Consider the following 57671-nt stretch of genomic DNA (forward strand, 5'->3'; position numbering starts at 1 on the left):
CAGGAGGACCTGCTACCGGGCAATGTCGAGGATGGCAAAGCATTGTGGGATGCGATACTAGCCCATCATATAGCTCCGTCAGATGCCGGGCGAGAACTGACTGCTGCGCTGGTTGATTATATGAAGGAGCGCGTTCCCGGCAAGATGTTCGATGGTATCGTTCCCGTGCTCATCCGCGAGTTCTGCGACGAACGGGTGGTTGAAGCGGTTGGTATCGAACGCGCCGATTGGACTCGGCACTTTTTACGTCCACTGCGCTGGATTTTAGGAGTCAACGACGAGATGCAGGATCGCTCGAAGCTGGCGGCAGGGCTCAGCGGCGCATTCTCACGCAGGCTGATTGAGGGACTGCATTACCTCGAGCGGGAAGGACAAAAGACGGAATTCACGATTCCCAAGAGCTTGCAGGATAACTGGGGGCTGAACCTCCGTGAGAGATAGGTGATTTCCAGAATAAAAATTACCACACACCATCATTCCATCGTAGGGAAGAACTGCTGTTCGTCCTCCTAATCGGTAAATTCTTTGGCGTTGCTTAATCAGGGTATGAAACAAATAATTTTAAAATCCAGAAGCTTTGTGGACGCTGGTTTTTATGAATTGCATATTTAGCCTTTCATACCGTAAATCAGCAACGCCAATTCTGTCTTAGAAATCACCTAAAGTCCTGCCTGCAAAGCTATTTAAGTTATATTACCGGGCAATAAGCTCACAGCTAGCTGTGAGCTTGTTTAATGGTTTATTATCTGAGGGATGCAGATTAACGCGCCCAAAATGGCTAGGGTCGATCGCACTCGTAATTGAAATTACCATTCTGTTCCCGCCTTCCTTTGGCTGCGAAAATCTCAATCAATATCCGTTGGCGAAGCGGACTCGTTAGCGCATAGTATGAGGTGGAGTTTGTGAGCAGCCTACACTGTATGCGATAGCAGAGCGTGTAGGAGTATGTCACGAACTTAGTTTGTCAGGATTTAAAGCCTTTAGAGGTTTTCTTTTTATCCTGCGGTTTGGACTTTGACTTGTTGACTTCGCCTAAAGCTTCCTGAAATAAGTTGTTCAGGTGCAGCGGAACACTGGCAATTTCGGGGAGTTCGGGTTCTAAGGGTTTTTTAAACTCTTGCAGCAGGGAATCTAAATCGCGATCGATCTGAAAGTCTGTGCGTTCCAATACAGTTTGCAGGATTTGTTGTAATTTGGCTGGATTAACTTTCGCTAACCGCCGCCAAATCCAGGTATTAATTGCCGGATCTTCTAGATAGTTGCGAACCAGCTTTTCGTAACCGGGAATGGTGGAAAAGTCTTCGGCTGTCAGCATTTCCGTAAATTGAGCGTAGGTAGACAAAAAGCTTTGCCCCCAGCGCGGATGAGAAAGTGCTGTCACCTTTTCGGCTTTCTTGAAGCGATCGGGCAATTCGACTTTCGGCACTACCATTTTTGAACTAGCATTGCTGTCGAGCATTACCTCAACTGCTTTAGTATCGGCGCCTGCTGCTGCGATGGCGGCTGCTTTGATTTCTTCTGGATCGACTCCGGCATCTTCAACGAGATCCGCCAGAGATTTAGTTTCATCAACACCAATATCAGCTAGGCGTTTTTTAATGATTACTTCCTGAAATTCTGCCAACTGTTTATTCAGGTGATATCCCGATAACGTCACTTCATCGCTGCCAAAAAATTCGGTAAAATCGTCGTGATACTGTTCTACCGATTTCCAAGCTTGCTCTAACAGTTCCGGGGCGTCGCTGTACAGGTTATTTTTGTAATTTTGCTTGAAATTGCCGATCGCAACTGCCAACTTTGGCTTGCCCAATTTCCCCATCGGAATTGGAGGCCCAGAGAGTATCCACCAGTCATCGGTGAGAGGCGCAATCCGAGCCCGCAAGATTTCTCCTAACTTAAAGCGAGACATTTCTTGCAGAAAATTAGCGCTGTTAGGCTTAACAGTATAGTGCTTCGCCGTCAGCCAGTTTGTCACCTCGAAGCTGTCAGGGGAAATTTGAGTGATTTCAAATAAACCGGTGAAGCTTTTTTTGCCCCAACTTTTTAGCAAACTGATCTCGCCCTCGGTTAAATCTGGCTGACTTTCGACAAAAAGGTCGATCGGCATTTTGTCTCCGACTTTACCTTCAACTGTAAAACTGTCAATCACTTGATTTTGCTGAGCAATATCGTAGCGCTCGCCAACCGCTTTAGTTGCTGCAAAAGCTTCTAAAGCTACCGCCAACTCTCCCTCAGCATCCAGCACAAAGTCAATTAAATTTTGCTTGAGTGTCCAAGCTCTTTCCAACATTGCATCCACAAGTTATACCGATTTTGAATGAAAGGATTTAGATTAACAATTATCGGACTTGATGCAACCGATGCTTTCGGGTTCTGGCTGCGATTGCTAACGCGGATTGCGAACAATCACAGAAATATAGCCTTTCTTAGAAAGATCAGGTACGCTTCCGGGATATGGCATCGGGCATCGGGCATCGGGCATCGGGCATACCTCACCACGCTTGAGAACCGCTATATGCGATCGATGCCTGAGTCCTGAATTAGTTTAATTTTAAGGCTAATAGTCAACAAAAAATGCCAATCTCAAACTTTTTTGTTAATAAGTTTTTTGGCGATTCAAGCCGCCAAACCAGCCCTGGCAAAATCTTGCTTCCTGAAAAAAACGATTTCCACTCAGTTAAAAATACCCCTCTCAGATGTAGAGAGAGGTAAAAAATCCCCAAGAACTTCGCTCAACTTGCGTTGAAAATAGTGTCAGATATCAAGCACAGTCTTATTTTTGGGTCGGGCTAGAAGCCCACCCCACAAGAGTTCAAGAAATAGGATTGTTAAAATTAGATGCGCGTCAGCTTAGCGGCCGTCTTTGTCGATGTCGCCAGGAACAGCGCGTTCCACCCGATCCCAAGCGTCGCGCGTGGCGTGCTTGGCTTTTTCCCACTGTACGTTCGACTTACCGCGATTTGTTTCGTAGTCGCGCTGCAAATCGTCTTCGAGTTCGTTGAAGCTCTTACCAGTACCGTTATAGCGGCTGTAGCCCTCATAACCGGTGCGGTATGCAGGCTGATAGTCGTCGTAAGTTGCGCTCGTATCCGCGTAAGGACGGGAGCTGTAGTTGTTTTGCCAGTAAGCATCTTCTACCGTGGGGTCGATCGCCTCTGCGACACCTTTACCCGCCAAACCACCGCTAAACGCGCCCACAACAGCGCCCACAACTGCTCCAACAGGCCCGCCGATCGCACCGCCGATCGCAGCACCAGCAGCACCCGCACTCGCAGCACCGATACCAGTTCCCACTGGATGAGCCCCTTTTTCCCCGGACAGCGGGTCAATGTTAGCATCAGGTTGCTTCACCGTTTTTGTGTCATCGTTCATGATATTTTTTCCTTTTATCTAACTGCAAGTCTGCTTAAATTTATCTTTTTAGTTGCTACTTATTCATCTTCCTTAGGGATGAATCTGCTAGCTTAAAAAACCAGGAAAGGGGAAGGATAAAACTGTCTTGGACGAAAAAAATTAGTGGTTTAACACGCAATCAAACGACGTAAGGTGCGCCCAGCGCACCTACATAATAAGATTCAAGTGAGTTCCAATCTCTGCTCAACTGTGTCCTCAGCGAAGCTGAATATTTCGCAACTTGAGTTAGATAGAAAATTTCTAATTTATTCCTTGCCCGTAACCTTTTCGATCAGATTTTCAGCTTTTTGAACAATGCTTTCTTGCGGGTGTTCTGCCTTGTATTCCTTTAAACTTTCATCGTAAACCTTCTCGACCTTGGCAGGATTTTGAGCGGTGTTGACGATATCTTCGTAAGCTGCTTGGGGATTGAGATCCTCAAAACTTTCTGCGGGGTCAGTAATTTTAGCTTCCGGCTGCGCCTGACTGGTGTATTGACCTGCTGCATGAGCAGCCTGATTTGGTACTGCCACTATACCGGCCAGAGCAATGAAAGCCAGCATACAGACTAGCAAAATGCTTTGACTCAATGTTTGTCCCAGAGCTTTTAAAACCCGCTTCATATCAACGTCTCCTCGTATTTGGTCGCAAAAATTATCGTGTTTGTTGTCCCTTGCGGGCGATCGCGCATCAAGAACCTTGGTTGAACCGCAATTTTTGTCGCAGCTACCCTATCGCGATCGAGCGAACAGGGATATTTATCGTGCTACGAATTATAATAAGCCTCTAATTGCTATACAGACTTCTACCTGAAGATAGATTAGTAGTAGGGTGCGTCAACAGAGCGTTATTTTTTCCGGGAATCGAGTATCTATGAGCTGACGCACCCTACAGAATCGCACTGCTTTCATTACACCCATTCTTGATTAATCTTGAGGTGGCGACTCTGCATAGCTCGTTCAAATAGCTCCGTAGAAAGAGCTTGCTCTACCGACCAAACCCCCGGCTTTGTCAATTTGCCTTCTAAAATTAATTGAGCGATGCTGCCAGTACCGATGCCCGTAGCTGCGGCAGCATTTGAGTGTACCGCTGTCGATCGAACTTTAGCGGGTTTACCGTTTTTTAGGCCGGTTACTTGCGATCGCACAGCCACGCCCACACCGCTAAAATTATTGCTAACAGCAGTCATCCCGTAGCTGACATAGGACAAAAACTCAATCACAGACGGATTTTTCAGCCAGCTATCGGGCCAGTATTTGGCAACAAACCAAGTCAAGTGATTGTAAAGGTCGGGAAAAGTGCCGAATTTGGTAACAACTGTTTTCACTGGGAAAGTTTCGGGCAAAGTAATTGCTTCCGGCATATCGAACCAGTAAACGCCAGTTTTGCCGTAGGGTTGGGGAAATTCTATCGTTTCGCGATCGGTGTATGGCTTGATCTGCTGCATTTGGCCATCAATCAAAACCTCAAAAGGAGTTTGCAAACCTAAGAAAGTAGTCCGCATCACCGTCACACCAGCACCGCCCGAACCGCCGACAACGTAACTCAAATGGATGTGTTCTGCTGTATCTAATTGCTCGACATCTCGGCGCACCATGCTATTAGAAATTCCAGGGAAAATTCCCGTATTGATAATCGCAGTAATTCCAGCATTTTTAGCTGTTTCGCGCAATTCTAAAGCTCTGCGAGTAAAACTGCGGCTGTCGCTGACATCGGTATAATTAGCACCAGCCTCGATGCAAGTTTTCAATACGCTAGCGTCTCGGTAGTGAAATGGCCCGGCACAGTGCACGACGAGGTTAGAGGATGAAACAGCTTGCTGCAAAGCTGCACTATCTGCTAAATCTAAAGCTAAATAGCGCGATCGATCCGGCGGCAACTCTGGTGGAAGAGAGCCATTAGGGTCGCGTCCGGTAATAGTAATTTCTGCGTCGGTGTGGGTAACAAGGTCTTGAGCAACGCTGTTGCCAATTCGTCCCCGCCCGCCGACAATCAAAACTCGGTTTGTCATCGCTAAAAAATAGGGTAACGCTAATATAAGTTTCTCTATTTTCAGGCATAAATTCCATCTGCACAAAGGATGAATTTGTAAGAAATTAGGAGAATGTGGCGCTCGACCTCAGCGATTATTCCCTGCCGCCAGTCGAACAAATCCTGAGATTTCTGATGTTGATGGTTCAACAAGGTTAGCGCAGTGAGTTTTCAAAGAGTAGGAACTTGCCCGTTATGTTACAATGGAAATTAGTCTATCATACTAGGTTAGAGGATTTATTGAGGGGCGATCGGCAGTTTGTCTTAATATTATTTTCAAGATTTAAAAATATGGCACAAAAGAAACATGACTTCTGAAGGCAACGTCGCCGACACAGGCATTTTAAAAGAAGCTCAGCAACTTATGCAAGATGGGTCAGCAGCATCAATAGGTGAAGCGCTGAAAATACTTATGAAAAATGCTGAGTGTAATGATGACACTGTAAAGATTCACAAAATAAAAGCAACTCAAAAAGCTAAGAAAAAGCGTCGCAGTCGTCACAGATAAAAAGATTAAATTACAGCAGGTAATAATTATGAATAAGCAAAGTATTGAACTGCTTTTGGATGATTGCGATTCAGACCAACCGAATCGGCAAACCGGGGCAATTCTGGATCTGGTTGATGCAGAAGTTTATGAGGCTGCACCGAAAATAGTGAGGTTGCTGAAGTCACCAGATGCAGTTATTCGATTCACCGCAGCCGAAGCATTGGGTTATCTGGGTTCAGAGGAAGTAGAGACAGTTGGCCCTGCATTAATGAACTTGCTGGACGATCCAGAAGACATTGTGAGGTCTGAAGCAGTTGAGGCGCTGGGTGAACTTGATTATATTCCTGCGATCGCACCAATAGAGCATATCTTAAGAAATGACCCTTCGGCACTGGTTCGCGCATCAGCAGCAGAAACTCTGGGGTATTTAGGAGAACCTAAATCAATCAAAATTCTCGATATTTCACTGCTCGATCGTAATGAGGATGAAGCTGTTAGATGTTATGCTGCTAATGCTATTGGAATTTTAGGTACGTCGCAGCTATTGCCCAAATTGGAAAAGTATCTAAACTCGGAACTTCCTTTATCAGTAAAAGCTGAATTGCTGGGTGCAAGGTACTGGTTGGGTGCGAAAGAAGATATCGCTAAGTTAGTTGATTTGTTGGATCAGGCTGATGAAGATTTTGCTCAGCACATTTTGACTATTTTAACAGATTTGAAGGAACGTGAACCAACGCCAAATATTGCCCAAGATGCCCCTGAGTTAGATAAAGTATTGAGTGCGATCGCCCTTCGTTTTCTCTTGATGCGTCATCATGCAGAATCAATACTAGAAGACTGAATAAATTAACGCAAATAAACGCAGATGTGATTCATCTGCGTTCATCTGCATTCATCTGCGGTTAAAAATCTTACTTCTCATTACTCCGAAATACCGACTTAGCCGTCGATTTCAAAGAATTAGCCGCATCCGCCAAAGTTTGCGCGATCGGCTGCTGCGAGTGCATAAACACGCGAGCCGTATTGCGTCCGGGCATCCCCGAAATCGAGCCGCCTGGGTGCGTGCCCGCACCGGTGAGGAACAAACCGTCGATCGGCGTTTTGTAATTGGCCAACTCCGGTAAAGGACGGAAAAATATCATCTGATCCAGCGTCATGTCAACGTGGTAATAATTCCCCTTCAGCGCCCCCAAACGCTCTCCCAATTCGGCCGGACTTTCCACCCGGCGGCCGATAATTGAATTCTTGATATTCGGCGCGTATTCTGCTAATTTGTCAATGCAGCGATCGGCAACTTTGTTTTTCAGCTCGTCCGTCCAACCTGTACCGTGCTGGCCGGTTCCCTCAGCATTTTCGATCTGGTAAGGAGCAAAAAATTCAATCCAAGCCGTATGGTGTCCGGGAGGAGCCATTGACGGGTCTCTTACCGTCGGAAACACGACATACATCGACGGATCGGAATCGGGGATTTTGCCGATCGCAGGTTCGGTGTGGGCAATTTCAACGTGTTTCACCGAATCAGCAATTAAAACAGAACCCATTAAATATTCATCGCGATGGTTCCAGCGATCGAACTTAGGCATTTCATTGAGAGCTAAATCTATTTTCAGAATTGTCTCGTTGTTATTAACAATTTTGCGCTCCAATCTTTCCCGCAAATTCGGGTCAGCAGCATCAACATCGCTGTCATCCATTAAATGCAGAAACAAACGCTTCGCATCAATATTAGAAATGATGCCTTTGGTAGCTCGATATTCTGTGCCGCCTGCAACTCGAACACCGACAGCGCGGCCGTTATCAACTAATATTTTCTCAACGTTCTGGTCGGTAAGTATAACACCCGCATAGGTTTTGACTAAATTGACCAGCGCTTGCACCAATGCACCAGTTCCCCCGCGAGGCCTCGCCATGCCGGGATTGTGGCGCATTGCCATCATAATTGCACCGATCGCAATGGTTTTTTGCGAAGGAGGCGCGCCCAATTCTGAAGCGAGTCTCGCTAAGGGTGCTTTCAGAAATTCCTCATCAAACCACTCGTTGAGAATGTCTTCAGCGCTGGTAATCATCGTGCGAATAAAGTCCAGCGTTTTGTCGGGGGAACCGATGACTGAAAATAAGTCTTTGAGTTTACCAATATCGTAGTTACCGGCAATATCTATAATAGATTTTGGCGGCGCGTTGAACATCGGCATCATTGCACTTAAAGCGCGCTGCCAAAAGTCTGTATATTCGGCATATTTTTTAGCGTCGCGCTCATTGTAGCGGGCAATTTCTGCACAAGTTTTTTCGACGGAAGTGTGCGCCAAGAAATATTTGCCGTCTGGATGCGGACAAAAAACGACTGGATCGCAGTAAAGATATTCTAAGCCGTATTTTTCCAGTTCTAATTCTTCTACGACTGGCCCTAAATGGATAAATTCGTGGTCGATCGCGCACAAATTGAATTTAAAATCGGGTAACTCGGGAATCGCTGCTTCTGTAGTCGCCGCGCCGCCGGGAACCGAACGTTTTTCTAACAACAAAACGGTATATCCGGCTTTGAGGAGATAAGACGCACAGACAAGCCCGTTGTGACCTGCTCCTATGATAATCACGTCATACGTTTGCATAGATGAAGCTCTGGGATAGGATGTTTTGCTCATTTTACAAATGTTAACAACTTTGCGGGATCTATCAATAGAAATAGATTCATCTGAAGAGATTAGTTTGAGCATCTTACAAAAGATGGAGTTCTTACCAAGTGTTGCTGTGCGATCGCCTTTATTTATTATTGAATTTGCCGAGCGATCATTATTGCCAATTCGCCCCCGCATTATATCACAATAAAGCTGTTAGGTAAAGATTTTTTAACGGATTTAATTGACAGAGGGAAGTTCGGCAACGGCTTTTTTAACGGATTTAACGGATGTAATTGATGACCAATTCTCCATTAGCTATTCTCCGTTACTAATTCGCCATTGCCGATTCCCAATTAGTACAATGAGAAATATTACTTCAGTTCATTAAGTGCCGCCTCGGCTTTTTGTGCACCATCATTGTTGCCTTGCTGGCGGTAAGTGTCGAGGGCTTGTTGGAAAGCTTGAATTGCTTCGGATGTGCGATCGCGCGCTTTGAATGCTTTACCCATATTATAATAAGCTTCTGCCCGGTCTGGATCGAGTTGGATCACTCGCCTAAAAGTGATAATCGCTCCTAAAAAATCTTGTTTTTCTAGTTGAATTTCTCCGATCGCAGCGTGGGCTGCCACTAAATTCGGGCGCACGTCAATCGCTCGCTTATAAGCTACCAGTGCTCCGTCTAAGTCGTTTTGAACCCGGAGAAGTTCGCCAATTTCTAACTGCACTTCGGGGTTCCGTGGCTCTAATTTGGCAGCTTCTTCAAACGCTGCTACCCCTTCGGAAGTGTTGCCACTGCGCAGCAAAGCACTACCTAATTTTAACTGGACGCTGGCTTGTTTGGGAGCGAGTTTAGCTGCTTGTTCGAGCACGGTGACAGCACTGGCAAAGTTTCCCTGCTGGATCAATACTAAACCCATTGAAGAATAAGCTTGCCAACTTTTCGGATCGAGGGCGATCGCCTCTTGGTATGCTTTAAATGCACCGACGTAATCTTTTTGCTGAAACAGTACCACTCCGAGACCAATGCGGGCATTGACATTTTTGCGATCGAGCGCAGCGGCCTGACGGTAAGCGGAGGCTGCTGCGGGATAGTTTTGCAGATTCGCCATAGCATATCCTAATGCGTATTGGAAGTCAGCATTTTTGGGCTCCAGACCGATCGCCTGTTGGTAAAATTCTACTGAGGCCTGATAGTTGCCCTGACGTGCTTCTAAATAGGCAATACCGGAAAAAATGCGCGGGTTTTCGGCATCTAAACGGGCTGCTTGCTGATAAATGGCGATCGCCTGACTGTAATCTCCTGAATTTACCAACTCCCGCCCTTGTCGCAGCAGAGCATCTAAATTTGGATTATTTTGAGCTTTAACTTGAACTGGTGTTTCTGCTGAGAGCGCTATCTGCGGGGCTGCGACAGCGAATCCTGCTATCAACAGCGTACTGAATACCAAGAGACTTTGTTTGTACACGGCCATTTGTTTCAAAGAGTGTGTGGAATAAAAGAGCGGATTGCTGTCAAGTTGCGATCGCTGAAAGCTTAGGGTTTACCAGGAATCTTTGAGCAGCCAGATGTAGTAAATCTACAGAACAAGACCAACTCAAAATTTTCGCACTTGAGGCCAACTGATGATTGTAACAACAACTGATATCATTCAAGGAGCAGAAATTCAATCTTACCTAGGAATTGTAACTGCTGAGGTGGTCTACGGCACCAACGCCCTGCGAGATTTCTTCGCGGGCATTCGCGACATCATCGGCGGGCGCACCGGCAGTTATGAGGAAGTGTTTCTCAAAGGACAGCGAGATGCCCTCGCGGAACTGGAAAAACGGGCTCAGCGCCTGGGTGCTAATGCTGTAATCGGGGTGGAAGTTGACACCGGCACGATTAATGTAGACTCTTCTGGCGCTTTGCTGTTGATTACTGCCGTTGGGACTGCTGTCAGATTGCGGTAAGCTGACTTTCCTCTATACATCCGCGAAGTTTTTTAACTGGATAAAATAGTTATTGGTCATTAGTCATTAGTCATAAGTTATTAGTCAGCAGTCATTAGCTAATAGCTATGGACTCAGGGCTAATGACTTTTTTGTTTCTTTCTTCAGACATAGATACTGGTTATTTCCCCAGGCAGATATAGTTTTTATCAATCTCAGCCACAATCAATGCTTAGATGAAAGATTGTTAAAAATAGAACCAACAGTCAAAGGAAAGGAAAAGCTATGACATACGTAAATAGACCTGTAGACAACGTTAGTACCGAACCTGTGGTCGTAAATTCAGTGATGGAATACCACGATCGAGTACGTTGGGGCCCGATATTTTCAGGTTTGGTAATTGCGATCGCCACACAATTGGTTTTAAGTGCATTGGGCGCTGCGATCGGCTTAAGCAACATCGCTAATTCAGGAGCACCGCGCACTATTGCCGGCAGCGTGGGTACTGGGGTAGGAATTTGGTCAATTATCAGTTTGCTAATTAGCTTAGGCGTTGGCGGCTGGGTAACAGCTCGCGCTTGCGGCCCGATGAACCGCAGCACGGCACTTTTGAACGGAGCAATTTTGTGGGCAACTACCTTAACAATTGGCTCTTGGCTGTTAGCAAACGGCGTAGCGGGTACTTTTGGCATAGTAGCTGCGAATGCGGGAGAAGTGATTAATCAAGCCCAGCAAGGCGTGGTAAATCTGCCGAACCAAGCGCCTAACGTATCTGCTCAAGATACTCGCAATATTGCGGAAAATGCTGCCAAAGCTGGCTGGTCATTTTTGTTCGGTTCCCTATTGGGTTTGGTTGCTTCGATGGCAGGAGCATCTGCCGGCGCGCGCACTCCCCGGAATTACTCGTAAAAATTTGTCAAACATGGAAAGTTCATGTTCATAAAGCACTTTTTCAAGGTGCTTTTTTATTGTTTTAATTCATGTATTCTTCAGTCCGTGCCGGCGGACTTCGTTTGTGTAGTAGCGGTTTCAACCGCCGAGTTTTATTTGTCTAATGCGCTTTTTGCTGAGTCTAGATCCCCCTAAATTCCCCTTAAGAAGGGGGACTTTGATATCTTCCGGTTCCCCCCTTCTTAACTACCGTGTACACACATCTCTGTGTAAAACCAAAATCCTCGGAGATCCCCCTAAATCCCCCTTAAAAAGGGGGACTTTGATATCTTCCGGTTCCCCCCTTCTTAAGGGGGGTTAGGGGGGATCTGGCCTAGTCGCCAAACAGTAAATCGATAGTACATTTGACGTTAAGTTGACACCCCTTTGTACTCCGCACGCACCCTACAAATTAAGCAGTGAAGTATTTCGCCGCTGGGTGATAGGTGATAATTGCCGTAGTAGATTGTTCTGGATAAAGCTGTTCGCTTTCATCCATATGCAAGTTTATACGATCGCACTTTAGCAAATCCAATTGCTTGTACTGATCCGCCATATTCGGACAAGCAGGATAGCCGAAACTGTAGCGCGAACCCCGATATCGCTGCGCTAGCATATCCCGAATATTGTCCGGTTCCTCGCTACCAAAGCCCAATTCCCGGCGAATCCGCGCGTGAGTCCATTCTGCTACCGCTTCGGCAGTCTGTACCGCCAATCCGTGGAAGTAGAGATAATCAGTATATTGATTGTTAGCAAATAGCTTTTGCGCGTACTCCGTAGCAACTTCTCCCACCGTCGCCACTTGCATCGGAAATACATCGATTTTACCCGATTCCTTCGGCGCGAAAAAGTCGGCAATGCACAGCCGGCGCGCCGATTTTTGGCGGGGAAATGTCAATGTCGCAGCGGGTGTCGATAAATCTTGCCCGTTACTCATAATTTCCGGATCGTACAGATGCAAGGAATTATCCTCAGCTTGACACGGAAAATATCCGTAAATTGCTTGCGGATGCAGTAACTTTTCAGTGATAATTTTGTGTTTCCATTCTTCCAAAATTGGATAAACTTTCTCAGCCAAGAAAGCATCGTATTCTTCCCGCGATTGGTCTTTTGGCTTGCGGAATTGCCACTGTCCCGCAACTAATGCTTGCAAATCTAAGTGCCAGAAAAGCTCTTCAAAGGGAATTTCTTCTGGCGACAATAGCTTTGTACCCCAAAAAGGAGGATTCGGGCGATCGATATTTGCGTCAACTGCTTCGGAACGCCTGGTATCAATCACCACCGCAATGTCTGGTTTTTTGACATCTTCTACAGCCGTTTCTGCCGAAATTTTAGCGGTTTTCACTGTCTTACTTTCTTGCCCTACTTCATCTAAAAATCCTTGCAAATCTTCCCAGTTACCAGCAGATTTGGCTGGCATCAGTTTCTCCATAAAGTGCAAGTCAGAAAACGCATCTTTGCCGTATATAACTTTACCTTTGTAGGTATTTTGACAGTCTTCATGCACAAACTTGGGAGTCAAAGCTGCACCGCCCAAGATTACAGGAACGGTAATTCCTTTCTCGTTAAAGGCTGCCAAATTTTCCTTCATGAATGCGGTGGATTTCACCAGCAAACCGCTCATCGCAATACAATCGGCTTTGTGCTTTTCGTAGGCTTCGATGATGTTATCAACTGACTGTTTGATTCCCAAGTTGATCACTCGGTAGCCGTTGTTTGATAGGATAATATCAACCAAGTTTTTGCCGATGTCGTGAACGTCGCCTTTAACAGTCGCAATCAGGAATGTGCCTTTGGCATTGTCGCCGGATTCCGACTTTTCCATGTACGGTTCTAAATAAGCAACGGCCGCTTTCATGGTTTCTGCTGACTGCAATACAAACGGTAGCTGCATTTGTCCAGAACCGAACAATTCTCCTACTACTTTCATCCCGTCTAGCAAGAAGGTATTGATAATTTGCAGGGGCGGATAGGTTTCTAATGCTTTGGCGAGTTGGATGTCGAGCCCAATTCTTTCGCCGTCGATGATGTGCTGCTTGAGGCGTTCTTCGACCGGGAGGTTTGCGTCTTCTGTCCGATCGCGCTTGGTGGTTTTGCCAGCAAACACCGTTGTTAAGTCGCCCAAGGGGTCATAAATGCAAATTTCGCCGTCAAACTCCCGTTCGTCGTAAATCAGTTTACGGCAGATTTCCTGGTGTTTGGGGTCGATTTTGGCGATCGGCAAAATCTTATTAGCGCTGATAATAGCCGAATCCATCCCCGCCTGCATCGCTTCGTGCAAAAACATGGAATTCAAAACTTGCCGCGCCGCCGGATTCAAACCGAAGGAAATATTAGAAACTCCCAAAATTACGTGACATCCTGGCAATTCTTGGCGAATGCGGCGGATCGAATCGATGGTAGCTTTGCCGTTTTTTCGGTCTTCTTCAATCCCCGTGGAAATGGGCAAAGCTAAGGGGTCAAAAAATATTTCGTGGGCACTAATTCCGTAGGCGACGGCGGCGTTATAGGCGCGTTGGGCGATCGCAAATTTTTGGTCGGCAGTTCTAGCCATCCCATCTTCATCAATTGTCCCGATTACTATCCCCGCCCCGTATTTTTTTGCCAACTCCAAAACTTGATAAAAACGCGGTTCTCCATCTTCATAGTTAGTGGAATTAAGCAAACATTTGCCACCCGCAACTTTCAAGCCAGCTTCCATTTTTTCCCACTCGGTGGAATCCAACATTAAAGGCAGAGTTGCATTAGTCACAACGCGGGAAACTAATTGTTTCATGTCGCGCACGCCGTCGCGCCCGACATAATCAACGTTGACATCAAGAATGTGCGCGCCTTCTCGCACTTGTTCCCTAGCCATTGCTACTAAACCGTCCCAATCTTCGGCATTCAGCAAATCGCGGCATTTTTTGGAACCGCTGGCGTTGAGTTTTTCGCCGACAATTAAGAAAGAATTTTCTTGTTCGTAGGGTTGGGCGCTATAAATTGAAGCGGCGGCCGGTTCCCAAGAAAATTCGCGGATTTTTGGTGTGAGAGTTTCGCCAATTTCTGATAGTTGTTGGATGTGATCGTAGCGGGTTCCGCAGCAGCCGCCGATGACTTGCACGCCTAAGTCTTCGACAAAGCGCATCAAGGCCATTTTTAATTCTATTGGCGTTAGTTTGTAGTGCGCGTGGCCGCCGATGTTTTCGGGTAAACCGGCGTTGGGAATGCAGGAAACTACGAAGGGCGAATGTTCGGAAAGGTATTTGACGTGTTCCGCCATGCGATCGGGCCCGGTGGCGCAGTTTAAGCCTAAAATATCTATGGGATAGGGCTGCAAAATAGCTAAAGCGGCGCTGATGTCGGAACCGACTAACATTGTGCCGGTGGCTTCCATTGTGATTGATACCATTAATGGAATCCGCGCACCTTTTTTCTTAAATACTTCTTCAATGGCATTTAATGCTGATTTAATTTGCAGCACATCTTGACAAGTTTCGACCAGAAATAAGTCAACGCCACCGTCATAAAGTCCTTCTGCTTGTTCGGCAAAAGCGGCGGTGAGTGTGTCAAAATCGATGTGTCCTAATGTTGGCAATTTGGTGCCTGGGCCGATCGATCCTGCAACAAATCTCGGCTTTTCTGGCGTGTCAAATTCGGCGGCGATTCCCTTGGCGAGTTCTGCGGCTGTTTTGTTGAGATAATAGGCTTTGTCTGCTAAATCGTACTCGGCGAGCACGATGGAAGCAGCGCCGAAGGTGTCTGTTTCGATGACATCAGCGCCTGCTTCGAGGAATCCTCTGTGCACGATGGCGACGGCTTCCGGTTTGGTGTGCACGAGATATTCGTTACAGCCTTCGTATTCTTTGCCGCCGAAGTCTTCTGCGGTGAGGTTTTGGACTTGCAGGTTGGTTCCCATTGCGCCGTCGAAGACGATGATGGGGCGCGAGGGGTGGTGGAGTCGATCGAGAAATCTGCTATTCATCGGCGGTAAAAAGACGTAGGTTATATATTTACAATTTTATCCATTGTGCAATATTCTCAACAGTTATGTGAATCTTGGGGAACGGCTGATGACTGAAGGATTTAATGCTGCTGACAATAGTTCGATCGCACCTATGATTTTACCGATCGCCCTGGAGAATTGTCAAAATTCTGCTGTGGGCGCGGCTGTAGGGGCTAAACTGGCGATCGACTCCGAGGGGTTTTTCCGTTTAACTGTTGAGGATTTTGCCGAAAATGCGATCGCGATCATTAAACGAGTGATGCAAAAGGGCGATCGGATTATCTTACAGCAAGCAGGAAAAGATCTAGCTGCGATCGTTCCCGAAACAGAATTTCACAAGATAGATTATCTCATGCAAGATCTCAAACCCTCACAATTCTTTCCTGACGAAGAAGCATATTATGAAGATGATGGAGCAATCCATTGCATTTACCCGGACGAACTTGTAGAAGACCTTGATAATATCTTAGCAGATGTCAAGGAATTTGACGAATTATTTGGTTTGCTGCCCACTGAGGAAATGGGAGAGAATATTGATATTTTCATATCTGTAGCTATTCTCATGTCTATCGATCGATTTTGGGTGCCGGACTACCTGATGGCTGAGAAAGCCCGATTGAAAATGCTATCATAATACTATTCGTAGGGTGTGTCGCCATAGAAAACACGTCGCATCAGATCGACAATTTAATAGCGACGCACCTGACAAAATAGTAAACAACACTTCTTTTTTTCCTAACACGGTTGTCTATAAAATCTATAAGTTTGTTCGCCTTTAATCGCAAAACCAATGAGGAATCGCAAGATGAACGCGCCAACAATAACTCCGTCTCCTCCCGTACAAGAGCAAATTATCCACGAGTCAAAAGTTGTTTTAAAAGGCGTTAGCTGGCAAACTTTTCAGGCGTTGCTGGCTGATGTCGGAGACGATCGCGCGTGGAGAATTGCCTATGACAATGGAGTATTAGAAATCAGAATGCCGTACCAAGAACACGAACAACCTATAATCATGCTAGCGTACTTCGTGAACGCCATAGCAGACGAGTTAGAAATTGAGGCAATGCAGCTTGGCGCGCTGTTACTGGAAAGGGAAGAGTTGAAAAGTGCGATCGAACCAGATACCTGTTTCTACATCCAGAATGAAGCTTTAGTCAGAAGTAGAGATATTGACTTGGAAACCGATCCACCCCCGGATTTGGCTGTAGAGTCGGATTACACCAATTCTTCTCTCAACAAATTCGCAATTTATGCCGCTTTGGGCGTTCCAGAAATTTGGAGATATCGCCGCCAAACTCTAGAAGTTTATCAACTTGTAGATGGCAAATACGAGACTGTTGCTCAAAGTGTAGTTTTTCCATTTTTGCCGATCGCAGAAATACCCGAATTTATCGAACAAAGCAGGGCGATCGGACAAAGATCAGCCGTGCGTCTATTTCGGACAAGAATTAGAGAAATTTTACAACATCGCGACGCATAAAAGATTATTTTCCTCTTGTAGGGCGATGCACACCGCACCTTGCCGCGATCTAAATAAAAAATCTCATTATTTCTTTCTCATCCTTCTCTGTGAAGCTTTTTTGGGCACTCGCTGAATCTCAGTTTCGCCTCCTTGAAATTCCACTTTTGCAGGATATTCTTCTACTGCTTCTAAGATTTCCAAATCAACAAGATCAACATCGCCGCCGCTGATTGCTTCCTCTTGCTCAATCTCCTCTAAATCCTGCTGATTTTCAATTAACTGCACTCCTAACCCAGAATCTTGAATCGGCAATTCATCGATTTCTTGACTAATCTCAGCTTCTCCAATCCCATCCTCAATTCCCGCCACCACTAAATCTTCCTCAATTTCTTGATTAATTTCTGTTTCTCTGATTTCCTTCTCTACTAACTGCATTGCTAACTGCTGATTTTCCCTTGACAACTGCTCAATCTGACTCCCTTGAATTCTAATCTGTTCATTAAGAACGCGAATTTCTCGGTTTTGCTGCTGAATCATTTCTTCACCATCAGCAATCGTGCGATTTCTCTCTAATATCACCTCATTTCTAGTTTCTAATTCCAAAGCGCTCATTGCCGCTTTAACCACATTATAAAAATGCGGCTTAGAAACATCAACTTGTTTAGCATTATGGCGACTTTTTCCCAAAAGCCCAATCTTTTCACCTTGCTTAACAGCCAACACAAAACCTTGATAATTTTTGATTTTTAATTCTTTGACAAAATCTACTTGAACTAAACTGCAAATATATTTGTGACAATCATAATAAAATTCTGCTTTCATAAAAAAGCACCCCTTTCTGCTACAGTCCCGCAGAATTATACCACGAACAACGTTAAAACTCGAACAAAATCTCTAAACCTATGGTGCGCGCCGATCGCCCTACCTACTTTCAAATGTATGAAATGTCAAGAATTGCTGCTCAAATTAATCAAAAATCAAGAATCGATCGCCATTTCAATCAAAACGCCAGCTAACATTAATAAATAATATCTTCCTCCAACTCGATCACACCCGCAATCAACTTCCAACAAGGGTCATCCCCTTCCCAACCATCAGGCCGCCAAGGCATACTTAAACTGACTGTTATCAAACAAGCTTTTTCCGGGCGATAGCCCAAATCCAACCTTCTAGTAAACACCGGATCAGTAATTGTTGCCGTTAATTTTTGATTGTATGCCGTAACAACAGATCCTTCCCATTTATTCCCACCTTCAAATCTTTGGCTGACCATTTTTACGGTAAATTTAACTGCTTTTATTAATTGTAAACTTTGGCGGTTTTCCCTTGGCAAAGACTGCATATAATTCACCGTCACAAATCGCAAATCATTATGCAAAATGTATGCCTGATCACGGAAATATTTCAGCAAAGACGCTGACGAAATCTTCCCAACGTGCTGCCATTTTCCCGGCAAAATAGACAGATTTTCGCACTCGAAACCAAAGTCCGGCCCCGTTTTTGCCAAAGGAATGTCTATCACATCTAATAATGCCGGTTCCAGTCTATTTATCTGCCGTATTTCTTTAGGAATTTGGCCGTCTGGTAAGTCGGAAATTGGACGTACCCAGTTACCATTAACTTCATTAATTCCAGCGATGCACCTGTCGCCGTGTTTCCAAGAATTAGCAAGGCAAATTATCCGAGTCATGAGATGTTAGATGTTAGATTTTAGATTGATTCCTCTATGTATGGCGCACACTGCGCACCAGCTATGCAATTCAAAGATGACTAATCTTGACATTTTGCCACTTATTGCTGAGATATTCAGCAACTAAACGGCGGTGACAGTTGTGAGGTTTTGGTTCGCTACAAAGCAGACACGCACAGTCTAGAAGATCCTGCGAAATTTTTTGCTCAATTTGTCGATCGCGAATCAACTGCAAAAACTGCTGTTCATAAACATCCCAATCTCCCTTTTTCTTTTTATAATCATCCAAAATCTCTTGAGTCGGGGCTAAATCCAGAATATGCACATACTCAATATTGCCAATTGTCCGCAAAAAATACTCTAAATCTTTCCGCTTAGCAAAACCCGCCAACTGCGACACATTATTCAGCCGCGTATCTATCACCCTGCGGACTCCCGCTTTCATCAAAGTATCAAAAAACTGCTCAGCACTTTTTTGAGTAAAACCAATGGTAAATAAATTAATTGCTTTCTTTTGTGACATAAGCGATTGCTAATCCGTGACGATAATAAGCTGTTTCCAAATCAACTATTTCATCTTTAATTTGAGGCTCTAATTCAAACAAACTTAACTGAATTGGCTCATTATTTTTTTTACCTTTGTTAAAATTTTTCAAAAGTCTGGCTTCTAAATCCTGGTGCGATTCTAAATTGCCATCGGACAGAATATGATTAATCTGCAAATTAAATTCTTTGACTTTGTGGCACACTAAAATAGTGCGGTGACAAGTAATCGGGTCTTTTTCCGCACACATTAAACTGATTTTATAACTGGCTGCGCCTTTGAGCAAGCGCTGAATTCCGGCAGAAAATAGAGGAGTGGCTGCTATGCGATCGTACAAAGCTTTACCGCTAGTATCGTAACAGCTTAAATCTTCTGGTCTCGCGCCCAACTCTTGTCCCAAAAAAACATATTGAATCCCAGCAGCAGACAAGGAATCTGTAATTTCGGATTTATTGAAATGAGGTAAATAGCGGCTGAAAGGATGCGATCGCACGTCCGCAACCGCTGTAATTCCGTGTTGTTGCAGTAGCAAAATAAACGCTTCAATACTCAGATTGGAGTGCCCGATCGTAAATAATTCCATTGCTTTGACCTTACTATTCAGTCTTTGCTTTGCAGACGAGAGTTTGTGCAGCCCTATGGTTTCAAGCTGTGGTTTTTTTCACCAACTTTTGAATCAAAAGTTGCAAAGCTAGCAGCATCAGACCCACAGACGCAAAAGCAAAAACACCTCCACCCAAAGCGACAATTCCCATGACTAAAGTTCGCACAGCCGCCGCAATATTAATCACAGTCACATTGTCTGAATGAATCGGCTTGTTAGCAAAAGTTTGGGCTACCGACAAAGTTAGGGCGTACAAAGCCACCGCAAATCCGCCCGCCATTAGCGAACCAGTCACGCACCGCAAAACCGTCGGCGGCGAAGCAGATGCGGGTGTTTTATCCCCAGCCGAACTTAGAGATTGAGAAGTAGAACTTGGATTAGTTAAATCAGTCATTGCAATTTGAGATGTTAGATTTTAGATTTTAGATCTCGGCTTAATTCACCAAGAATAAAATCCGTGTTTCATGTCATTTTATCAGTTCTGCGAGCTCAATAGACTCTGCGCAAAGTTAGATTGAACTCGACCGATCGCACAATCTGCCAGTTACACCGTGGGAATCGGCGCTTTTACATCATTTTCCTCAGAAAAAATCCGAATCCCAGTATTGCTAAACTTTGCCACCCAAAAATCCAAATCTGGAGAGGCGATCGCAGTTTTCACCCGTTCCAGAACCTGCTGAGCCTGCTCTTGAGACTCACAGAGTGCAAACACCGTCGGCCCGGAACCCGACATCATCGCGCCCAAAACCCCCGCCGACTCAAATGCTTCTCGCAATTGCAACACCTGCGGATACACGGGTAAAGCAACTTTTTCTAAATCGTTGTGCAATAATTTACCAATTTTTGATCGATCTTTTTGGGCGATCGCCCCCACCATCGGCCCCGAATGCAGCCGTTCCCGACGACACTCCAAATCCTCCGACGCACAATAGGAACTACTGAACTGCTGGCGATAAGTTTGATACGACCATGCCGTAGAAATACTGAGATTGCGGAACTTCGCCAGCACCACATAAAAACCGCCCAAATCCGGCAGCGGCGACAGTTTATCTCCGCGGCCAGTTGCCAAAGCCGTACCTCCAGCAATGCAAAAAGGCACATCCGAACCCAAAGTTCCCCCCAACTCTTGCAACTCTGATTGAGTGAGTCCCAATTGCCACAGTAAGTCCATCCCGACTAAAACTGCGGCCGCATTTGCAGAACCGCCGGCGAGCCCAGCAGCCACCGGAATCTGCTTGTGAATCGCAATCTCGACTCCGCCGTATTTCGCCAAAGCATCGGGGAATTGCTGCGCCAACAAATCCGCCGCCCGGTAAGCTAGATTATTCTTATCGGGCGGGACTTGCGGGTGATCGCAGCGCACGCGGATTGTGTCTGTACCGATCGCGCGCAAGTCAATTCGATCGGCCAAATCTATGCTTTGAAGAACCATCGCCAGTTCGTGATATCCGTCGGGGCGATCGCCTATTATTTCCAAATACAGATTGATTTTTGCTGAAGCTAGGAGAGAATATGAGCGCATAGGTGATTAAGCCGCAGGTGAAAGAAACCCCTGGTTGAAATTAATTGACACAAGTCAGAGTCCATTTTCTCACAACTCAAAGGAAATATTATGCAGGAAATGTGGAAAACTTTTTTTAGTTCCGGGTCATTTATTCCTCACGGGCACTGCTATCTGTGGCAGACCAAGTTAGTCTGGCTTCACGTAGCCTCAGATTCGATCATTGCACTGGCGTATTTCTCGATCCCCATTACACTGATTTATTTTATTTCCAAACGCAAAGATTTGCCCTTTGACTGGATTTTTGCCATGTTTGGAGCCTTTATCGTCGCCTGCGGGATCACTCACATCTTTGAAGTCTGGACGCTTTGGCATCCTACCTATTGGCTTTCAGGAACCATGAAAGCAATTACCGCCACTATTTCCTTCACTACAGCCATACTTTTAGTAAACTTAATCCCTCAAGCCCTAGCCCTTCCCAGTCCCGCCCAGCTAGCACTAGCAAACAGCCTCCTCGAAGCAGAAATATGCGAGCGCCTATCAGCAGAAATAGCACTAAAAAAATCCAAAGACGAGCTAGAAATTAGAGTTGAGGAACGCACCATAGAATTAAAACAACAAACTCTACAGCTAGAACAAACTTTGTTAGAATTGCAGCAGACTCAAGCCAAGCTAATTCAAAGCGAAAAAATGTCATCTTTGGGGCAAGTAGTAGCTGGTGTCGCCCACGAAATTAACAATCCAGTCAACTTCATTTACGGCAATCTGACTCCCGCTGGCGAGTATGCGAATAATCTCCTGGAAATGGCCGATATCTACGAACAGCATTATCCAAATCCCTTACCGGGAGTCAAAGAAAAACTCCAGTCTCTTGATTTAGATTTTATCCGAGTAGACTTGCCAAAAATCTTATCTTCCATGAAAACAGGGGCGGACAGAATCCGCGATATTGTCAAGTCGCTGCGGACTTTTTCGAGGCTGGACGAAGCCGACATGAAATTAGCGGACATTCACGAAGGTATTGACAGCACCCTGATGATGTTGCAAAACCGCCTGAATCCCAAACCCGGTTATCCCCCCATTGAAATCATCAAAGATTACGGCAATTTACTGAAAGTCGAGTGCTATCCCGGACAGCTAAATCAGGTATTTATAAATATATTGAATAACGCTATTGATGCTTTAGAGGAAGATAGCGAAAACCATAAAATGGCCCGTGAAACTAATCTCAAAGTCCTCAAAATTTCTACCAGAGTTGTAGACGAGAAATGGGTAGAAATCAGAATTCTTGACAATGGATCAGGCATCGCTGAGGAGGTAGTCGAGCAGATATTCGATCCTTTTTTTACAACCAAACCTGTAGGTAAAGGTACGGGACTGGGTTTGTCTATCTGCTATCAAATTATTACCGAAAGACACAAAGGAGAATTGCAGTGTATTTCAGCGCCAGGACTGGGTACGGAATTTATTATTAAAATTCCGATTAGCGTTAAATAATCATTGAACAATTAACAGTCAGTAGTCATTAGTCAGTAGTCATTAGTCAGTAGTCAGTAGTCATTAGTCATTAGTCATTAGTCATTGGTTATTGGTTATTGGTTATTAGTGCGAGCGTCCCCGCTCGCTTTCCGTCCAACGTCTAACGTCATTGGTCATTAGTCATCCGAAAACAAATTATTGCTCAAATTTACCCATTGCGCCACGCTTAAATCTTCAGCGCGAGATTGAGGATTTATCTGTAAATTTTCTAACAATTGAACGAGTTTATCTAAATCGACAGATCCTTTCAAATTATTTCGCAGCATTTTGCGCTTGCTGCCAAATCCCAACTTCAGTAAAGTCTCCAAATAGCGCGGATTAACCGCCGCAGTTTCTATCTGTCTGGGAAGCAGCCGCACCACCGCAGAATCGACTTTTGGAGGCGGATAAAAATCTCTAGAAGGCACATCGCAAATTAACTCACATTCTGCTAAATATTGTACCCGCACCGACAAAGCGCCAAAAGCTGTAGAACCAGGTTTAGCGTAAAGTCTTTGGGCGACTTCTTTCTGCACTAACAGCACGATCGAATCGAAGGGTTTAGGAGCAGGCACAGATATCGTTCCCAGCAGTTTTTGCAGGATGGGGCCGGTGATATTATAGGGAATGTTGGCAACAACTTTATTGGGATTCTGGAATTTGGGAAAGGCTATTAGTTCAGCCTCTAAGTCCATTTCCAGGAAATCGCCTTGTAGCAATAAAAAGTTGTCAATTTTGCCTAGTTGCTTGGCTAGTTTTAGGCACAAATCTCGATCGATCTCCGCAGCAACAACAGACTCAGCCGCAGGCAGCAAGCGCCGAGTCAGAATCCCAGTACCCGGCCCGATTTCCAGGACGCGATCGCCCTCCAAACTCGCTGCTTTGACAATCTTATCTAAGGCTTTCTCACTTTTGAGCCAATGTTGAGCAAACTGTTTCCGGGGTCTGGTCGATCGCATTTTTTGAATTTTTGGAGAAATCTTAGCCCTTCATTCTATCACAACCTCATATTTTCCCCCAACTTACACTCATGTTTATTTTTGTAAACAGGGGTTGAATTCAGCTAAAAACTTGGGCACTATAAAAGCGTCAACGATCAAAAAAAAGTTTACAAATTCGCAATTCGCAATTCGCAATTCGCAATTCGCAATGACCAATGACTAATTCCCCAAAAATGAACTTCCAACGAGTATTTGGTACATTACCCCAAACCCAAGCCAGCGCGCCCGGAAGAGTAAATATGCTGGGCGAACACACAGACTACAACGACGGATTTGTACTTCCGACTGCGATTCCCCAGCGCACCACAGTACAAATCGGTTTCAGCAGCGATGCCCGACACCATTTTTATTCAGCAGAATATGACGAACTCATAAATTTTTCAGACGACGATACCATACCGCAAAAATTCGTCACTTATATCTGCGGCTGCATCAGAATTTTAGAAAAAGAAGGATACAAAATACCGCCAATAAATCTCTACATTACCTCAAATGTGCCGATCGGAGCCGGTTTGTCCAGCAGCGCCGCTTTAGAAATAGCCACCCTCAGAGGAATCCGCGCGCTGCTCAACCTCCCCCTAGACGACGTGCGGCTGGCTCAAATCGGACAGCTAGCCGAAATTCGATATGCCGGCGTTAACTGCGGCATCATGGATCAAATGGCGTCGATTTTAGCAGACACCAACACCATGTTATTTATCGACACCCGCAGCCTCGAATACCGCCCGGTACCTTTTCCCACAGGCACAGAAATTTTAGTAATTGACAGCGGTGAAAGCCACAACCTAGCAGCCGGAAGTGGCTACAACCAACGACGCGCTGAGTGCGAGGAATCCGCCCGGATATTGGGTGTTAAAGCTCTCAGGGATATCACCGATCCCAAAGAAGTGGAAGTATTGCCGGAACCCCTCAAAAGGCGATCGCGCCACGTCGTCACCGAAAACAACCGCGTGCTCGAAGCAGTAAAATCCTTACCAGCAGAGCGTTTCGGCGAGTTAATGAATTCTTCCCACGCCAGCCAGCGCGACGACTACGAAGTTTCGGTGCCGGCAGTAGACGCCTTGGCGGCCATCTTGCAGTCAATCCCCGGAGTCTTCGGCGCGAGGCTGACGGGCGGAGGTTTTGGTGGTGCTTGCGTAGCGCTGGTTAAGAGTGGGAAAGCGGATGTTATTGCATCAGAGGTGATCGATCGCCACCACCGCGCGGGTTATAGTGGCCGCGTTTTGGTTCCCGAAGTTCCAGTTAATTCTTAATAGCAGAACTATCACCCGACACCGAAGGCCAGCGCACAGTCACTATAACCGAATCCTCCTCGGCCGACCAATAATGAGCCACTCCCGGCAGCCAGAGAGCATAATCTCCTTCACAACACAGCAAGATTTCTTGCTCTGGAAATTGCAACCGAAACCGCCCTTTTACCAGAATAGAAAGCGTAGTTGCTGCCGCATTTACCGCCCACTGAGTCCTACAATCTCCGGCGAGATGAACGCCCCATTTTACCTCTAACGCAGAAGTCGATCGCGCATCATCTTCCGGCGTTATAAAGTTACCTGCAAACCACCCGCCGCGACTTGCACCTTCAGCCCCCGCATTTCCAAAAATAACTTCAGACGGCATCAGCTAACAATCTCAAAAATAAATACCAGCGACAAAATCGTTAACGTTCCCAGCAAATGACCCGCGCTCATGCAAGCCAGAAATGCGGGTACGCTAACATTGTTGAACAAAGCTGGGAAAGGCAAAGGCATTTTCGGGCCGATGTGAGGATGCCAAATCCTGCGGCTCAGAACTATAGCAATCCTAAATGATTTTCTGTAGGGACACGGCTTGGCCTTAGTCCCTACAGATGGATTTTGGGGAAATCACATTTATGTTCGCGGTAAGGATAATGATTTAGGATTGCTATAGCAAGGTTAAGCTGTTCTGCTTTTAAATTGTGTGTCAAAAAATAATCAAAGTTTTGTGGGGTGGGCATCCTGCCCGCCCCGAATATACAATTTAAATGTGCAACAGCTTAACATATTGCAAACAAACATCACTAGCGGCTTTTGCCAATTTCCTAATGCTGTGTCAGTCACAGCCGATTCTACTACTGCAAGTAAATTGAGTTAATCATCGTTGATGCTCCTGTTTTTCATAAAATATCAGAGTTTATTGACGAGATTTTTTGCCAAAAAATATAGTAGTGGCGATCGGCTTGACGCAATAAATATCTGTTTTGCTCTCAATATTTACCGCGCCAGCGACCTCGCCCCCACCCGCAATCATCGAATCACAGTAAGAAGTCTTTTAATGCCATTCAAAAGTAACGAAAGATACAAAGACACCCAATGCTACTCGCTGCCATCTGTAACTTTTAGCCTGTCTGGCAGTTGCGGCATTTATTGAAGCTGCCAGACAGGAAAGGCTGCTCGTTATTAACGAGCGATATAGGTAGGCAGAAAGTGAAGTATGTCGCGCAGAACACTATATCCAGCCATGTCCCAAAGCAAATAAGCTAAGAAACCAATCATCGCTAAGCGGCCGTTCCAAAGTTCTGCTTGCGGGTTGAAGCCAAACAAAAAGGCATTGCGATCTTTGCCGTTGTAGGCATTAGTGGTTGTCGGTACGTTAGTAGGACGAGTTTCCATGTTTTTACATTCCTTAACAATGTTTCGCTTATCATAGTAGCGACTTAATTTTTAGTTTGCTATCTGTCTCTAGGCTCAAGATACACACAAGTCTAAAGGAGGATTCTGAAACCTACAATTTCGTGTTAAATTTTGTTAAAATAGATTGTTTTACCGCTATTCTGTATGGGTAGATACTAAAGACAACTCCAAGTTGAGATGGCTGTTGTGACAGGCTCGATCGCCCCGCAGCGACAAACACCCGCGCTGGTGACTCGACAATACTGAATCCGCGAGATCCTAGAGGCAAGAAGATTTAGCTTCTAAGAAGCGAAAGCCCCGCACCAAACACGGTACTCCGTTGAGTGACGGGATGTGCGCCGTCCATCAAGGGGTTCGATGCCCCGCAGATGGACTATTTTCGGGAGTATCTTGTTGCTCAATATATTTCTTAAGTACAGAAATTGTGACACCGCCACAAGACGCAATAAAATATGACTCATTCCACAAAACACTTTTCCAGTAATATTTTTTCACTTCATCAGCAAACTCTTCTCTAATCTTGCGACTGGAAACAGATTTTAAATTACCAACAAATTCCGGTAATTCCATCTGGGGCAAGTATTGAAATAACAGATGGATATGATCCTCTTCACCATTGAACTCAACTAATTTACAGCCCCACTTTGTGCATAAATCAGTCAATATTTCAGACAACCTGTCGATCATCTGTCCTGTAAAAACTTTACGCCTATATTTGGTAGTCAAAACCAAGTGAGCTTTTAAATCTGAGACACACCTCCCGCTAGAAATAAAATCATCTTTCATATCACCGTATCCATTTTAGGCTACACTGATATTATGATCACAGCCTACAAGTACAAATTACGCCCCAAAAAAGCCCAAGCTCGTCAAATTGATCAGTGGCTAAATCTGTTGCGCATGCAGTACAACTATAGACTGTCAGAGCGTTTTAACTGGTATGAGTCCACTCGTAGTCCTATTAATTCATGCTCTCTTGTGTCATGCAGTATCGCTCCCATAGTCGAACAGCCTGATTATTACTGGCAAAAGCGAGATTTACTCAATACCAAACAGCTATTCCATGAGTACAAATCAATTCATTCTCAGGTTTTACAGAATTGCATTGAGAGGGTCAAAAAAGCTTTTGACCGATATATCAAGGTTGATAAATCTGGCAAGCACTCTGGCAAACCTAGATTTAAAGGGCGTGGTAAATATCACAGCTTTACCTATACTCAGATGCAGCAAGACTGCATCAAAGCTAATCGCATTACTTTACCGAAAATCGGTGATGTGAAGATAATTCTGCATCGTCCCATCCCTGATGGGTTTAAAATCAAAACTGCTCAAATTGTCAAGAATGCCGATGGCTATTATGTTGTGCTGACATTACAAGATGTCACAGTGCCCACAATCAACCTCGATGTCAATCTTGATAATGCTGTTGGTATTGATATGGGACTGAAGGATTTCTTGATTACCAGTGATGCTGAGACAGTGCCTATTCCTCAGTTTGCCAGGATTGCCCAGAGCGATAAAAAGCTCCGAAATAAGGCTGTTGCTCGTAAAAAGAAAGGCAGTAATCGTAGACGGAAGGCTGTTAAGCGTCTTGCTAAACATCATCTGCATATTGCAAGGCAACGTAAAGATTTTCATTATAAAGCTGCAAAGCAATTACTCGACAAGTATGATGTGATTGGCTTTGAAGATTTGAATGTGAAAGGTTTGGCAAAAACTAGGATGGCAAAATCGATCCTAGATGCTGGTTGGAGTGAATTCCTCGATATTCTGGTTTGCAAGGCCGAAAGTGCTGGCAAATTAGCTATAGCTGTGAATCCAAATGGTACTACCCAAAACTGTTCTAATTGTGGTACTCGCATCCCTAAAACCATTGCCGACAGGTGGCATAGTTGCCATGTTTGCGGCCTCGAATTGGATCGGGATGTAAATGCCGCGATTAATGTTAAGAACTTGGCTGTCGGGCGGACAGTCAATAAAGCTCAGCGTGTTTCCGATGCAGACGCAGGATTAGCCCAGAAGCCCACCCTATACTCGTCCGCGAGTTAGGGCTGGGAGTCGTCACTAAATTTTAACTGCCAACGAGAACACGATCGCCCCAGAGTTAACTAAAATAGGAAATAAACAGAGCGATCGGGAGAAACAGTTATCGAAACCATCTACGGCAATCTTCAGGGTTTAAAATCTAGCCAGCTCAAACAACTCGAAAAGCTTTACCACCAGCGACTACCGGGCGATCGCATCACCACGGCAGAATTCGCCCAGCGCATCGCAGCCATCAGCACCGAAATCGACAAGCCAATCTGCACCTACATCAACCGTCGCGGACAAGTGATTCGCGTCGGTGTCGGTACACCCCGCCAAACCCAGATTGCGCCCCTAGAATTGCCCCGCTACGGGGGAGGTCGCCTCAGCGGCATTCGCTGCATCGCCACCCACCTCAAGCCAGAAATACCCAGCGAAGCAGCACTCACGGCAATGGCAATTCAGCGCCTAGACGCCCTAGTGTGGCTGACGCTGACCGGCGGAGGGTTTCAGCGTCGCGGCGGCGGTGCGACAGGTTACATCAAAGAAACTTATCTCGTTCACCTGATACCCCAGGGAGACCGGCCAAATTTTGAGTTCTCTGTTTTGAGCGCTAAGTTAGAACCAGCTTCAACTGATGAGACTGAGGAAATAGAAGAACCTGTAATTCAAAAATCACCAACCAAAACTCAAAACTTTCCCTGGAAAATATCAGAACCTCTGAGTTTGGACGACCTCGCAGATCAAGACTTTCTGGAGTTGGTGGAAGGACTCGAAGCAGATTTTCAAGCAGAGTTTGTAGCTAAGCAGGTTGATGCAGACCAAGATAAAGTGCTGCTGGTGGGTGTGATGACTCAGCACATGACTCTACTGGATTTTGAGGACGGACTCGCAGAAATCACCCGGCTGGTGGAAAGTGCCGGGGGTCAGGTATTGCAAACAGTGCGTCAAAAGCGATCGAGCCCCCACCCGCAGACAGTCGTCGGCGAAGGCAAAATTCAAGAAATTTCCCTTACCGCTCAAACGATTAGCGCTAACCTCGTGGTATTCGATCGCGACCTGTCCCCCGCACAAATACGGAACTTGGAAATTCAGATCGGTATCCGGGTAGTTGATCGCACTGAGGTGATTCTCGACATTTTTGCCCAAAGAGCGCGATCGAGCGAAGGTAAATTGCAAGTCGAACTCGCTCAGCTACAATACACCCTGCCCAGGCTCAGAGGTCGCGGTCAGGCAATGTCAAAACAGGGCGGCGGCATCGGTACCAGAGGCCCTGGGGAAACTAAACTAGAAACCGAACGGCGGACGATCGCCAAACGCATTTCAAGATTGCAGCAAGAAGTCAATCAACTGCTTGCTCACCGTTTCCGGCTGCGGCAGAACCGGCACCACATGGACGTACCCTCAGTCGCGATCGTCGGCTACACAAACGCCGGTAAATCGACTCTGCTCAACCTGCTCACCAATTCCGAGGTCTACGCCGCCGACCAGTTATTTGCCACCCTCGACCCCACCACCAGAAAGCTGACGATTCAGAGCGCTGTCACTGGAGAACCTTTGTCGATCGTCCTCACAGATACAGTGGGCTTTATTCGCGAACTGCCCCCCTCCTTGATCGACGCTTTTCGGGCTACCCTCGAAGAAGTTACTGACGCAGATGCTTTGCTGCACCTGGTCGATCTCTCCCATCCCGCGTGGCAGAGCCAAATTCGATCGGTCATGAATATTTTGACAGATATGCCCGTAACTCCCGGGCCAGCCCTTGTAGTTTTTAACAAAATCGATGCCGTAGATGAAGATACTCTCGCCCTAGCACGAGAAGAGTTTCCTCAAGCCGTATTTATCTCGGCCGCCAAAGGTCTCGGAATGGAAACTCTCCGCGATCGACTAGCGCAGCTCATTCAATACGCCCTCTACCCTCGGTAAATACTTAAATATTCCTTTTAAGTAGTTGACAGTCGGGAATATACGTACATATACTGAGGACAGATCTCGTCGAACCATGAGATTATAAAAGAATAGTCAGATTGTGGATTGCTAATTAGAATACAGCAGAGCTAGTTGGCGATCGGTTACATAATTAACTTCAGGCGGTCAATGTAAAAACTCTCTTGGTTAATGGCTGTAAGGGCTGTTGGTTGAGAGGTTGCCAAAAGATGTTGCCAGACGGTGCAAACCACGCTACGCGAGTAGGGTGAAAAAAATAAGATCAAAGTGTTTGGGCGATCGCCTCAAGCGCTATACTATATTTTACAGGCGTCCGGGAGAGAAAACATCAACTTATGGTAAGAACTCTAAAATCTATGCCCGCCGTGCATCGCTAATCTCTAGCACTATTTCAATTCTGCGATTTTACCACTGTTTAACTAAATAGTTATGTGTACGCCACTGGCAAAACTAGCAATTGGACTCTCTGCCACAATGGCAACAGGGTTCTACTATCTAGCTGCCGCCCCTCCGGCTTCAGCAGCAATCGATGTGTGCGGGCCCGGAAACTATTCAAGTGCCTGCGTGCCTGATAATTCCCCCAGCCCCCAATCACCAACAACCTTACGAGACGCAGTACCGGCATCACAAGCACCTGTGCGAGACGCGGTACCGGAAGCGCAGGCAGTTCCATTCGCAACGCCGATACCGATAATAGAACCCGTAGTGCCGGCAGTCCAATCACCACCCCCTCTAATAGTAGAGCCCGTGGTGCAGACACCCCCGGTAGTCCCATCACCATCACCATCACCAACAGTAGACGAGATACCACTATTAACCGCACCGGAAATACCGGTCATACCACAACAACCGATCGCGTCGCCCGTAGTGCCTCCGCTGATTTTACCAGTGCCCAAGCCGATATTGCCAAACTACAACCCACCCGTCATCAGGAGAACAACTATCCCAGAACCAGGTACTGTGGTAGCACTCTTACTGACAGGCGCAGGAATTATCTGTTCCGCCAGAAAACGAAACAAGCAGGTCGGTCAGCAACGGTAAGCAGGCTCAAGCTGCTGCTTGTTTTCAACATCTCTCCGTTTTTTGAAGCGCGAGTGTTTTTTTGTTTTTTAGATAAAACCACCAAAAATGTATAGATAATTACCTTACAGCTTGCGGCGTGTAACTGGAGCAGAAGGAAGAATAGTTTAGCGATTGAACGCCAGGAAATTAAAAGCCCTAGATTGCATGGGGAAAGTGCAATCCGAGAACTTTGTAACCGTCGGGCGCGGTTGCTCTATATAAAAATTAAAATAAGATTGGTTAAGATTACAATAAAAAAATATTGTTATTGTGTGAGCGTCCGATGATACCTAAAGTAGAAATTTACACTTGGAGAACCTGCCCGTTTTGCATTCGTGCCAAAGCACTGCTGAAGCGAAAAGGGGTTGAGTTTACAGAATACGCGATCGACGGAGATACAGCAGCACGCGATAAAATGACCGATCGAGCCAACGGAGGCCGCACCCTGCCCCAGATATTCATCAACGACCAACACATAGGCGGCTGCGACGAAATGCACGAATTAGATGCTCAAGGCCTGCTCGATCCGCTGCTAGCGGCAACATGAGGCATTCCCCGTGGAATTTTGAATTTTCCCAAATTTTCCTTCGATCAATTTTTAATTGTAACTGACCATGAAATTTGCATTCATCATCGATCCGCTTGATCGACTAATTCCAGGACACGATACCAGCGTAGCGCTGATGGAAGCAGCTCAACAGTTGGGTCACGAAGTGTGGGCGACTCAAGCCAACGAATTAAGCGTCATCTGTGGTAAAACCTGGGCAATGCTCAGTCAGGTAACACTCACCCCAGTAACACAGGTAGAGGGACGCTGGGAGGCTGCTGAGGCTTGGTACGAAGTAGAACCGCCTACATTGCAGCCACTCGAAGCAATGGACGCAGTATTCATGCGGACTGATCCCCCAGTCAACGTTCCTTACCTCTACGCAACTTACCTTCTAGACGGCATCGATCCCGCTAAAACTTTGGTCGTTAACAGTCCCAAAGGATTGCGGGCGGCGAATGAAAAAATGTATGCTTTGCAATTTGAAGGAGCGATCCCCGAAACCATTGTTTCTCAAAATAAGCAGGTAATTCGGCAATTTGTTGAGAAAAAAGGAGCCGCAGTTCTTAAACCCTTGGGCGGTAAAGCTGGCGAGGGGATTTTGTTCTTGGAGGCGGGCGATCGCAATCTCAACTCCCTAGTCGAAATTAGCACTCAACAAGGGCAAATCCCAGTCATGGTTCAGACATATCTGCCCGAAGCCAAAGACGGAGACAAACGGATCATCCTCTTGAACGGCCAGCCCATCGGTGCTATTAACCGCATTCCCACCGGCAATGAATTTCGCGGCAACATGGCCGTCGGTGGCCGAGTCGCAAAAACCGAAATTACCGATCGCGAATATCAAATTTGCACTCAGCTAGAACCGGTGCTGCAACGAGACGGGCTGTACTTTGTCGGCATTGATATCATCGGCGGTTATCTCACCGAAGTTAATGTCACCAGCCCTACAGGGATCAGAGAAATTGACTTGTTTGACGGCGTTAGTTTGGGCAAACAAGTAATTGAATGGGTAGTTAGTCAGTAGTCAGTAGTCAGTAGTCAGTGGTCAGTGGTCAGTAGTCAGTAGTCAGTAGTCAGTAGTCATTGATTAGTCGTTATTAGTTATTAGTTATTAGTTATTGGTCATTAGTTATTGGTGGCAGCTAACAAATAACAACTAACAACTAACTGCCAACTGCCAACTGCCAACTGCCAACAGTCAACAATTAACAATTCCCAATAATTAAATTATGTCAAAAATAGGCGTTGCAGTAGTCGGTACAGGTTTCGGTCAAAAAGTGCACCTTCCCGGATTCCAGGCACATCACCGAACTGAGGTTGTGGCTGTTTACCACCGGAATTTAGACAAAGCTCAGGCGATCGCCACCGCCCACAATATCCCCTACGCTTGCAACTCGATCGCAGATATAGTCGCCATCCCAGAAGTAGCGGGCGTTAGCATTTCTACACCGCCATTTTTGCACTTTGAAATGGCAAAAACCGTCTTAGAAGCAGGCAAACATTTATTATTAGAAAAACCGACAGCCCTGACAGCTTATGAAGCTAGGGAACTTTACCGATTAGCAAACAGCGAATCTCAAACCGATTTTCAAAATAGTGGTTCGAGAGCAATTGCCACAATGGACTTTGAGTTTAGGTTCATCCCCGCATGGCAAATGCTAGCAGAATTATTAGCAGCAGGATATGTCGGAGAAAACCGTTTAATTAAGATTGATTGGTTGGTGTCTGGCCGCGCTGATGCTACTCGCCCTTGGAATTGGTACGCGCAAAAAGAGCGAGGCGGCGGAGTTTTGGGCGCGACAGGTTCTCACGTTTTTGATTATCTTAGCTGGCTGTTCGGCCCTGTGCAGAGGCTTTCTGGGCAATTGATCACAGGAATTTCTGCCAGGCCGGATCCGAATGATTCGGGAAATTTAAAACCTGTTGATGCTGATGATTCTTGCACGTTGATGTTGGAATTGGCCGGGGGAACGCCTTGTCAAGTTTGTTTGAGTTCTGTTACTTATCAAGGGCGGGGACATTGGATCGAAATTTACGGGAGTAAGGGTACGTTGGTGTTGGGAAGCGACAATCAGCAGGATTACGTCCACGGATTTCGTTTGTGGGGTTCCCAAGCTGGAGAACCTTTAGCTGAAATTAAAATTCCTCAAAGATTGGAGTTTCCTCAAGTTTATCCAGACGGGAGAATTGCACCGTTTATTCGAGTAGTAGATAGGTGGGTGGAATCAATTGATGCGGGGAAATCTTTGATACCGTCGCTCAAAGAAGGGGTTTACTCGCAGTTGTTGATGGATTTGACTCAGGAGTCAAATGCTACGGGAACTTGGGTGGATGTACCAAAGTTAGAGAAATTTTTGGGCAGTAAGTAAAATTAAAAACTTATCAAGTAATCTCTCGCGCTCGATCGCACCCCAAACCCGATAAACTACTAATAGAGAAACTCGATCACCCTTATATCCAGAGTTGTGAATGGCGCGCCCTGAAAGTCCTTGCCTCAGTATAGCGATCGCTCGCCTGAGAACCGCTGGGGCAAACCATTTTGCCACTTGGGTTCTACAAGCTCCCTATCCCAGCGGGTACGTTCACCACGACTGTATGTGGCCGCTTGCCCTATCCCAATCTTGGAAAGCTTGGCAGGAAATGTTTTCGCCCTCCGGGACAATTCACGAATTGCCCCTAAATCCTGATGGCAGTTTCGTCTCGCCGGAAAACAACCAGAATCTACTGGCAGAAATTGAAAAACGAACCCCTAACTCCCTACAGTCACTCCCACCGATGCCCCCTGTGCCGCTCCGTCTCGGTCAAGGGGGGTTATTGGAGAGGGGTGAGCAGAACCCGTCACAGCCACCTGCAAGCTACAGCAGCCGCCTGATGCAGCAGTTGGGGATTAACCTCTGGCAGTGGCTGTTTGAAGGGCCGATCCAGGGTAGTCTCCAGGAAAGTAAAGGTATCGCGATCGGGCAAAATCTACCCCTGCGAGTGCGGATAGATTTGCGCGAACCCTATTTAATTTCTTTGCCTTGGGAAATTATGCAGCCTCAAGCCGGTCAACCCGCAATTTCTCTGTCGCAGCAACTGCTTTTCAGCCGCACTACCAGCAATGTTGAGCCTTTGCCGCCCCTGCGTCCTGCCGATTCGCTAAACATTTTGCTAGTTTTGGGACAAGCAGAACCAGGCTACGGTGCTAATTCTCAATCTTCCAGGGGCAACAACCATCATTTGCAGTTGGAAGCAGAAGCAGTTGTCCTAGCTGGCGTTCTCAAGAGTGCTTTTCAAACCGATGATAGTGGCAAATATTTTGACATCAGCGTTCCCACTCGCGTCGATACTCTGATCGAACCTACTCCGGCGGAACTAATTTCTCGGCTGGAAACGCAAGCTTATAACATCCTGTTCTACGCCGGTCACGGGATACCGGGCCCCGACGGCGGTTTGCTATTTTTGGGCCCGGATAACGTGATTAACGGTACTGAATTGGCTCAGGTTTTGGTTCGATGCCGCGTGACTCTGGCGGTGTTTAATGCCTGTTGGGGAGCTCAGCCGGCGGTGGAGAGGCTGCATTTAAATAACAGCCAGCAACAGGCGATCGCCCGTAGCAGTTTGGCTGAGGTACTGATTCATCACGGGGTGCCGGCGGTGTTGGGGATGCGGGACTCGATCGCCGATCGCGAAGCCCTGAGTTTTATCCAAACTTTTGCTCGAGCTTTGGCCGGGCGGATGTCGATCGATCGCGCCGTCGCCATCGCCAGACAGCAGCTACTGACACTGTACAAGTTCAATCAACCGGCTTGGACGCTGCCCGTACTGTATATGCACCCGGAGTTTGACGGTCAACTGACTGAACCGGTAGATGATCTCAAAACTGAATTGCCTTTGAATTCTTCTACTTGGCTGGGACGTTTGCCGTCTTGTGCTTACTTGCGGGGGCGCGATCGACCAAATGTCAAATCTACCGAATCGGCGAATCAGGTTTGGCCGATTAGCGCTGGTATGGTTCGAGTCGGCCGTTGGGAAGAAAACGACGTAGTGATTCGAGAACAGTGGGTTTCTCAAAAACACGCCGAGATTTTCTGTCGCAACAGTATCGGAGATAGCCGGGGCGAATCTAGCTACTTCCTGCGCGATTTTTCTCGCTACGGGACTCTAGTTTTGGGGCCGGAGGGATGGGTGAGAGTTCACCACCAAGAACTGCTGCTGCAATCGGGCACTCAGCTAAAATTTGGTAGTTCTCAAGGTCAGATTTTTGAGTTCACTATTGAGGTTCCACAAACTTCGGGCTACAGTGAGACTGATTGCGGAACCAATTAAGGTGCGCGTGTAGCTAATGAAGGCGATCGGCACAGCAAAGTTCTGGGCGTTGAGTCTCAAGTCGGAAGTTAAAATAGTTTACTCACCACTGGCAGCTCGCAACTAGCTCTTGGCACAGTCCCCCTTCTGTATTTTCCTTGAAGCACTTAGGTATTACATCATGGCTACCCAATCTCCTGATTCTCAATATTTTCGCGACTCGCTTCCTCAGGCCCAGATGGAGCTTCTCGCCACAATCGTTCAGACTGATGTTGCTTATCCCTGGAATCCTGCACAGCTTGAATCAGAATCTTATTTGACGGATCTAGAGCAGGAATTTGCACTATTTGATTCCTTCAGCGACAGCGATATTGCCCAGAAGTCGGGAGTTTTATTCGCGCAATTAGAACAAGTTTGGCTCTCTAGCGCCGTGCAAAAGTCTTTGCGCGAGAAATTTGCTCTCGTTCCTCAAGATTTTCTGGCCCGTATCGCTCAAAGCGTCCAAAACGCAACTGTTAAATATCAATCTTTAGCTGACCAAATGGTTGAGTGCGTGTTAGATATTTTGCCTCAGTGGGCTGAGGAAGATTTGCAGGTGTTGGCGCGTCCTTTGGCTTATGCCATGCGAGAGGCTGATTCGTCCGGGGTGGAAGTGGTCATCGAGACGAAAAGACCTTGGGCCCAATTGTCGGAAATAGAACAGGCGAGAGTTGGTTTGGCTGTCGCCCGCTATGCAATCTCGCAATTAGAAATTTCTGATTAGTTTTTTGTTGGCTAAGTTTTTGTGCTGCGATCGCGGTAATCTTTTTAAATTAATATAAAATTTATCTACCTTTAGTTAGATGTCAAATTCGTCTAATTATTAAGCCCTAGTGATTGCTATCGTTTGAGATAGCAATCATATTTGATTTGTAGACACGATTATTTTTTTTTGAAATAACTGCACAGAGGCGAATAACACGTTTGTAGTGAGGACTTAAATCCGCAGAGTTCGATCGCGTTTGATAGTTCGGAATGCAAGTCCGCAGAGTTCGATGAGGACTTGCATTCCGTGCTACAAACCAATTGTATTGTTCCGATCGCACGCAATCTCAAGGATCTGTTGCTATACTTGGCCTGGATTGGACTTGCTGAGCAGTTTGCCATCAGCAAGCAAGTGAACTATCATCAAATTGTCAGAATGTTAAAAAATATAAATATATTAAGTGGGGTCTGTCGAAATTTTCAACGGGATTAAGAAGTGAACAGCAGGAAACCCTGACTGTTGCAAACACGATCGGGAATTTCACCTTTTATGACAAATTCAAGATTTGACCTTCAAGACTTAAAACGCCGCTTTTTTGGGCGGATTGGGCGCGTGCAGATGGCAACGCTAGTCGTGTTGGGGTCGGTTGCTTTCGCAGGTGCGATCGCCTCCGCCTGGTTTAGCGGTGAAGGCACTGTCAGCGGTATTTTTGCCACAATCGACACTTGGCAGCAAAACCCGCCTGTCTGGCTGCAAGTACCCGATGCGAGCAAGATTTATTTGTTATTGCCGACTTTCGCCCTTGTCTCGGCCGCTTTAGTTGCAATAAAAATTTCGCCTCAACCACAGAAATGGTCGCGGGCTGTGGTAGTTGCAATAGTTTTGGCTTTAACCATTCGCTACGTTTTGTGGCGATCGCTCGTTACCCTAAATTTAAGCGACCCCCTCAACGGTATCTTTAGTTTGGGGCTGTTTTTCCTAGAAATGCTGATGGTGTTCACCAGCAGCCTTCAACTGTATTTAATGCTGAGAATGAAAGACAGGCATCGAGAAGCCGATCGCATGGCAGTTGCAGTTGCAGAGGGAAACTTTGCCCCATCCGTAGACATTTATATTCCAACTTACAACGAACCGCTTTTTATTTTGAGGCGCACTATCATCGGCTGTCAAGCTTTAGATTATCCCAACAAACAAATATATTTGCTCGACGATACAAAGCGCCCTGAAATTAAATTGCTAGCCCAAGAACTGGGATGTAAGTATATAACCAGACCCGATAATAGTCACGCCAAAGCTGGCAACATCAATCACGCAACAACCCTAACAAATGGAGAACTAATTGTAGTTTTTGATGCAGATTTCATTCCCACTAAAAACTTTTTAACCAGAACAGTTGGCTTTTTTCAAAATTCCGAAATCGCCCTCGTCCAAACACCGCAAAGCTTTTACAACCACGATCCAATCGCCCGCAATTTAGGTTTAGAAAATGTGCTGGCGCCGGAAGAAGAAGTATTTTACAGGCAAATTGAAATCATCAAAGACAGCGCCGACAGCGTAATTTGTGCTGGCACTTCTTTTGTGATGAGGCGCAGCGCCCTAGAAACAGTGGGGGGCTTTGTCACAGATTCAGTCTGCGAAGATTATTTTACCGGAATTCGACTGTCAGCCACCGGATATCGTTTAGTTTATTTAGATGAAAAATTGAGTGCTGGTTTGGCTGCTGAAAATATAGAAGCTCATCTAACTCAAAGGCTGCGCTGGGCGCAAGGCACGCTTCAAGCATTTTTTATTGATTCCAATCCTTTAACGATTCGCGGCCTCAGATTAATACAAAGGCTGTGTCACCTGGAAGGATTGCTGCACTGGTTTACCAGTTTAAGCAGGGTTTTATTTCTGTTGATGCCTTTAGCTTATTCGTTTCTCGGCGTACTTCCTTTGCGGACAAATGCGCGGGAATTGCTCTACTTTTTTCTGCCTTACTATTTGGTGCAAGTTACTGTGTTTTCTTGGCTGAACCGCAAATCGCGATCGGCTTTGCTTTCCGATGTTTACTCGTTCGTGCAGTGTATTCCTTTAGCGGTGGCGGTGGTGAGTGCTATGCTGAATCCCTTTCAGAAAGGGTTTAAGGTAACGCCCAAAGGAATTGCGAGCGATCGCTTTAGTTTTAACTGGAATTTGGGATGGCCTTTGATTATCTTATTCGCAGCTACAGCATTCAGTTTGTTGCATAATTTAAACATTCATTTAGTTAAAAATGTTGGCAGCTTGGAGGCAATATCAGCAAGTGCTGATTTGTTAAAAGGTGTGAGTGTGGGCTGGATTTGGAGTGCTTACAACTTGCTGATGCTGGGAATTGCGCTGCTAATTTTGGTGGATATTCCTAAGCCGGACATTTACGAATGGTTCAATTTGCGCAGGGTGGTGCAGTTGAATGTGGGAGGTGAAAGTTTTTGGGGAATAACGACTGTAATTTCGGAAAGTGGCGCTGAAGTGGCTTTGACTGAACGGCCGAGTTTTGCGGTGAAAGGTAAAGGCAGTAATCAGAGTTTTGCCGCAGCAGAAATGTTGCCCAAATATGCTGTTGAGACAAGTTTATCGGATGGTAAAATGAGAGCGATCGCTCGCAGCGTGGCCGTCAAAGCGAGGATATCCCTACCGTCGCCTATTCTGGAGTTGAACGAAGCTAGTTTTGGCAAGCATTTGATTGATTGCGACTCGGCGACTCTGGAAATTATGGAAGAGAAATGTTTGATTCCTGTGGCTAAGATTGAGTTGATTAGCGATAAATCTCACTTGAAGTCTAGTCTTCGGGATGCAGCAGGGTGCAGTTTTGCGGAATTTCCGACTGTGCGAATTGTGTTCGATCGCCTAAACATTAGTCAACACCGCTGTTTGATCGAAATGCTCTACTGTCGCCCCGGCCAGTGGAAACGGCTGGAAACGCCCGGAGAATGGCGATCGCTGTGGCTGTTGTTGAGAATTGCTTTGAAACCGAGGGCTATTTTTGAGAGAAACAGGCAAGTTAGACCGATCGGGGTTTCGCAAGTTTAGATCCAATTAGCTAGACTTCTGGCATAAATCTTTGATTGATTAATCAACCGCAGATGCAAGGTAGATCAACGCAGATCAACACCGATAATTTCAAGAGAGTGTGTAATTTTTGCAAGAGGTATTTTCTTCCTTGTTCAATACAATTCATAAACCGGATATCGGCACAAAATCATAACCGTAACTGGTGCGATTTCCCGGTTTAACAATTACTAATTGAACTGCTCGATTGCGATCGCCCGAAGGTAAAAATCGAATCGGGCCCGATGCTCCTGTTGCCGAAAAATCCGGTGCCGATAAAGCTTGTTGAATGCCTGTGCGAGTCGGATTGCGCCCTAAACCGACAATTAGGGCGATCGCCGCATCGTAGGCTAAAGCTGTGCGCCAACTTACTTCAGCATTCCAAAGTTGTTTGGATGTTTGGGGAAAGCTTGACTGCGGATCTGCGAGAATGTGCCAAGGAACAGCCAGCACCATATCTGCTGCTCCTGCGCCACCAATTTGCAGTGTTTTAGCAGTATAAACGTCGTCTCCTGCTAGTAACGGTAGCCGTTTGGCGTTTACTTGCACTACTTGCAAAGCTTGGTCAAGCGTGGCGGTATTGGCGGCTAACATAATCACTTCTGCTCCCTGGGCGATCGCGCTTTTAAAGCTTTCGGTAGCATTAAAATTGCCCTTAGCAAAGTCAAATTCCGATACTACTTGTCCGCCATCTCCATAAAGAGCAGTCGTGAATTCACTTTTCAAAGATTTGCTATAATTGCTAGCAGAATTGAAAAATACAGCAGCTTTTTTCTTTTGTAATTTTGTTAGCATATAGCGAGAAAGAGCATTCGCAGCAAATCGATCGCTCGGCACTGTCCTAAATATGTTGCTGCCAATTCCTGAGAGTTGCACAGACGTACTAATCGGAGAAATTGCTACTAATTGATTTTGCTGGTAAATCTTGCTGGCTGCTAGCGTTGCATCTGAACTAAAATGCCCGATTACTCCTAAGACTTCTGAATTATTTGCTAAAGCACTGGCAATTTGCGAAGCAATCTCTGGGTTGTCGTCATCGTTAGCAATTAGCACTTTTAATGGAGTACCGCTAATGCCGCCACTTTGGTTGATTTCATTTTGAGCTTGAGCAACGCCCCGCAAAATTTCTTGAGCACCATTGATATCGGCGCCAATGGGAACTGCTGCGGCAATTGTGTAGGATTTTTGGTTGCCGATGCGGGCGTTGTTGAGGTAAATTAGTGCTTCGGGATCGTTGCGATTGGTTTTCAGTGAAGCTTGTAAGTCGGAAATAGCGGCGTTGTAGTTGCCAGATGCGTAAGCCTGTACTGCTGCTTGTTTGTTTGTGGTTGCTTTGTCTGAAATTAGCAGTTTTTTTCCGGCACTCAGACGCTGCTGGATTGCTTGCTCTGACTGCGGGGAATTCTCCGTCGGGGATTTGGAAACTGTCGGATTTTGGGGTGATGAAGCTTCGGGAGTGATGCCGCCGCGGCTTGTCAGCCACCAAATACCTGTGCCGGCTAGCCCGATCGTAATTAGGAGCGATAATGCTAAAACAGCGGTTTCGTTTTTTTGGGACATGGCTGCACAGTTTGAGATTTTAGGTTTTAGATTCAACGACTCAGGAGGCAGGAGGCTGGAGGCTGGAGGCAGAAAAACGAATCTAAACACTTTTCAACGCCTATCACAATTATACATTAACTAGCTTTTTTTTAATTATATTTTTATTTTTGATCGAAATACCGACAGTGGGGGAGTTGTAAACCATCGAAGATTGGCGTGAAAGATTAAAGTTTTTTGAAGTTTAGCAAAAATCCTGCAATCTTTTGTAATATAAACAGGAAAGTTGAAAAATATCTAAAGACAAACTAATTAGATAAAAGAGTCGCTAAGGTAGGAATTATGACAGATTGTCAGAAAAAACAAGTGTTAAGCTCGGCTAAGCTCAGCCAAAACAAAACCGCAATATTTAATTAAGCTCGATCGATAACAAAGGCTAAGGTAAAGTTCATGGCAAACTCAGTTTTAAATCAGCCAAAAGCAGCAGCAGGAGTGCAGTGGCAGCCAAAAGATATTATCCGCGGCCTAGTGTGGAAAATTGCGATCGCAACCTGGCTGTTGATGGCTGTAGGCAGCGCCACGCGCGTGATGAATGCGGGGCTCGCTTGCCCGGACTGGCCGCTGTGCTACGGTCAATTAATACCCGCAGCGCAAATGAATTTGCAGGTATTTCTAGAGTGGTTTCACCGATTGGATGCAGCAGCAATTGGCTTAAGCGCGATCGCCCTTTTAGGAGTTTCTGTATTCTACCGCAGCCGCCTACCGAAGTGGTTGCCACTCGCCAGCGCCGGGGTTGTATTTTTAATCCTTTTTCAAGGCGTCTTGGGCGGCCTCACTGTGACGCAACTGCTGCGATTTGACATCGTTACCGCTCACTTGGGAACGGCTTTACTGTTTTTTTGCGCCCTGCTAGCGATCGGTTTTATGCTGACTCCCTACGAAGCTACGGGCAATATAAACAAATTAGCATGGGTAAGTTCGATCGCAGCATTGTTAGTTTACCTACAAAGCCTGCTAGGAGCATTAGTAGGCTCTAGATGGGCGCTGCATCAATGTTTGGGCTCGTCAGAATTGTGTTCGGTAATGAACAGCCACATCGCCGGCATCGTACCCGCTACCGCAGCAACTTTAGCATTATCAGTCATGGCTTGGCGACAACCAGCACTAAGTTCAAGCTTGCGAAAATTAGGAAATTTAGCCAGTGTTTGTCTGATTGTTCAATTAGTTCTAGGATTAGCAACTTTCCGGCTGCACCTTCAGGTAGAACCGCTGACAGTCGCGCACCAAGCAGTCGGTGCAGCATTGCTGGGAACCCTGGTAGCTTTTAGTGTTCTAGCGTGGCGTGATCGAGTTTTATCAGCTTGAGAGATAAGACTAAAGTAAGAGGCGGCGGGTTTATTAATCCTTGTAGCTACATCAAATATTTATCGTAAAACCCGCCACTCCAACCTAATGACTAATGACGAATTCACAAATAATTACTAACAGCTTACAACCATGCAAGAAATCCTTACCAACGACAGGCCCCGCCTCCACGAAAACTTTTCGCAAGTTGTGAAAAGTTACTATCAACTAACAAAACCCAGAATTATTTTACTGCTGCTAATCACCACCTCAGCAGGAATGTGGATGGCCGCCAAAGGAGAAGTCGATCCGCTATTGCTGGTATCAACTATTACCGGAGGCGCTTTAGCTTCGGCTTCCGCCAATACAATCAATTGCATCTACGACAGCGACATCGACTATATCATGGAGCGCACCCGGTGGCGGCCGATTCCTTCGGGGCGAGTTAAGAAGCGGGATGCTTTGATATTTGCGATCGCCCTAGCGACAATATCCTTTACATTGCTGACAGTAGTTGCCAACTTATTAGCAGCATTGCTAGCGATGTCAGGCATCGTTTTCTACGTCCTAATTTACACCCATTGGCTGAAGCGTCACAGCGTGCAAAACATCGTCATCGGCGGTGCAGCAGGCGCAATTCCCCCGCTAGTTGGCTGGGCTGCGGTGACAGGAGATTTAAGTTGGGGTGCGTGGATGCTGTTTGGAATTATCTTCCTATGGACACCGCCGCATTTTTGGGCATTAGCAATGATGATTCGCGACGAATACGAGGGAGTAGGCGTACCGATGTTGCCGGTAATTGAAGGCGACGAAGAGACAGCCCGCCAAATTTGGATTTACACCTTATTGATGCTTCCTGCAACTTTGCTGCTAGTCTATCCGCTGAATTTAGCCGGCCCGGTGTATGCGGGTACTGCGATTTTCCTCGGTGCTATTTTTGCTCAAAAAGCTTGGTTGCTGTTGCAGACTCCAGAGGATAAGATTGTTGCGCGATCGCTCTTCAAATACTCTATTCTGTATCTGATGCTATTGTGCGCGGGAATCGTGGTTGACAGTTTGCCTGCGACTCATAACTTTACTACTGCTGTTGTGCAAAATGTGCAAAGTTTGATTAGTACAGTTGTGATGTAAGAATCAGTTAAATAGCAATTATTAAAATGAATCCCGCACCTTGCGGGTTTTGTTATTTGTAGCAGTTGTATTTTCAAGCGTCATATACTTTTTGCTCAGACACCCTTTTGATGATATAATTAAGTTAGATCCTAATAAAAGAGGATAAAAGCATGACTCAAATGCTCAAAAACCTAGAAATGTCTGACCTGTACAGCCGCCTGTCAGAAATTGGACTAACACGCAGCTTTATCCAAAAACAAGCCCTTCCTACTTGGTGGGACTCGGAACTCGACAGTAATTCTGCGGCGGTGACTGAAGCAGCAGGATATATTGCCAAACGGTTAGGCTTAAATATTTCGTCTCTGCTCCAAACCGATGCTCCTATTACTTTTAAAAGCGCTAATAGTCCTAAATTTAAAAAGCGACAAGGGACTGATGAAAAAAGTCTATTAGTTGCCCAAAATTTAGCAATTCGCGTTGCTGAAATGGTTGACTATGCGTTTGTTTCTAATTCGATAGATATTTCTGAGAAAACCCGGAAAATTCGCCAAGAAATTATCGAAAATCATGGCTGTGTAAACTTAACAAGCTTAATCAAATTTTGCTGGCAGCACGGCATAGCTGTTGTCCATTTTGCAGATTTCCCCAAAAAAGTCTGCAAAATGGACGGTATGGTATCAAGAGCAAAAAAACGCCCGGTAATAATCATTAGCTCGTCTCAACGTTTTTCAGCTTGGCTACTTTTTATCTTGGCTCACGAACTCGGTCATCTCATCTGCGGTCACGTCAGCGAAGGCATATTGATTGATGAAAAAATTGATCGAGAAGGATCAGACAAAGAGGAAGATGAAGCGAATAATTTTGCCTGTCAACTGCTTTATGGTGAAGTTGAGAAATATCACTGGCAACCGAAAATGTCACCCATACAATTGGCGACATATGTTCAAAAAATTGGCAAACAAGACCAAGTAGACCCTGGCGCATTAGCCTTAAATTATGCTTGGCAAATGAAAGACTGGGCCGCAGGGTTGGGTGCTTTAAAGAGGATTGAACCTCAAGCAAATGCTTCTGCACTGATCAATGGTTATATGGCGGAAAATATTGACTGGGAACGCTTGGATGAGGACAGCCAAGATTACTTGAAATTGGTGACAGGAGTGGTTTAGGATTTTGGCTATTTGTTTTGCAGACAATGATATAATCTTAAAGCTGGCAGCGTGTAATCTCTTTGATGAAGCGCTGACCAGCTTTGATTTAACTAAAGCTGATGTCAGAGTGTTGCCCACGGCAATTTTTAAGTTTAAAAAAAATAGCACCAAACTCGCTAAAATATATACCGAAGTCGGAATACAGCGAGGGATAGAAATTGTCAGCAATTGTGTATCAATTGAACAAGCTCTCCACTCGGCTGAGTTCGGAGCTTTAAATGATTTAGAAGGAATTGATGCCGGCGAAGCTTTACTTTTTGCTACTACCAAAACAGTCAATGACTTTTATATTCTAACTGGTGACAAAAAATGCCTCAGAGCATTAGCTTCATCAAATTTAACAGAAATTAAGCAGCGTCATTCCCGGCGCGTTTTTTGTTTTGAGCAAGTTATTTTAAGAGTTATAAAAACTTGTGGATTTGAAGAAGTAAGAGAAAAAATTGTGCCTGTTAGAGAATGCGACACAGCGCTGAAAGCCGCTTTTGGTTCTGGGCCAAAATCAACCGCAGAAAATACAATTTTCATTCTCCAAAAATATGTTGAAGAATTACGCGATCAGACGCAGCAATTACTCACAGACGACGGATGACTTAAACTGTTCTGCCATCTACAAGAATTACGCAAAAAGTGGTTTGACACGCAATTATAACCGTAAGGTGCACATTGCGTACCTTACATTATCAGTCCAATTAATTCGACTGAATCTGCGAATTCAAAACCTTAGAAATGCGATCGCGCGTTTCCTCCAAATGAGCCCGCGTATAAGCATCCGCATTCCTGTCCAAATTCCGAATACTCTTGCTCAAACCCTCCCGCAACTGCCGCAACTCATACCACGCCAGAGTCCGCGCATCATCAGGAACACCAGTTTTTCGCAGCACCATGCCGATCAAAATCGCCAAATGTTCCCGCTGCAACGATCGCCTAAAAGTCGAAATTTGGATCTTCTTTTCCGGCTGCAATACCTCTTTCCAGATATCTTTTTGCAAGGTATCAAACATTTCCGGCAACTTCAAAGCGCTTTCCGGCGATGATTTTAACTCCGCATCCCGCAGCCTCGTTAGCCGCACCGGAGATAGCAACACTCGCAGCACAAATCGCTGCATAAAAGTAATTCGATCGCCGATCGGGTAATCTAGAGGAAACACCAAAGCCGGACTTCCCCAGTGATCCCAGCGCGCAGGTGCTAACTTGTTCAGCAAATCCGGCGCAAAACTAAACGCATCGGTTGCAAATACGTACTTGTCAATGGTAGCCAAAGCTTCTCGTTGCTGCGAAAGTTCGATCGGCACAAACGGCAATTTCCCATTGATATCTCCTGGGCGAATCCGACTAAACGACTGTCCCCCCACATACAAAGTCGCATTCATCACCTGGTGAAAATAATACCCGAACACCGAATCAAACATCACCCGCAGTTCGTTATAACCCTCTTCCCCAACCGGAATTCGCTTTTCTAAACGCTTCCACATCGCCCTAGAATTATCCAATTGCGATTGCGAATACCTCAACATATTACCGCTGAGATCGAAGGTATTGGCAGCGGGATCGAGATTGTCAACAGTATCCTCATCCGGCGCATAAGCTAATTGCGGTTCCCCCGCGCGACTGGCAATTTGTTGCAGCGTTGGTAAGTCGCTGTTGGGGTTTACGCCACCCATAACTTTGTAACCGTACTCGATCGCCCAATCGTCATAAGGCCCTACAATCGTTGGATAATAGTCACCCTGAACAGTTCCCTGCGGTGCCAAATTAATCGGCACATAATCCATCACCGAGGCCACCATACCTTGCGTGCGAGTTACCTGAGTATTGTTTAAATCCTCCGGTTGCAGCATCGTGCTCCCGTGAAAATTGTGCTTCAAACCGAGAGTGTGACCGACTTCGTGTGCAGTCAAATATCGGATATAATCATTAACATAATTCTCAATCGCTGGACTGCTAGGCGCTGCATTGTCCAACAGCGACATCGACATTGCCCCGATCGCAAATTGCCGACTCGATTCCAACCCAAAGCACAGATCAGAACTCGACATCAAGCGCGATAAAGGCGATCGCTTTTGCACTTGATATCGTTCCACCAAAGTCGGTAAATCATCAGCAATTCCACCTTGAGACTTTTCCCCGCTGCTTTTTCCTAAATCCCCATTGTCGAGCATCGGCAAATAGCGAGAATACATCCCGAACTGACAGGGATTAGTATTAGAGCCATTTCGCCCTTGAAAACTCTTCCCTAGCGATCGATTTTGTTCCACCAAAGACCGATATCCCTGTTTAATTTGCCGGACAATATTAGCATCCAACAAAATATCAGCATCCAAAATTTCCCCAGTCAGCGGGTTAGTGCGAGACGGCCCCAGTCCGGCAAAATCCGACTCAAAAGAACTCGACCACCTAATAGTATTGTAGCGGACATCAGCCGGGTCCCATTTAGCATTATCCGGCATTTGTTTGACCTGAATTGCCTCAGTAAAACCTGCCTTTTCAAAAGCTTTGTTCCACTCCAAAATCCCCTCGCGAATTGCATTTCGGTATTCCAGAGGCACATTATTTTCAATCCAAAAGACAATGGGCTGCACCGGAGGCGACAGCGGCGCTGTCGGGATTTGCTTTTGCAAATGCCAGCGATTGATATAGCGCACAAAAGGCTCCCGGCCGCTGTTGTCAGAAAAGTCTTTATATGCTGTCAGAAAATAGCCCACTCGCTCGTCTGCAAGTCTGGGGCGGTAGCCGTTATTCAGTGGCACTTCCGAGAAACTGTAGTGAATGCGGAGGTTAAAAGCGCGACTGTCAGGAATCGAAGGTAAATAGTTAACAGCACTGTCATTATCGCTGGAAAAACCGTAAATAGAAGCAATTTCTACATTCAGCGGAAACGCTTTCACATCTTTAAAATAAGATTTGTCGTCATCGATTGAGTAAGCCGCCCCCAAAATCGCCGGCAAAATCGCTTTAACCCCTGGTAAATCGCGCTTGTCGCTCATCAGCAAATCGCCTAAATCGATCAGCAGAGTTTGCCTTTGCGGATGAATGCTTTTGATCGGCAAAGAATAGAGAATCGACTCGCTAAATGCCCTTTCCACCGAACCCGCTTGCGGATCGCCCGCACTGGTGCGAAAATTGATATTCGGTATGACAAACTGCACGTTATTCTGGACGCGCCTCAGTTGAAATAAGAAATCTCCGATCGGCAATCCGCTCAAAATGCCCCCTTCTCCCAAACCAGAGGCTAATGTCACGAAACACAAAAACTTTTTATCGAGTTGTTGCGGTTTAATTTCCAGATAAACTTTATTAGTTGCTGGATTGCGGTAAAGTGTAAATAGTCCCTCTAACTTTGGCGCGTCTTTGACAACCTGCTCGAAGGGTTGCAGAGCTTCCTGTTCGGTACTTTGTTCCTTGTTGGGCGGCGGAGCTGATAAAGCAAAAGGTAAAAATAAACCTTTATACAAACTAAACAGGAAAAATGCTAGAGATAGTATAAAAAATATCAAAGGCAGATTTTTTCGGGGATTTTTAATCAGTTTGTTTCTGCTATTTTCAGAAAAAATTAATCTTTTCATGTTCAGTGTCCAGTTGCAGGAAAGAATTGTTTTGAGATAGTCGCATCCCAGGATTAATGATTGAAATAACAATCATTAATCTTGCTGAACCCGCCTTTACCATAAGATTTAAATCATTTAAATTCTAACAACAGGTAGCGATAGTTTTATGGTTGACGCGCGTGGTGACTAGAAACCGGGTTTCTCTGACAATTTTGCGTTTAGTAACGAGAAATATTCGTAGAAACCCGGTTTCTGAGATCTGCGTGCGTCAAGGAGTATTTTTCCCGCTATCTCCCTCGAACATAACAGACAACCTAGCTACCCACTAGCTTATAACTTCTCCCATTCTCTCCCTCTCCCATTCTCCCATTCTCATCTTCTACTTCTTCGCCGGCCAGGGAATCATCGGATCTTGAGCCAATCGCTTGGAAACTGCAAGAGCACCGTAACGGTTGAGATGGCTGGGGTCGGAAAAAGATTCCCGTGCTTGGGGCCACAATAAACTATTATCTCGGAAAATTAGTCCGCTTTGATCTGCTAATTGTTGCATATATTGCCGGAATTCTTGTTCGTAACCTGTCCGCACGGGGTCTAAATAATCGACAGTCAGAGGCATATTAACAAATACGAGATTGATGTTGCGAACTTTGGTAAATTCGATCATGTTTTTGAGTGCTACAGTTTGTTCCCCTGTCAATCTAAAATCTTGATAGTCGGTGTCGTAATATCCAGATACTTTGGCGTGTTTCTGAAAGTAAGTATCTGGATTGAAGCGGATGTCGATCGGCAAAAAGCCGTTTGGTTGAAATTCACTGAGTGCTTTAGTAGCAGTTGGTTGAGCTTTTTCAGTCGTTGGTTTGTCTTCGGCTGCGGTTGCGGTGCTGTCGGTTACAGCAGGGGCTGATGGATTAGCGATCGATCGCAAAAACCCTTTGAGTCGATCGCGCTTTTTGTAAGTTGCAGAACTATCCACCAACTTTTGGCTCAAAAATTGTTGAACATTCGCTTGACTTTGTTCCAAATTGTGCATCAATTCACCAGCACTCGCGATCGGATTGTTGGCAATTTCCTTCGCTGTTGGGGATTCTAATTGATTGGTGCGGATCAAAAAACTACCCCTGGCTAATTGTCTGTAACCTTCGGAAGAAGTGATCGCACTAAAAGTCAAATCCGGCCGCCCACTGTTGAGAGCTCTCGCCCCGTCCGCCAAAACCAGCAATTTCGGCAATTGTTGGGGCGGCAAAATCCGGCGGACGATCGAATCTACCACTTGCAGAGTAGCTCCATTCACCCCAAAATTGTAAGCCCTCAACCCCGGATAGCCCCCAGCAGCCAAAGCCGTTTCCAGAGCCGCCGGATCGATGCCCCGCAGCGCCCTAGAACTCCCCACAATTAAAATATCCGGCGGTTTTTTGTACTGGCGGATGTACTCTTGGTAGCGCGCAATCTGCTCATCAAGCTGCTCGCTCCTCAAAGTCGGAAACACCGGAGCAGCAGCAACATCAGCTACAGGAACGCTAGTATTTCCCGGTTTCGTAAACCCAGAACCGTTGAAAGCCTTGTCTCCGCTGGGTTCTGGCGATGGTTGTAACGGGATTTGAGGCAAATTTACCTCTTGAGACTCAGGAACCGGAGAGGAAGAGGGAGAGGAAGAATCGGGGTTCGTGAGAGAGGCTTGAACGTCGATATGAGGCTTGGGGGATGAATCTTGACAATTTGGACCGCTGCAAACTTCGGAGGCTCTAGGAGCTTGACTAACCGTCGCAGATTTAAGAAATAGACCCAGGAACCAATCGGTATTGAATGTCAGCAGGCAGCCTGCGATCAGCCAAATCAAGGCCATTCCCGCCACGCGATCGGCTTTCACGCCCCCCGGCGCCGCAGCATTCACTGACAAAGCGTCGTTGGGAACAAACAAACCCGAAGCGACAAGTGGCTGCACCACAGCATGAACTAACTGCTCGCCCAGCTTGTAGCCGGGGAGTCGGATTTTGAAGCGGGACCGCCAGTCGTCGGGCGCCGGAGCATCGAACACCAAATTCTCTCCCAAACCCGAAAAACTCCCATCCGCCACCGACGGCGCAAACTCCGGCACCGCTTCCTTGGACAAGACAGCCTGTTGCGAGGGAGCCGATGCGGGTATTGGTACTGATTCCCCGTCAACCGCCGTTTTAAGATCGATACCGTAGCGCCATAGGGGCATTTTCTGGCCAGCGCGGCGCCCGTAGACTCGCACAAGAGCCACTCCCGGAATTTTTAACTGCCGCAAGAATTTAGCCACTGGCGGGCCTACCTTCGACTGAGCAGGGCAAGTCACAGCTTCAGTCATGACGTGCAGCACGTCGGCTTTGTGCAGCGCCACAGCCCGAATTCCTCCCGTTTCCAGCTTCCGGTTGAGATTGGGATTGAGAAACCTGTTGAGCAAAAAAGTCAAGGCTAATTGGTCGCCTTCGGCTGCCAATATTCTGGGGTTTGCAGCTAAGTCTGGGTGGTGCGCTGCTGGTAAGTCTACCCAGTCGATCCACACTGGCGACTCCGGCTCCGTTTTGCTGTCGCTGGCGGGTTCTACGCCGTAGATAGTTGCTGCGCGGATGCCTTGGGGCGCGAAGGATGCTAACAAAGGGGCGATCGCATCGGTAGTTTGCTGTTGTTCAGGGTATTCTTGCCGTTTGGGTTTTTGTCCTTTTTTGACTGTTTTGCTACAAAACAAGTGCAGAGTTGCTTCTTTGAGGGTTGCTCGCACTTCGACTGTTGATGTCGCCAAGTGTTGGTTAAGCAGTTTGGTGATCGACTGTACGTCTCCCCAGCGAGCCCATTCTTTGAGAATTGTGTCCGGCGGTGTCAAATCCACCCGCAGCAGCCAGTCCGGCTTCGATTCGCCGCTCACTTGGCTGCCGATCACTGCTTCGACTACATCTTCTAGTTGCAGTTTCCGCAGCCTACTGGCGATCGGTTCTGCGAGCAAGGATGGTTCGGGGCTGTAAGCTGACTCGCACAGCACTAACAGCCGCCTTTCCTTGGACTTGAGAATTTGTGGCGCATTGGGGTGCAGGGTTTCCCGGCTGCTTTTGACTTCTTTTTCGCGAATGCTGACTTTTACCGAAACACCCATCGGCCCGAGGATTTCGCTGAGATAGCTGGCGATCGCCTCTGGATAGCCCTGGCGCGCCAAAGTTTCGGCCGAAACCGTCAATGTACCGCCATCATCGCTGTCACCGGAGTGTATTTCAGGGGATTGAATCAAAGCCACCGCGCCGCGACTTCCCTGCTGATGCGTGGATATTTGCGGTGATTTCGCAGAAAGGGGGGCACTGAAAGCTTCTCGCGCTGCCGAAGTGTCGATCGTCACTGGGGAAGTTTCAAAAACTTCTGGGTATTCAATCCGGGAGGCGATGGGGAAACTTGCTGTGTCAAAATCCATTTCTTCCCGCACCTGAGGCATTTGTGTCGGGGTTTCTACTGGTTCTGGTTTCAGTTTGAAGTTGCGGTTTTCTTTGGTGAATTTGCCGAAGAATCCGCCTTTTTTAGGACTTGCTGGCGGTTCGCTGTCGGGGGGACTCATTGGTGGTGGCACTTCGGAAATTTTTGATTCTGGTTCCGGTTGTTGTGGCTGTCGCTGTGGCTGTCGCTGTTTACCGCTGCAATCGAGCCTGACTGTCCAGTCGTTTTGTCGGGAACCGAGTTTGCGCCCGCACAGAAACAATTGGTAGATTTTAGTTCGATCGGGCAACAGTCGCGTTAAATCAGTTTGTTCGATCGCGCTCTTAAATCTCGCCGTCACCAATTCCTGAGACGGACACAGCGCTGCTTCGCACAAAATATGCAGGTGATTTCCGCGCAAACGCGCTTGTACCTGCACTTCGGGCAGCCCTAAAGCGGACCAGGCCCACTGCGATGCGGGCGATCGATTGTCTGCCAATATACTCCCGTTCGCATTCAACATGGGACTTTAAATTTCGTCAAGGCTGGTTTTGTTTTCTACAGATAGCACAGTTTACAGGGTTTTACATACAATTCTTTTATTTGCCGAGCTTAAGCTTTGTATCTGGTTTAACCATTACTGCCCATCTCTGTCTTCCCTCGGCTGCGATCCGTTGGGGAATACTTTTTTCGGCTATAGCTCGAATGTATTTTGGCACAATTAGACCAGTTAAGCTAAGTCATAAGTCATTAGTCAAGTTGATTATTTCCCTTGTTGAGCAACCGCGCCCAACGATTAGGACGTTCTTAATTGCTCAAACCCTTGCTATTCTTCCTTCTGCTGTAAACTAAGGATACTGAATCACACAGGAAGAATCTATGCCGTCTGAAAACCAAGACTTACCCAAAACTCAAACTCCCAACAGTCCCAAGTTGCCAATTCCTTCAGATATTTTCTTGAGCTTAGCCGCCTTACCGATGCTGGGCGGGTTGCTGGCTGCCAAAGCTGCTGGTGAGTTTGTGAGTTCGATCGGCATTGAAAGCGAAGAAGTCTTTCGCGGTTCGCGCCTCCCGGTGCTCAACTTTCCTCACTCGCAGGACTAGAAATCTCAAGACAAGTAAGTTCAAAGCTAATTTTTTGACCAAAAACTTGACAATTGGTATAATCCGTGCTATGAAAATTTGTCTTTGCTTCTAACTTCTAGATAAGTGCCTTCACAAGATTAATTTCAAAACACCAGGGAAGGCAAGCCCCGTACTCCAAACTCTTAGGTCATCAGTCATCAGTCATCCGCAATCGCCAATCGAAAATTGTATAAGATGTCTCAAATGTGACTGCAAACAAAAGTGTTTTAGGCGAAACTAAACCATACAATTTTCTTGACACCCGCAGCTATTGAGGAACAGCCCGATGAGTTCAGTCCTCCAGTCTTCAGAACAGGCTATTGATTCAACATCTATTCCCCATTCTGCCCCTTACTCAAAATCAGACCTGTTTCTGCGCAATCGCCTCAAAGTAGTAGAGGACTTGTGGGAATCGGTGCTGCGACAGGAGTGCGGGCAGGAATTGGTGGATTTGCTCCAACAAATGCGATCGGTCAATTCCGCCGAGGGACAGGCCACTCACTTTCGCGAGTCGAATGTCCTACAGCTAATCGAAAAGCTCGATCTCAACGCAGCCATCCGCGCCGCACGGGCTTTTGCACTGTATTTTCAGTTAATCAACATTGTCGAACAGCACTACGAACAGCGAGACCAACAGCTAGCTTACGCTGGCAGCAACGATGCTAGCGGACGGATGTTTTCTAAGCTGCCGGGACAAGCAACTGATGCGCCCGATCGCCCGCGGCACAGGGAAGGCCCCGCCCAAACAGCTCTGAGCAAGGTAGACAGCAGCGAGGCGATCGCCAAAGATGCCGGAACATTTCACCAACTGTTCCCGATGCTACTGCGCTTAAACGTGCCCAGCCAGCAAATCCAGCGCTTGATCGATCAGTTAGACATCCGCCTAGTATTCACCGCTCACCCGACGGAAATTGTCCGCAACACGATCCGCACCAAGCAACGGCGGATGGCGAAGATTCTCCAAAAGCTAGACCAAGTTGACGAGAAATTTCAGGTGTTGGGGGCTGACTCTGAAAGCCCGTATCCGGTGTCTTCCTGGGAAGCTGCGACTCTGCAAGAGCAACTGATGGAAGAAATTCGCCTCTGGTGGCGCACTGACGAACTGCACCAATTCAAGCCGACTGTGCTTGACGAGGTGGAGTACACCTTGCACTACTTCGACGAAGTGCTGTTTGATGCGATTCCAGAGCTCTACCAACGCTTAAAGCAAGCGCTGCACGCTTCTTACCCTTACCTGAAACCACCTAGTTACAATTTTTGCAAGTTCGGTTCTTGGGTAGGCTCCGACAGAGACGGCAATCCTTCTGTTACCCCGAAAGTTACTTGGCAAACTGCTTGCTATCAACGCCATTTAGTGCTGTGCAAGTACATCAGTGCGGTGAAACGGTTGAACGAACTTTTGAGTTTGTCGCTGCACTGGAGCGACGTATTGCCGGAATTGCTGGAATCTCTCGATCGCGACAAATCGGAATTTCCCGAAGTTTACGAGCAGTGGGCGATCCGCTACCGCCAAGAACCTTATCGCTTGAAACTAGCCTACGTGCTCCAGCGGCTGGAAAATACGCGCGATCGTAATTGGCGCCTCTACAAAGGAGACGAGTTGCAGCGGGAGCGCGAAGCTTTGTCCGAACATCCCGGAATGACGGGCCTTTATCGATCGGGAACCGAGTTTTTGACCGAGTTGCAGCTCATCGAACACAATTTAATCGAAACCGGTTTGAGCTGTCGGGACTTGGAAAATCTGCTTTGTCAAGTAGAAATTTACGGGTTTAATTTGGCTTACCTAGATATCCGCCAAGAGTCAACAGTACACTCCGACGCTTTGAGCGAAATTGCTGAATACTTGCAAATTTTGCCCAAGTCTTACAATGAAATGTCGGAATGCGATCGAGTGATCTGGCTAGCAACAGAATTGCAAACTCGCCGCCCATTAATTCCAGCAGAATTGCCCTTTTCTCCCAAAACTTGCGAGACGGTTAATACCTTCCGCATATTGCGGCAAATGCACCAGGAGTTCGGCCCGGAAATTTGCGAAACCTACATCATCAGCATGACCCACCATGTCAGCGATATACTGGCGGTTTTGCTGTTAGCAAAAGAATCAGGACTTTACGATCCAGCAACAGGAATTAGCAGCGTTCAAGTAGTCCCCTTGTTTGAAACGGTGGAAGATTTGAAAAAAGCACCGGAAATAATGCAGCAGATATTTGAACTGCCGCTTTATCAGGCTTTGCTAAGCGGAGGATACGCGCAGGAAGTAGCAAAACAAAGCGAACAAAATCCACAATCGACAATCGATCATGTCAGATTGCAAGAAGTGATGCTGGGCTATTCCGACAGCAACAAAGATTCTGGTTTCCTCAGCAGCAATTGGGAAATTCACAAAGCTCAAAAAGCTTTACAAATGGTTGCCGAAAAGCACCAGGTAGAGTTGCGAATTTTTCACGGTCGGGGCGGTTCTGTAGGGCGCGGAGGCGGCCCTGCTTACAAGGCGATTTTGGCTCAGCCCGGAAAGAGTATCAGCGGGCGAATTAAGATTACCGAACAAGGCGAGGTTTTGGCTTCTAAATATTCTTTGCCGGAGTTGGCGCTTTACAATTTGGAAACTGTGGCGGCGGCGGTAATTCAAGCTAGTTTACTGCACACTGGTTTCGATGGCATCGACTCTTGGAACGAGATTATGGAAGAGTTATCGGCGAAATCGCGATCACACTACCGCCATTTAATCTACGAACAGCCGGATTTAGTCGATTTCTTCCACCAAGTTACCCCGATTCAAGAAATCAGCCAGTTGCAAATTAGTTCTCGCCCGGCCCGGCGCGGCGGCAAGAAAGACATCAGCGGTTTGCGGGCAATTCCGTGGGTGTTTAGCTGGACTCAAAGCCGCTTTTTGCTGCCTTCTTGGTACGGTGTCGGTACGGCTTTGCAAGAATTTTTGCTGGAAGAACCGGAAGAACACATGAAACTTTTGCAGTATTTCTACTTGAAATGGCCGTTTTTTAACATGGTAATTTCCAAGGTGGAAATGACGTTATCTAAGGTAGATTTGCAAATTGCAGAACACTACATGAGGGAATTGGCTTTGCCTGCTGACAGAGAGCGTTTTAAGGCTTTATTCGATCAAATTTCTGCCGAATTTTACTTGATTCGGGATTTGGTTTTAACTATTACCCAGCATGAACGTTTGTTGGATGGAGATCGATCGCTTCAGCGATCCGTGCAGTTGCGAAATGCCACGATTGTGCCTTTGGGTTTGTTGCAGGTTTCGCTGCTAAAACGCTTGCGGCAGCACGGTACTGGCGGGATTCCGGGGGTGATTCACTCCCGTTACAGCAAGGGTGAATTGTTGCGCGGAGCTCTGCTGACGATTAATGGTATTGCTGCTGGGATGCGGAATACGGGTTGATTGTTTTGAGTTTTGAAGTAGTAAGGTGCGCACTGCGCACCCTACTACGCCGAAGGTGCGTATTGTGCATCTGAAGAATGGTAAGGTGCGCATTATTGCGGTACAATCTTTGATTTTAAGTAGTTGGACAGAATTAATTACACAAAAATTTGTCTGAAATCTTTACTTAGCAAAAATTAGCAAGAAATCATAGTGTAATTAATTCTGTCGGGTTACTTTTTAACTCTTCCTTCTTCCTTCTTCCTTCTTCCTTCTTCCTTCTTCCTTGTGCTATATGTCTAAACGCAAACAGTCTGAAGGTTGTCGCCCGATGCTGCGGCGCACTTTTTTATTTTTTATGGGCATAGCTTTAGCTCGGATTTTGGCTGATTATTTTGCGATCGCCCAAAACCGAGATAATTTCTTAACTGTTGTGGGTCAATTGTGGCAAAAGTCCCTCGCTTTTTTCTCAAAACAACAATCCAATCAAACTCCTCTACCTCTACCCAACAATCCCACCGTAAAATTAGATAAAAATCCTCAAAAATTGCCCAACAATCCCATCGTCAAATCCCCCAAAATCACTCAACCAAACGCCACAAATTATCCTGTGGCGCAGTCTCAACCTCAAATTATCAGACGTTCCGCTAATCAAGCAAAACCCGTACAAGTCAGCAGCCAAACTCTAGCTGGCGCAAGCTTTTATCTCACAACTATTGACCTTGCAGACCCCGAAATTTATATCACAATTGGGTTGGCTAATGATGCAACTTTAGCAAATAATTCTAAAGTAACGCACGGCGACGAACCTTTTGAAAATATGGTGGGGCGTTACCGGGCTGCTGTTGTTGCTAATGGCACTTTTTTTGGCAAAGATGACCAGAAAGCTGTGCTGGGTAATATGGTGGCTGCTGGTAAGTTTCTCAAATACAGCCGCTGGGAAAATTACGGCACGACTTTGGG

46 protein-coding genes (2 of these 46 cut by a window edge) are annotated in these 57671 nt (G+C 46.3%); 25 read left to right on the forward strand and 21 right to left on the reverse strand.

Going from position 1 to position 57671, the window contains the following annotated elements; all coding sequences use genetic code 11:
• Positions 1 to 441, forward strand: partial view of an oxygenase MpaB family protein gene (locus QUB66_RS05590; protein WP_265235474.1) — the end only. Its footprint begins 654 nt before the window's first position; 441 of the gene's 1095 nt are visible here — the last part of the coding sequence; its start codon lies beyond the left edge, outside the window; the stop codon is at positions 439 to 441.
• 523 nt (positions 442 to 964) lie between these two features.
• Here the strand turns inward: QUB66_RS05590 and QUB66_RS05595 are convergent.
• The 4 genes from QUB66_RS05595 to QUB66_RS05610 all read right to left on the reverse strand — a co-directional run bounded on the left by QUB66_RS05595 (position 965) and on the right by QUB66_RS05610 (position 5404).
• A complete protein-coding gene (locus tag QUB66_RS05595) occupies positions 965 to 2290 on the reverse strand; it encodes a hypothetical protein (RefSeq protein WP_332966783.1) in 1326 nt (441 codons plus the stop codon).
• A 560-nt stretch (positions 2291 to 2850) separates the two neighbouring features.
• A complete protein-coding gene (locus QUB66_RS05600) occupies positions 2851 to 3372 on the reverse strand; it encodes a hypothetical protein (protein ID WP_265235472.1) in 522 nt (173 codons plus the stop codon).
• Positions 3373 to 3659: 287 nt separating this feature from the next.
• Complete coding sequence (locus QUB66_RS05605; RefSeq protein WP_265235471.1) at positions 3660 to 4016, reverse strand: hypothetical protein; 357 nt, start codon at positions 4014 to 4016, stop codon at positions 3660 to 3662.
• Positions 4017 to 4303: 287 nt separating this feature from the next.
• Positions 4304 to 5404 carry a saccharopine dehydrogenase family protein gene (locus tag QUB66_RS05610; protein ID WP_332966740.1) on the reverse strand — a complete coding sequence of 367 codons (1101 nt, stop codon included), beginning with the start codon at positions 5402 to 5404 and terminating at the stop codon, positions 4304 to 4306.
• A gap of 327 nt (positions 5405 to 5731) precedes the next feature.
• Here QUB66_RS05610 and QUB66_RS05615 point away from each other — a divergent pair, with 327 nt between their 5' ends.
• Together QUB66_RS05615 and QUB66_RS05620 are read left to right on the forward strand one after the other, a co-directional pair.
• Positions 5732 to 5932 carry a polymorphic toxin type 34 domain-containing protein gene (locus tag QUB66_RS05615; protein WP_332966741.1) on the forward strand — a complete coding sequence of 67 codons (201 nt, stop codon included), beginning with the start codon at positions 5732 to 5734 and terminating at the stop codon, positions 5930 to 5932.
• 28 nt (positions 5933 to 5960) lie between these two features.
• Positions 5961 to 6755: a HEAT repeat domain-containing protein gene (locus QUB66_RS05620; protein ID WP_332966742.1), complete on the forward strand. Its 795-nt coding sequence runs from the start codon at positions 5961 to 5963 to the stop codon at positions 6753 to 6755.
• A gap of 70 nt (positions 6756 to 6825) precedes the next feature.
• Here QUB66_RS05620 and crtO read toward each other — a convergent pair whose 3' ends face one another.
• A complete protein-coding gene (crtO, locus tag QUB66_RS05625) occupies positions 6826 to 8523 on the reverse strand; it encodes a beta-carotene ketolase CrtO (protein WP_332966743.1) in 1698 nt (565 codons plus the stop codon).
• 380 nt (positions 8524 to 8903) lie between these two features.
• A complete protein-coding gene (locus QUB66_RS05630; protein WP_265235468.1) occupies positions 8904 to 10004 on the reverse strand; it encodes a tetratricopeptide repeat protein in 1101 nt (366 codons plus the stop codon).
• A 151-nt stretch (positions 10005 to 10155) separates the two neighbouring features.
• On the opposite strand from QUB66_RS05630, the gene QUB66_RS05635 reads away from it, so the two are divergent.
• The gene (locus QUB66_RS05635; protein ID WP_172184303.1) at positions 10156 to 10482 is read left to right on the forward strand and encodes a YbjQ family protein; all 327 of its coding nucleotides are present in this window, start codon (positions 10156 to 10158) and stop codon (positions 10480 to 10482) included.
• A gap of 264 nt (positions 10483 to 10746) precedes the next feature.
• Positions 10747 to 11370: a hypothetical protein gene (locus QUB66_RS05640; RefSeq protein ID WP_265235467.1), complete on the forward strand. Its 624-nt coding sequence runs from the start codon at positions 10747 to 10749 to the stop codon at positions 11368 to 11370.
• A 433-nt stretch (positions 11371 to 11803) separates the two neighbouring features.
• Here the strand turns inward: QUB66_RS05640 and metH are convergent, their stop codons facing one another.
• The gene (gene metH, locus QUB66_RS05645) at positions 11804 to 15355 is read right to left on the reverse strand and encodes a methionine synthase (RefSeq protein ID WP_332966744.1); all 3552 of its coding nucleotides are present in this window, start codon (positions 15353 to 15355) and stop codon (positions 11804 to 11806) included.
• Positions 15356 to 15443: 88 nt separating this feature from the next.
• Here metH and QUB66_RS05650 point away from each other — a divergent pair, with 88 nt between their 5' ends.
• Together QUB66_RS05650 and QUB66_RS05655 are read left to right on the forward strand one after the other, a co-directional pair.
• Positions 15444 to 16010, forward strand: coding sequence for a type II toxin-antitoxin system Phd/YefM family antitoxin (locus QUB66_RS05650; RefSeq protein WP_332966745.1), 567 nt, complete (start codon positions 15444 to 15446; stop codon positions 16008 to 16010).
• Between the two features lie 171 nt (positions 16011 to 16181).
• On the forward strand, positions 16182 to 16853 hold the full coding sequence (locus QUB66_RS05655; protein ID WP_332966746.1) for a Uma2 family endonuclease: 672 nt from the start codon (positions 16182 to 16184) through the stop codon (positions 16851 to 16853).
• 66 nt (positions 16854 to 16919) lie between these two features.
• On the opposite strand, the gene QUB66_RS05660 is transcribed toward QUB66_RS05655, so the two are convergent.
• The 6 genes from QUB66_RS05660 to ispE form a co-directional block, all read right to left on the reverse strand.
• Positions 16920 to 17657 carry a hypothetical protein gene (locus tag QUB66_RS05660; protein ID WP_332966747.1) on the reverse strand — a complete coding sequence of 246 codons (738 nt, stop codon included), beginning with the start codon at positions 17655 to 17657 and terminating at the stop codon, positions 16920 to 16922.
• Between the two features lie 196 nt (positions 17658 to 17853).
• Positions 17854 to 18525 (reverse strand): dual OB domain-containing protein, encoded by a 672-nt coding sequence (locus QUB66_RS05665; RefSeq protein WP_332966748.1) that lies wholly within the window; start codon positions 18523 to 18525, stop codon positions 17854 to 17856.
• Between the two features lie 70 nt (positions 18526 to 18595).
• A complete protein-coding gene (locus tag QUB66_RS05670; RefSeq protein ID WP_265235462.1) occupies positions 18596 to 19048 on the reverse strand; it encodes a DUF488 domain-containing protein in 453 nt (150 codons plus the stop codon).
• Positions 19026 to 19652 (reverse strand): DUF488 domain-containing protein, encoded by a 627-nt coding sequence (locus QUB66_RS05675; protein ID WP_265235461.1) that lies wholly within the window; start codon positions 19650 to 19652, stop codon positions 19026 to 19028. The genes QUB66_RS05670 and QUB66_RS05675 overlap by 23 nt, the downstream gene beginning before the upstream one ends.
• A gap of 61 nt (positions 19653 to 19713) precedes the next feature.
• Positions 19714 to 20067, reverse strand: coding sequence for a DUF3082 domain-containing protein (locus QUB66_RS05680; RefSeq protein WP_332966749.1), 354 nt, complete (start codon positions 20065 to 20067; stop codon positions 19714 to 19716).
• A gap of 150 nt (positions 20068 to 20217) precedes the next feature.
• Positions 20218 to 21195 carry a 4-(cytidine 5'-diphospho)-2-C-methyl-D-erythritol kinase gene (ispE, locus tag QUB66_RS05685; protein ID WP_332966750.1) on the reverse strand — a complete coding sequence of 326 codons (978 nt, stop codon included), beginning with the start codon at positions 21193 to 21195 and terminating at the stop codon, positions 20218 to 20220.
• Positions 21196 to 21285: 90 nt separating this feature from the next.
• Here ispE and QUB66_RS05690 point away from each other — a divergent pair, with 90 nt between their 5' ends.
• A complete protein-coding gene (locus tag QUB66_RS05690; protein ID WP_265235458.1) occupies positions 21286 to 22671 on the forward strand; it encodes a sensor histidine kinase in 1386 nt (461 codons plus the stop codon).
• 158 nt (positions 22672 to 22829) lie between these two features.
• Here QUB66_RS05690 and rsmA read toward each other — a convergent pair whose 3' ends face one another.
• Positions 22830 to 23651 carry a 16S rRNA (adenine(1518)-N(6)/adenine(1519)-N(6))-dimethyltransferase RsmA gene (gene rsmA, locus QUB66_RS05695; RefSeq protein ID WP_332966751.1) on the reverse strand — a complete coding sequence of 274 codons (822 nt, stop codon included), beginning with the start codon at positions 23649 to 23651 and terminating at the stop codon, positions 22830 to 22832.
• 197 nt (positions 23652 to 23848) lie between these two features.
• Here rsmA and galK point away from each other — a divergent pair, with 197 nt between their 5' ends.
• On the forward strand, positions 23849 to 24946 hold the full coding sequence (gene galK / locus QUB66_RS05700; RefSeq protein ID WP_332966752.1) for a galactokinase: 1098 nt from the start codon (positions 23849 to 23851) through the stop codon (positions 24944 to 24946).
• Here galK and QUB66_RS05705 read toward each other — a convergent pair.
• The 4 genes from QUB66_RS05705 to tnpA form a co-directional block, all read right to left on the reverse strand.
• Positions 24936 to 25310: a signal peptidase I gene (locus QUB66_RS05705; RefSeq protein WP_265235456.1), complete on the reverse strand. Its 375-nt coding sequence runs from the start codon at positions 25308 to 25310 to the stop codon at positions 24936 to 24938. The two genes, galK and QUB66_RS05705, sit on opposite strands and share 11 nt — an antisense overlap.
• Complete coding sequence (locus tag QUB66_RS05710; RefSeq protein ID WP_332966784.1) at positions 25310 to 25492, reverse strand: hypothetical protein; 183 nt, start codon at positions 25490 to 25492, stop codon at positions 25310 to 25312. The genes QUB66_RS05705 and QUB66_RS05710 overlap by 1 nt, the downstream gene beginning before the upstream one ends.
• A gap of 618 nt (positions 25493 to 26110) precedes the next feature.
• Positions 26111 to 26323, reverse strand: coding sequence for a chlorophyll a/b-binding protein (locus tag QUB66_RS05715; protein ID WP_194011372.1), 213 nt, complete (start codon positions 26321 to 26323; stop codon positions 26111 to 26113).
• Positions 26324 to 26689: 366 nt separating this feature from the next.
• Positions 26690 to 27130, reverse strand: a complete 441-nt coding sequence (tnpA, locus tag QUB66_RS05720) for an IS200/IS605 family transposase (RefSeq protein ID WP_332966753.1) — start codon at positions 27128 to 27130, stop codon at positions 26690 to 26692.
• 33 nt (positions 27131 to 27163) lie between these two features.
• On the opposite strand from tnpA, the gene QUB66_RS05725 reads away from it, so the two are divergent.
• From QUB66_RS05725 to QUB66_RS05765, 9 genes are all read left to right on the forward strand, one after another.
• Entirely contained in the window at positions 27164 to 28393 is a 1230-nt protein-coding gene (locus QUB66_RS05725; RefSeq protein WP_332966754.1) for an RNA-guided endonuclease InsQ/TnpB family protein, read from the forward strand.
• 282 nt (positions 28394 to 28675) lie between these two features.
• Positions 28676 to 30295 (forward strand): GTPase HflX, encoded by a 1620-nt coding sequence (gene hflX, locus QUB66_RS05730; protein WP_265235455.1) that lies wholly within the window; start codon positions 28676 to 28678, stop codon positions 30293 to 30295.
• Between the two features lie 450 nt (positions 30296 to 30745).
• A complete protein-coding gene (locus tag QUB66_RS05735) occupies positions 30746 to 31357 on the forward strand; it encodes a PEP-CTERM sorting domain-containing protein (protein ID WP_265235454.1) in 612 nt (203 codons plus the stop codon).
• A gap of 304 nt (positions 31358 to 31661) precedes the next feature.
• On the forward strand, positions 31662 to 31925 hold the full coding sequence (grxC, locus tag QUB66_RS05740) for a glutaredoxin 3 (protein WP_265235453.1): 264 nt from the start codon (positions 31662 to 31664) through the stop codon (positions 31923 to 31925).
• Between the two features lie 67 nt (positions 31926 to 31992).
• Positions 31993 to 32952, forward strand: coding sequence for a glutathione synthase (gene gshB / locus QUB66_RS05745; RefSeq protein WP_332966755.1), 960 nt, complete (start codon positions 31993 to 31995; stop codon positions 32950 to 32952).
• 205 nt (positions 32953 to 33157) lie between these two features.
• Positions 33158 to 34297 carry a Gfo/Idh/MocA family protein gene (locus tag QUB66_RS05750; RefSeq protein WP_332966756.1) on the forward strand — a complete coding sequence of 380 codons (1140 nt, stop codon included), beginning with the start codon at positions 33158 to 33160 and terminating at the stop codon, positions 34295 to 34297.
• Between the two features lie 100 nt (positions 34298 to 34397).
• The gene (locus QUB66_RS05755) at positions 34398 to 36236 is read left to right on the forward strand and encodes a CHAT domain-containing protein (protein ID WP_332966757.1); all 1839 of its coding nucleotides are present in this window, start codon (positions 34398 to 34400) and stop codon (positions 36234 to 36236) included.
• Between the two features lie 160 nt (positions 36237 to 36396).
• A complete protein-coding gene (locus QUB66_RS05760; RefSeq protein WP_265235449.1) occupies positions 36397 to 36978 on the forward strand; it encodes a hypothetical protein in 582 nt (193 codons plus the stop codon).
• Positions 36979 to 37509: 531 nt separating this feature from the next.
• Positions 37510 to 40011 carry a glycosyltransferase family 2 protein gene (locus tag QUB66_RS05765; RefSeq protein WP_332966758.1) on the forward strand — a complete coding sequence of 834 codons (2502 nt, stop codon included), beginning with the start codon at positions 37510 to 37512 and terminating at the stop codon, positions 40009 to 40011.
• A 144-nt stretch (positions 40012 to 40155) separates the two neighbouring features.
• Here QUB66_RS05765 and QUB66_RS05770 read toward each other — a convergent pair whose 3' ends face one another.
• Complete coding sequence (locus QUB66_RS05770) at positions 40156 to 41589, reverse strand: ABC transporter substrate-binding protein (RefSeq protein WP_265235447.1); 1434 nt, start codon at positions 41587 to 41589, stop codon at positions 40156 to 40158.
• Positions 41590 to 42018: 429 nt separating this feature from the next.
• On the opposite strand from QUB66_RS05770, the gene QUB66_RS05775 reads away from it, so the two are divergent.
• From QUB66_RS05775 to QUB66_RS05790, 4 genes are all read left to right on the forward strand, one after another.
• Positions 42019 to 42933: a COX15/CtaA family protein gene (locus QUB66_RS05775; RefSeq protein WP_332966759.1), complete on the forward strand. Its 915-nt coding sequence runs from the start codon at positions 42019 to 42021 to the stop codon at positions 42931 to 42933.
• A gap of 132 nt (positions 42934 to 43065) precedes the next feature.
• Complete coding sequence (locus QUB66_RS05780) at positions 43066 to 44043, forward strand: heme o synthase (protein WP_332966760.1); 978 nt, start codon at positions 43066 to 43068, stop codon at positions 44041 to 44043.
• Between the two features lie 290 nt (positions 44044 to 44333).
• On the forward strand, positions 44334 to 45191 hold the full coding sequence (locus QUB66_RS05785; protein ID WP_332966761.1) for an ImmA/IrrE family metallo-endopeptidase: 858 nt from the start codon (positions 44334 to 44336) through the stop codon (positions 45189 to 45191).
• Positions 45192 to 45195: 4 nt separating this feature from the next.
• Complete coding sequence (locus QUB66_RS05790; protein WP_332966762.1) at positions 45196 to 45822, forward strand: hypothetical protein; 627 nt, start codon at positions 45196 to 45198, stop codon at positions 45820 to 45822.
• A gap of 100 nt (positions 45823 to 45922) precedes the next feature.
• Here the strand turns inward: QUB66_RS05790 and QUB66_RS05795 are convergent, their stop codons facing one another.
• Together QUB66_RS05795 and QUB66_RS05800 are read right to left on the reverse strand one after the other, a co-directional pair.
• Positions 45923 to 48796: a zinc-dependent metalloprotease gene (locus QUB66_RS05795; RefSeq protein WP_333002714.1), complete on the reverse strand. Its 2874-nt coding sequence runs from the start codon at positions 48794 to 48796 to the stop codon at positions 45923 to 45925.
• Between the two features lie 361 nt (positions 48797 to 49157).
• Positions 49158 to 52721 (reverse strand): hypothetical protein, encoded by a 3564-nt coding sequence (locus QUB66_RS05800; RefSeq protein ID WP_332966764.1) that lies wholly within the window; start codon positions 52719 to 52721, stop codon positions 49158 to 49160.
• 356 nt (positions 52722 to 53077) lie between these two features.
• Here QUB66_RS05800 and QUB66_RS05805 point away from each other — a divergent pair, with 356 nt between their 5' ends.
• The 3 genes from QUB66_RS05805 to QUB66_RS05815 form a co-directional block, all read left to right on the forward strand.
• Positions 53078 to 53302: a hypothetical protein gene (locus QUB66_RS05805; RefSeq protein ID WP_265234134.1), complete on the forward strand. Its 225-nt coding sequence runs from the start codon at positions 53078 to 53080 to the stop codon at positions 53300 to 53302.
• Between the two features lie 307 nt (positions 53303 to 53609).
• Positions 53610 to 56729: a phosphoenolpyruvate carboxylase gene (gene ppc, locus QUB66_RS05810; protein WP_332966765.1), complete on the forward strand. Its 3120-nt coding sequence runs from the start codon at positions 53610 to 53612 to the stop codon at positions 56727 to 56729.
• 274 nt (positions 56730 to 57003) lie between these two features.
• Positions 57004 to 57671 carry the 5' portion of a phosphodiester glycosidase family protein gene (locus QUB66_RS05815; protein WP_332966766.1) on the forward strand. Its footprint extends 487 nt past the window's final position, so only the first 668 of its 1155 coding nucleotides appear in the window; the start codon lies at positions 57004 to 57006; its stop codon lies beyond the right edge, outside the window.

Source organism: Microcoleus sp. A2-C3 (genome assembly GCF_036706065.1).
Taxonomy (GTDB): Bacteria; Cyanobacteriota; Cyanobacteriia; order Cyanobacteriales; family Microcoleaceae; genus Microcoleus.

Excerpts from the sequence above, each read along its gene's own strand:
- QUB66_RS05595 (WP_332966783.1), bottom strand. The coding sequence starts at position 2,290 with ATGTTGGAAAGAGCTTGGACACTCAAGCAAAATTTAATTGACTTTGTG.
- QUB66_RS05600 (WP_265235472.1), bottom strand. The coding sequence starts at position 3,372 with ATGAACGATGACACAAAAACGGTGAAGCAACCTGATGCTAACATTGAC.
- QUB66_RS05605 (WP_265235471.1), bottom strand. The coding sequence starts at position 4,016 with ATGAAGCGGGTTTTAAAAGCTCTGGGACAAACATTGAGTCAAAGCATT.
- QUB66_RS05610 (WP_332966740.1), bottom strand. The coding sequence starts at position 5,404 with ATGACAAACCGAGTTTTGATTGTCGGCGGGCGGGGACGAATTGGCAAC.
- QUB66_RS05615 (WP_332966741.1), top strand. The coding sequence starts at position 5,732 with ATGACTTCTGAAGGCAACGTCGCCGACACAGGCATTTTAAAAGAAGCT.
- QUB66_RS05620 (WP_332966742.1), top strand. The coding sequence starts at position 5,961 with ATGAATAAGCAAAGTATTGAACTGCTTTTGGATGATTGCGATTCAGAC.
- crtO (WP_332966743.1), bottom strand. The coding sequence starts at position 8,523 with ATGCAAACGTATGACGTGATTATCATAGGAGCAGGTCACAACGGGCTT.
- QUB66_RS05630 (WP_265235468.1), bottom strand. The coding sequence starts at position 10,004 with ATGGCCGTGTACAAACAAAGTCTCTTGGTATTCAGTACGCTGTTGATA.
- QUB66_RS05635 (WP_172184303.1), top strand. The coding sequence starts at position 10,156 with ATGATTGTAACAACAACTGATATCATTCAAGGAGCAGAAATTCAATCT.
- QUB66_RS05640 (WP_265235467.1), top strand. The coding sequence starts at position 10,747 with ATGACATACGTAAATAGACCTGTAGACAACGTTAGTACCGAACCTGTG.
- metH (WP_332966744.1), bottom strand. The coding sequence starts at position 15,355 with ATGAATAGCAGATTTCTCGATCGACTCCACCACCCCTCGCGCCCCATC.
- QUB66_RS05650 (WP_332966745.1), top strand. The coding sequence starts at position 15,444 with ATGACTGAAGGATTTAATGCTGCTGACAATAGTTCGATCGCACCTATG.
- QUB66_RS05655 (WP_332966746.1), top strand. The coding sequence starts at position 16,182 with ATGAACGCGCCAACAATAACTCCGTCTCCTCCCGTACAAGAGCAAATT.
- QUB66_RS05660 (WP_332966747.1), bottom strand. The coding sequence starts at position 17,657 with ATGAAAGCAGAATTTTATTATGATTGTCACAAATATATTTGCAGTTTA.
- QUB66_RS05665 (WP_332966748.1), bottom strand. The coding sequence starts at position 18,525 with ATGACTCGGATAATTTGCCTTGCTAATTCTTGGAAACACGGCGACAGG.
- QUB66_RS05670 (WP_265235462.1), bottom strand. The coding sequence starts at position 19,048 with ATGTCACAAAAGAAAGCAATTAATTTATTTACCATTGGTTTTACTCAA.
- QUB66_RS05675 (WP_265235461.1), bottom strand. The coding sequence starts at position 19,652 with ATGGAATTATTTACGATCGGGCACTCCAATCTGAGTATTGAAGCGTTT.
- QUB66_RS05680 (WP_332966749.1), bottom strand. The coding sequence starts at position 20,067 with ATGACTGATTTAACTAATCCAAGTTCTACTTCTCAATCTCTAAGTTCG.
- ispE (WP_332966750.1), bottom strand. The coding sequence starts at position 21,195 with ATGCGCTCATATTCTCTCCTAGCTTCAGCAAAAATCAATCTGTATTTG.
- QUB66_RS05690 (WP_265235458.1), top strand. The coding sequence starts at position 21,286 with ATGCAGGAAATGTGGAAAACTTTTTTTAGTTCCGGGTCATTTATTCCT.
- rsmA (WP_332966751.1), bottom strand. The coding sequence starts at position 23,651 with ATGCGATCGACCAGACCCCGGAAACAGTTTGCTCAACATTGGCTCAAA.
- galK (WP_332966752.1), top strand. The coding sequence starts at position 23,849 with ATGACTAATTCCCCAAAAATGAACTTCCAACGAGTATTTGGTACATTA.
- QUB66_RS05705 (WP_265235456.1), bottom strand. The coding sequence starts at position 25,310 with ATGCCGTCTGAAGTTATTTTTGGAAATGCGGGGGCTGAAGGTGCAAGT.
- QUB66_RS05715 (WP_194011372.1), bottom strand. The coding sequence starts at position 26,323 with ATGGAAACTCGTCCTACTAACGTACCGACAACCACTAATGCCTACAAC.
- tnpA (WP_332966753.1), bottom strand. The coding sequence starts at position 27,130 with ATGAAAGATGATTTTATTTCTAGCGGGAGGTGTGTCTCAGATTTAAAA.
- QUB66_RS05725 (WP_332966754.1), top strand. The coding sequence starts at position 27,164 with ATGATCACAGCCTACAAGTACAAATTACGCCCCAAAAAAGCCCAAGCT.
- QUB66_RS05735 (WP_265235454.1), top strand. The coding sequence starts at position 30,746 with ATGTGTACGCCACTGGCAAAACTAGCAATTGGACTCTCTGCCACAATG.
- grxC (WP_265235453.1), top strand. The coding sequence starts at position 31,662 with ATGATACCTAAAGTAGAAATTTACACTTGGAGAACCTGCCCGTTTTGC.
- gshB (WP_332966755.1), top strand. The coding sequence starts at position 31,993 with ATGAAATTTGCATTCATCATCGATCCGCTTGATCGACTAATTCCAGGA.
- QUB66_RS05750 (WP_332966756.1), top strand. The coding sequence starts at position 33,158 with ATGTCAAAAATAGGCGTTGCAGTAGTCGGTACAGGTTTCGGTCAAAAA.
- QUB66_RS05755 (WP_332966757.1), top strand. The coding sequence starts at position 34,398 with ATGGCGCGCCCTGAAAGTCCTTGCCTCAGTATAGCGATCGCTCGCCTG.
- QUB66_RS05760 (WP_265235449.1), top strand. The coding sequence starts at position 36,397 with ATGGCTACCCAATCTCCTGATTCTCAATATTTTCGCGACTCGCTTCCT.
- QUB66_RS05765 (WP_332966758.1), top strand. The coding sequence starts at position 37,510 with ATGACAAATTCAAGATTTGACCTTCAAGACTTAAAACGCCGCTTTTTT.
- QUB66_RS05770 (WP_265235447.1), bottom strand. The coding sequence starts at position 41,589 with ATGTCCCAAAAAAACGAAACCGCTGTTTTAGCATTATCGCTCCTAATT.
- QUB66_RS05775 (WP_332966759.1), top strand. The coding sequence starts at position 42,019 with ATGGCAAACTCAGTTTTAAATCAGCCAAAAGCAGCAGCAGGAGTGCAG.
- QUB66_RS05780 (WP_332966760.1), top strand. The coding sequence starts at position 43,066 with ATGCAAGAAATCCTTACCAACGACAGGCCCCGCCTCCACGAAAACTTT.
- QUB66_RS05795 (WP_333002714.1), bottom strand. The coding sequence starts at position 48,796 with ATGAAAAGATTAATTTTTTCTGAAAATAGCAGAAACAAACTGATTAAA.
- QUB66_RS05800 (WP_332966764.1), bottom strand. The coding sequence starts at position 52,721 with ATGTTGAATGCGAACGGGAGTATATTGGCAGACAATCGATCGCCCGCA.
- QUB66_RS05805 (WP_265234134.1), top strand. The coding sequence starts at position 53,078 with ATGCCGTCTGAAAACCAAGACTTACCCAAAACTCAAACTCCCAACAGT.
- ppc (WP_332966765.1), top strand. The coding sequence starts at position 53,610 with ATGAGTTCAGTCCTCCAGTCTTCAGAACAGGCTATTGATTCAACATCT.